53 protein-coding genes and 2 pseudogenes (1 of these 55 running past the window's edge) are annotated in these 55,964 nt (G+C 66.6%); 24 read left to right on the top strand and 31 right to left on the bottom strand.

The genetic code is table 11. From position 1 onward, the window contains the following. The 4 genes from ACN6O8_RS25440 to ACN6O8_RS25455 all read left to right on the top strand — a co-directional run. Positions 1 to 1,733 (top strand): hypothetical protein (locus tag ACN6O8_RS25440; protein WP_427993741.1); only part of this gene is annotated, 1,733 nt, incomplete at its 5' end. Between the two features lie 1,458 nt (positions 1,734 to 3,191). Then, positions 3,192 to 3,674, top strand: coding sequence for a hypothetical protein (locus ACN6O8_RS25445; RefSeq protein ID WP_427993742.1), 483 nt, complete (start codon positions 3,192 to 3,194; stop codon positions 3,672 to 3,674). 29 nt (positions 3,675 to 3,703) lie between these two features. Then, positions 3,704 to 4,057 carry a hypothetical protein gene (locus ACN6O8_RS25450; RefSeq protein ID WP_427993743.1) on the top strand — a complete coding sequence of 118 codons (354 nt, stop codon included), beginning with the start codon at positions 3,704 to 3,706 and terminating at the stop codon, positions 4,055 to 4,057. 870 nt (positions 4,058 to 4,927) lie between these two features. After that, on the top strand, positions 4,928 to 5,341 hold the full coding sequence (locus tag ACN6O8_RS25455; protein ID WP_427993744.1) for a hypothetical protein: 414 nt from the start codon (positions 4,928 to 4,930) through the stop codon (positions 5,339 to 5,341). Here the strand turns inward: ACN6O8_RS25455 and ACN6O8_RS25460 are convergent. The 12 genes and pseudogenes from ACN6O8_RS25460 to ACN6O8_RS25515 all read right to left on the bottom strand — a co-directional run bounded on the left by ACN6O8_RS25460 (position 5,338) and on the right by ACN6O8_RS25515 (position 16,255). Then, a pseudogene (locus ACN6O8_RS25460) lies at positions 5,338 to 5,751 on the bottom strand (transposase). The gene ACN6O8_RS25455 and the pseudogene ACN6O8_RS25460 sit on opposite strands and share 4 nt — an antisense overlap. 152 nt (positions 5,752 to 5,903) lie before the next feature. After that, entirely contained in the window at positions 5,904 to 6,731 is an 828-nt protein-coding gene (locus tag ACN6O8_RS25465) for an ABC transporter permease (RefSeq protein ID WP_427993745.1), read from the bottom strand. After that, positions 6,724 to 7,485, bottom strand: coding sequence for an ABC transporter ATP-binding protein (locus ACN6O8_RS25470; protein ID WP_427993746.1), 762 nt, complete (start codon positions 7,483 to 7,485; stop codon positions 6,724 to 6,726). Before ACN6O8_RS25470 ends, ACN6O8_RS25465 begins: the two co-directional genes overlap by 8 nt. Continuing rightward, a complete protein-coding gene (locus ACN6O8_RS25475) occupies positions 7,482 to 8,795 on the bottom strand; it encodes an acyl-CoA thioester hydrolase/BAAT C-terminal domain-containing protein (RefSeq protein WP_427993747.1) in 1,314 nt (437 codons plus the stop codon). The genes ACN6O8_RS25470 and ACN6O8_RS25475 overlap by 4 nt, the downstream gene beginning before the upstream one ends. Next, a complete protein-coding gene (locus tag ACN6O8_RS25480; protein WP_427993748.1) occupies positions 8,792 to 9,898 on the bottom strand; it encodes an ABC transporter substrate-binding protein in 1,107 nt (368 codons plus the stop codon). The genes ACN6O8_RS25475 and ACN6O8_RS25480 overlap by 4 nt, the downstream gene beginning before the upstream one ends. 37 nt (positions 9,899 to 9,935) lie before the next feature. Then, a complete protein-coding gene (locus tag ACN6O8_RS25485; RefSeq protein ID WP_427993749.1) occupies positions 9,936 to 11,471 on the bottom strand; it encodes a class I adenylate-forming enzyme family protein in 1,536 nt (511 codons plus the stop codon). 12 nt (positions 11,472 to 11,483) lie between these two features. Further along, on the bottom strand, positions 11,484 to 11,906 hold the full coding sequence (locus tag ACN6O8_RS25490) for a PaaI family thioesterase (RefSeq protein WP_427993750.1): 423 nt from the start codon (positions 11,904 to 11,906) through the stop codon (positions 11,484 to 11,486). Positions 11,907 to 11,923: 17 nt separating this feature from the next. Next, positions 11,924 to 12,928, bottom strand: coding sequence for a zinc-binding dehydrogenase (locus ACN6O8_RS25495; protein WP_427993806.1), 1,005 nt, complete (start codon positions 12,926 to 12,928; stop codon positions 11,924 to 11,926). Positions 12,929 to 12,983: 55 nt separating this feature from the next. Then, complete coding sequence (locus tag ACN6O8_RS25500; protein ID WP_427993751.1) at positions 12,984 to 13,979, bottom strand: ABC transporter substrate-binding protein; 996 nt, start codon at positions 13,977 to 13,979, stop codon at positions 12,984 to 12,986. Positions 13,980 to 13,995: 16 nt separating this feature from the next. Continuing rightward, entirely contained in the window at positions 13,996 to 14,799 is an 804-nt protein-coding gene (locus ACN6O8_RS25505) for an ABC transporter permease (RefSeq protein ID WP_427993752.1), read from the bottom strand. Continuing rightward, positions 14,796 to 15,551 carry an ABC transporter ATP-binding protein gene (locus ACN6O8_RS25510; protein ID WP_427993753.1) on the bottom strand — a complete coding sequence of 252 codons (756 nt, stop codon included), beginning with the start codon at positions 15,549 to 15,551 and terminating at the stop codon, positions 14,796 to 14,798. The genes ACN6O8_RS25505 and ACN6O8_RS25510 overlap by 4 nt, the downstream gene beginning before the upstream one ends. After that, positions 15,548 to 16,255, bottom strand: a complete 708-nt coding sequence (locus tag ACN6O8_RS25515; protein ID WP_427993754.1) for a GntR family transcriptional regulator — start codon at positions 16,253 to 16,255, stop codon at positions 15,548 to 15,550. Before ACN6O8_RS25515 ends, ACN6O8_RS25510 begins: the two co-directional genes overlap by 4 nt. A 341-nt stretch (positions 16,256 to 16,596) precedes the next feature. Here ACN6O8_RS25515 and ACN6O8_RS25520 point away from each other — a divergent pair, with 341 nt between their 5' ends. The 15 genes from ACN6O8_RS25520 (at position 16,597) to ACN6O8_RS25590 (ending at position 34,487) form a co-directional block, all read left to right on the top strand. Next, entirely contained in the window at positions 16,597 to 18,243 is a 1,647-nt protein-coding gene (locus ACN6O8_RS25520) for an ABC transporter substrate-binding protein (protein ID WP_427993755.1), read from the top strand. After that, positions 18,240 to 19,202: an ABC transporter permease gene (locus tag ACN6O8_RS25525; RefSeq protein ID WP_427993756.1), complete on the top strand. Its 963-nt coding sequence runs from the start codon at positions 18,240 to 18,242 to the stop codon at positions 19,200 to 19,202. Before ACN6O8_RS25520 ends, ACN6O8_RS25525 begins: the two co-directional genes overlap by 4 nt. Beyond that, positions 19,199 to 20,077, top strand: a complete 879-nt coding sequence (locus ACN6O8_RS25530) for an ABC transporter permease (RefSeq protein ID WP_427993757.1) — start codon at positions 19,199 to 19,201, stop codon at positions 20,075 to 20,077. The genes ACN6O8_RS25525 and ACN6O8_RS25530 overlap by 4 nt, the downstream gene beginning before the upstream one ends. Positions 20,078 to 20,085: 8 nt before the next feature. Then, positions 20,086 to 21,759: a dipeptide ABC transporter ATP-binding protein gene (locus ACN6O8_RS25535; protein WP_427993758.1), complete on the top strand. Its 1,674-nt coding sequence runs from the start codon at positions 20,086 to 20,088 to the stop codon at positions 21,757 to 21,759. Between the two features lie 14 nt (positions 21,760 to 21,773). Then, entirely contained in the window at positions 21,774 to 23,138 is a 1,365-nt protein-coding gene (locus ACN6O8_RS25540; RefSeq protein ID WP_427993759.1) for an NtaA/DmoA family FMN-dependent monooxygenase, read from the top strand. Between the two features lie 35 nt (positions 23,139 to 23,173). Beyond that, positions 23,174 to 24,397, top strand: coding sequence for an acyl-CoA dehydrogenase family protein (locus tag ACN6O8_RS25545; RefSeq protein WP_427993760.1), 1,224 nt, complete (start codon positions 23,174 to 23,176; stop codon positions 24,395 to 24,397). A gap of 14 nt (positions 24,398 to 24,411) precedes the next feature. After that, positions 24,412 to 25,830, top strand: a complete 1,419-nt coding sequence (locus ACN6O8_RS25550) for an LLM class flavin-dependent oxidoreductase (protein WP_427993761.1) — start codon at positions 24,412 to 24,414, stop codon at positions 25,828 to 25,830. Continuing rightward, entirely contained in the window at positions 25,827 to 26,963 is a 1,137-nt protein-coding gene (locus tag ACN6O8_RS25555; protein WP_427993762.1) for an LLM class flavin-dependent oxidoreductase, read from the top strand. The genes ACN6O8_RS25550 and ACN6O8_RS25555 overlap by 4 nt, the downstream gene beginning before the upstream one ends. 195 nt (positions 26,964 to 27,158) lie before the next feature. Continuing rightward, positions 27,159 to 28,313: an ABC transporter substrate-binding protein gene (locus tag ACN6O8_RS25560; RefSeq protein WP_427993763.1), complete on the top strand. Its 1,155-nt coding sequence runs from the start codon at positions 27,159 to 27,161 to the stop codon at positions 28,311 to 28,313. Between the two features lie 19 nt (positions 28,314 to 28,332). After that, positions 28,333 to 30,210 (top strand): ABC transporter permease, encoded by a 1,878-nt coding sequence (locus ACN6O8_RS25565; RefSeq protein WP_427993764.1) that lies wholly within the window; start codon positions 28,333 to 28,335, stop codon positions 30,208 to 30,210. Next, positions 30,210 to 31,073 carry an ABC transporter ATP-binding protein gene (locus tag ACN6O8_RS25570; protein WP_427993765.1) on the top strand — a complete coding sequence of 288 codons (864 nt, stop codon included), beginning with the start codon at positions 30,210 to 30,212 and terminating at the stop codon, positions 31,071 to 31,073. Before ACN6O8_RS25565 ends, ACN6O8_RS25570 begins: the two co-directional genes overlap by 1 nt. Before the next feature lie 4 nt (positions 31,074 to 31,077). Beyond that, the gene (locus ACN6O8_RS25575) at positions 31,078 to 31,812 is read left to right on the top strand and encodes an ABC transporter ATP-binding protein (protein WP_427993766.1); all 735 of its coding nucleotides are present in this window, start codon (positions 31,078 to 31,080) and stop codon (positions 31,810 to 31,812) included. Beyond that, positions 31,809 to 33,536, top strand: a complete 1,728-nt coding sequence (locus tag ACN6O8_RS25580) for an FAD-binding protein (protein ID WP_427993767.1) — start codon at positions 31,809 to 31,811, stop codon at positions 33,534 to 33,536. The genes ACN6O8_RS25575 and ACN6O8_RS25580 overlap by 4 nt, the downstream gene beginning before the upstream one ends. Continuing rightward, positions 33,536 to 33,904 carry a 2Fe-2S iron-sulfur cluster-binding protein gene (locus ACN6O8_RS25585; RefSeq protein WP_427993768.1) on the top strand — a complete coding sequence of 123 codons (369 nt, stop codon included), beginning with the start codon at positions 33,536 to 33,538 and terminating at the stop codon, positions 33,902 to 33,904. Before ACN6O8_RS25580 ends, ACN6O8_RS25585 begins: the two co-directional genes overlap by 1 nt. A gap of 22 nt (positions 33,905 to 33,926) precedes the next feature. Then, positions 33,927 to 34,487: a winged helix DNA-binding protein gene (locus tag ACN6O8_RS25590; protein WP_427993769.1), complete on the top strand. Its 561-nt coding sequence runs from the start codon at positions 33,927 to 33,929 to the stop codon at positions 34,485 to 34,487. Between the two features lie 33 nt (positions 34,488 to 34,520). On the opposite strand, the gene ACN6O8_RS25595 is transcribed toward ACN6O8_RS25590, so the two are convergent. The 3 genes from ACN6O8_RS25595 to ACN6O8_RS25605 all read right to left on the bottom strand — a co-directional run bounded on the left by ACN6O8_RS25595 (position 34,521) and on the right by ACN6O8_RS25605 (position 35,934). Continuing rightward, the gene (locus ACN6O8_RS25595; protein WP_427993770.1) at positions 34,521 to 35,123 is read right to left on the bottom strand and encodes a LysE/ArgO family amino acid transporter; all 603 of its coding nucleotides are present in this window, start codon (positions 35,121 to 35,123) and stop codon (positions 34,521 to 34,523) included. 115 nt (positions 35,124 to 35,238) lie between these two features. After that, positions 35,239 to 35,490, bottom strand: a complete 252-nt coding sequence (locus tag ACN6O8_RS25600) for a hypothetical protein (protein WP_427993771.1) — start codon at positions 35,488 to 35,490, stop codon at positions 35,239 to 35,241. Positions 35,491 to 35,709: 219 nt separating this feature from the next. After that, complete coding sequence (locus tag ACN6O8_RS25605; protein ID WP_054428352.1) at positions 35,710 to 35,934, bottom strand: YdcH family protein; 225 nt, start codon at positions 35,932 to 35,934, stop codon at positions 35,710 to 35,712. Positions 35,935 to 36,193: 259 nt separating this feature from the next. Here ACN6O8_RS25605 and ACN6O8_RS25610 point away from each other — a divergent pair, with 259 nt between their 5' ends. Next, positions 36,194 to 37,339, top strand: a complete 1,146-nt coding sequence (locus tag ACN6O8_RS25610; protein WP_427993772.1) for a sterol desaturase family protein — start codon at positions 36,194 to 36,196, stop codon at positions 37,337 to 37,339. A gap of 10 nt (positions 37,340 to 37,349) precedes the next feature. Here the strand turns inward: ACN6O8_RS25610 and ACN6O8_RS25615 are convergent, their stop codons facing one another. The 4 genes from ACN6O8_RS25615 to ACN6O8_RS25630 form a co-directional block, all read right to left on the bottom strand. Further along, positions 37,350 to 38,078 (bottom strand): anti-sigma factor, encoded by a 729-nt coding sequence (locus ACN6O8_RS25615; RefSeq protein WP_427993773.1) that lies wholly within the window; start codon positions 38,076 to 38,078, stop codon positions 37,350 to 37,352. Further along, the gene (locus ACN6O8_RS25620; RefSeq protein WP_427993774.1) at positions 38,075 to 38,644 is read right to left on the bottom strand and encodes a sigma-70 family RNA polymerase sigma factor; all 570 of its coding nucleotides are present in this window, start codon (positions 38,642 to 38,644) and stop codon (positions 38,075 to 38,077) included. Before ACN6O8_RS25620 ends, ACN6O8_RS25615 begins: the two co-directional genes overlap by 4 nt. Positions 38,645 to 38,730: 86 nt before the next feature. After that, positions 38,731 to 39,294 (bottom strand): DUF3455 domain-containing protein, encoded by a 564-nt coding sequence (locus ACN6O8_RS25625; RefSeq protein WP_427993775.1) that lies wholly within the window; start codon positions 39,292 to 39,294, stop codon positions 38,731 to 38,733. A gap of 148 nt (positions 39,295 to 39,442) precedes the next feature. Continuing rightward, on the bottom strand, positions 39,443 to 40,381 hold the full coding sequence (locus ACN6O8_RS25630) for an AraC family transcriptional regulator N-terminal domain-containing protein (protein WP_427993776.1): 939 nt from the start codon (positions 40,379 to 40,381) through the stop codon (positions 39,443 to 39,445). A gap of 322 nt (positions 40,382 to 40,703) precedes the next feature. Between ACN6O8_RS25630 and ACN6O8_RS25635 the strand changes: the two genes are divergently transcribed. Next, the gene (locus ACN6O8_RS25635; protein ID WP_427993777.1) at positions 40,704 to 41,750 is read left to right on the top strand and encodes an aldo/keto reductase; all 1,047 of its coding nucleotides are present in this window, start codon (positions 40,704 to 40,706) and stop codon (positions 41,748 to 41,750) included. 221 nt (positions 41,751 to 41,971) lie between these two features. Further along, positions 41,972 to 42,709: pseudogene (locus ACN6O8_RS25640) on the top strand (YoaK family protein); the annotation flags it as partial. 55 nt (positions 42,710 to 42,764) lie between these two features. Here ACN6O8_RS25640 and ACN6O8_RS25645 read toward each other — a convergent pair. Together ACN6O8_RS25645 and ACN6O8_RS25650 are read right to left on the bottom strand one after the other, a co-directional pair. Continuing rightward, positions 42,765 to 43,307: a hypothetical protein gene (locus tag ACN6O8_RS25645; protein WP_427993778.1), complete on the bottom strand. Its 543-nt coding sequence runs from the start codon at positions 43,305 to 43,307 to the stop codon at positions 42,765 to 42,767. Positions 43,308 to 43,443: 136 nt separating this feature from the next. Then, on the bottom strand, positions 43,444 to 43,989 hold the full coding sequence (locus ACN6O8_RS25650) for a fasciclin domain-containing protein (RefSeq protein ID WP_427993779.1): 546 nt from the start codon (positions 43,987 to 43,989) through the stop codon (positions 43,444 to 43,446). 289 nt (positions 43,990 to 44,278) lie between these two features. On the opposite strand from ACN6O8_RS25650, the gene ACN6O8_RS25655 reads away from it, so the two are divergent. Beyond that, entirely contained in the window at positions 44,279 to 44,938 is a 660-nt protein-coding gene (locus ACN6O8_RS25655) for a thiopurine S-methyltransferase (RefSeq protein ID WP_427993780.1), read from the top strand. A gap of 16 nt (positions 44,939 to 44,954) precedes the next feature. Here the strand turns inward: ACN6O8_RS25655 and ACN6O8_RS25660 are convergent, their stop codons facing one another. From ACN6O8_RS25660 to ACN6O8_RS25675, 4 genes are all read right to left on the bottom strand, one after another. Next, entirely contained in the window at positions 44,955 to 45,554 is a 600-nt protein-coding gene (locus ACN6O8_RS25660; protein WP_427993781.1) for a hypothetical protein, read from the bottom strand. 227 nt (positions 45,555 to 45,781) lie between these two features. Continuing rightward, positions 45,782 to 48,373, bottom strand: coding sequence for a bifunctional aconitate hydratase 2/2-methylisocitrate dehydratase (gene acnB, locus ACN6O8_RS25665; RefSeq protein WP_427993782.1), 2,592 nt, complete (start codon positions 48,371 to 48,373; stop codon positions 45,782 to 45,784). 270 nt (positions 48,374 to 48,643) lie between these two features. After that, a complete protein-coding gene (locus ACN6O8_RS25670; protein ID WP_427993783.1) occupies positions 48,644 to 49,543 on the bottom strand; it encodes an FxLYD domain-containing protein in 900 nt (299 codons plus the stop codon). Beyond that, positions 49,533 to 50,417, bottom strand: a complete 885-nt coding sequence (locus ACN6O8_RS25675) for an FxLYD domain-containing protein (protein WP_427993784.1) — start codon at positions 50,415 to 50,417, stop codon at positions 49,533 to 49,535. Before ACN6O8_RS25675 ends, ACN6O8_RS25670 begins: the two co-directional genes overlap by 11 nt. A gap of 279 nt (positions 50,418 to 50,696) precedes the next feature. Between ACN6O8_RS25675 and ACN6O8_RS25680 the strand changes: the two genes are divergently transcribed. Continuing rightward, positions 50,697 to 51,461 (top strand): TSUP family transporter, encoded by a 765-nt coding sequence (locus tag ACN6O8_RS25680; RefSeq protein WP_427993785.1) that lies wholly within the window; start codon positions 50,697 to 50,699, stop codon positions 51,459 to 51,461. 64 nt (positions 51,462 to 51,525) lie between these two features. Here the strand turns inward: ACN6O8_RS25680 and ACN6O8_RS25685 are convergent, their stop codons facing one another. From ACN6O8_RS25685 to ACN6O8_RS25710, 6 genes are all read right to left on the bottom strand, one after another. Beyond that, on the bottom strand, positions 51,526 to 51,966 hold the full coding sequence (locus tag ACN6O8_RS25685; RefSeq protein ID WP_427993786.1) for a CBS domain-containing protein: 441 nt from the start codon (positions 51,964 to 51,966) through the stop codon (positions 51,526 to 51,528). Then, positions 51,950 to 52,423, bottom strand: a complete 474-nt coding sequence (locus ACN6O8_RS25690) for a type II toxin-antitoxin system RelE/ParE family toxin (protein WP_427993787.1) — start codon at positions 52,421 to 52,423, stop codon at positions 51,950 to 51,952. Before ACN6O8_RS25690 ends, ACN6O8_RS25685 begins: the two co-directional genes overlap by 17 nt. A gap of 86 nt (positions 52,424 to 52,509) precedes the next feature. Beyond that, positions 52,510 to 53,523, bottom strand: a complete 1,014-nt coding sequence (locus ACN6O8_RS25695; RefSeq protein WP_427993788.1) for a proline racemase family protein — start codon at positions 53,521 to 53,523, stop codon at positions 52,510 to 52,512. A gap of 39 nt (positions 53,524 to 53,562) precedes the next feature. Next, positions 53,563 to 54,354, bottom strand: a complete 792-nt coding sequence (locus tag ACN6O8_RS25700; protein ID WP_427993789.1) for an ABC transporter permease — start codon at positions 54,352 to 54,354, stop codon at positions 53,563 to 53,565. Further along, positions 54,351 to 55,199 carry an ABC transporter permease gene (locus tag ACN6O8_RS25705; RefSeq protein WP_427993790.1) on the bottom strand — a complete coding sequence of 283 codons (849 nt, stop codon included), beginning with the start codon at positions 55,197 to 55,199 and terminating at the stop codon, positions 54,351 to 54,353. The genes ACN6O8_RS25700 and ACN6O8_RS25705 overlap by 4 nt, the downstream gene beginning before the upstream one ends. Then, positions 55,196 to 55,964 carry the 3' portion of an ABC transporter ATP-binding protein gene (locus tag ACN6O8_RS25710; RefSeq protein WP_427993791.1) on the bottom strand. Its footprint extends 281 nt past the window's final position, so the window shows 769 of its 1,050 coding nt (coding positions 282-1,050); its start codon lies beyond the right edge, outside the window; the stop codon is at positions 55,196 to 55,198. Before ACN6O8_RS25710 ends, ACN6O8_RS25705 begins: the two co-directional genes overlap by 4 nt.

Here is a 55,964-nt window from a genome sequence, read left to right on the forward strand (position 1 = left end):
TTTCGGTGGTGGTCACCGGAGGCGATCCGCAGACATACGCGCGCGAGGCCCACTACACCTTTAACAACGCCTGGGCGAATGTATCGAAGATTACCGCGACGTTTGGAGGGGTCGGGCCTGCCACAATTTTCAAAAACGGACTGCATCAGGCCGCCTTGGTATTGAACATTACACTGGTCGATGGTGCCGGCGAACAATTGACCGACGACAACTCGCCGGAATTCTCCCAATTTCTGAAGAATGTCTGGTTTATCGATTACTACAGCCGTGAAGAGCTGAGCTGGCTCACGTTCTCTGCGGTGAAAAACCAGTTTTCCGCGCAATTGTATAGCGGCCGTGCATCTGGGGCGGCTATCGATCCGCCGCCCGGTTCGCATGGCATCGAGAATGGTGTAGTAAAACTGACTTACTACGTCTCTTGCGCGGAGCGGCCAGCTTCCGCGGTGGATATTGGCCAACGGTTTCGGCCGACCGCAGGCTTTGGCGTCAATGTCGATCCCCCCAAGAACCAGGACATTTACAACGCGGATGGAGCCAATGCGCAGGGGGGACTCTCGGAAAGGGCCACGCTCACTCTATTATCCGCAATAACCTATACGCTCCAGGATTTGGATTGCCAAGCGACACTCCGAACCAATCCGGACACGAACGACGAAGGGATTACGGATCCGAGCGAACCAGCGCCTGAAGGAAACTGCTCGCGCCAGATTGATTACACGTTCAGTTTAACCGGGCCAACGGTGGTCAAGTATGGTGCAAACATCTACGAAGTGCGAGTGGACAAAAATCAATATTCTGCGCTCAATGGGTACTGTGTGGGGTACAGGGGCGAGCATCTGTATACTCATGCGGCCTACTTCTGGCCGCTGAATCTGAAGGACTTGGATGGTAATCCCATCCCGGGCTCGGACGCACGCGAGTTCTCGCTGGGAGAATATGAGGTTTCGAGATTTGTACCTGGTTCCGTACGCTTTGATAATAGCTTACAAGGGTTTTTTATTACTTTTTATGGCTATTTTGGGTACTGGTACGACAAACTTCGCCGACGTACCGCGAATATAGACTTCAAGCTGTACGATCAATATGGAAACTCCGGAGATTTCCATATCTCTACCGATAATATGCCTTCAAAATATGTCGAATTCAAATCATGGAAGATGCTAGCGGAAGGGGCGGTGGGGGAGATTCCGGAGCCGCAGTATAAGGACGGAGAGGGATTTCCTGGGGCATGGAACACCAAGTTTTATGGGAATTTTGGGAAGGATCGCGAAGCGCAATACGTTTGCGGAATAAACTACATTATCGCTGTGGGTTTGTACGGAGATTATGTTCTTGTGGGGCGGTCAGATTATACGGACATGCCGTCTACGTTCTCGTTCGTTACGCAAGGCACAGATCCCCTAAATAGAGGGCGGGTTTTGGTGCGGGCAGTCGATTCCTACCAATCTGGACACGTCGGCCCCTATTTTCTTGCCAGGTCTTCTGAAGACGGCACCGTAATGATTTTTCCCTCGAGTTTAATCGGGGAATTCAGTGCCGATGATGGCGGCAACGTCCAGCCAATTTGGGCGAGGCAAAGTATCGTTTTCCAAGCTATACACAGCGACTCCAAGTACATTTGCACTTCTACGCCCGTCGACTTGGCTGAATGTTTCGGGAAAAACTACATTCAGGGAGACCAAAAGTTTGAATTTATACCTGTTGACTATTACTCCGGGCCATTTAAAAAATAGTTGAACCGAAGCGAGAATAGGTTCTCACTGATCTGCCGGCCGGAACGTTTACGTCCTGTACCCAACGCTCGGTCTGTGATGCACTAATTAGGTCTATCGCGCGTCAGCTTCGAGCTCGCACCTACGTCGGTTGCGTTGCACCGCTCTAGCATATCAGCGAGCATGACTGAGCGTGGGCGGAATCGAAACGGCTCCTTTCTGTGCATACCACGCTACGTAGCATGGAAGCGGGATGGCGGTATTTTCTCGCGGCAATGGATTAGCGTGGGTGCGGGGCGGCTGCGTCAATTATTGTACGCTGAGGATATAACATGAAAGACATTCAGACCTCATGCAGGTGGCAGTGCATCGCAGCCGCCCTGAAACAACATTGGCTCTTCTGCCCATGAGCGTGGCCGGTTGCCGAATTGACGCCTCCTGTTCAAGCCTCATAAAAATCGACGGTATGTTGCCGTCAAAAATTCTGCATGAACGTGCCCTGATATCGAAGGTGTGCTAGGTTGCTGGAGAGCTTCTAATTGCAACCGGTGGATGCTGCAGAGCCTGGTGATGGCTTGGTGAAAAACTAACGCCTAGGGAAGCTATTTTTCGGCCATAGGAAGTAACATTTCCGTCTGGCATGAAGTTCCTATCTTAGACTCAGGTATGCCAATGACCAGTGGACCATGCGTTATCTGATGTTAATTGCCGCCTATATTCGGGGGGGCGCCGGCGACTGAGACGAGGTTTCCATCCTGGTTTTTGTGTGCGGGCCGAAGGATAATGGGCTGATCGAGTCGTTCAACGGTCGACTGCGTGATGCAGGGGAAGGTCACAGGCGACCAATCTCCAGTTTTGAACTGTCCAATTTACGGGGAAAGGTCACTCTTTCTCAGCCCGCGTTCTTGCATCTCGCGCCCCATCATACGTTCGGCCTTGGAGTAGCTGCGGTCGCAAGCCTGGAAATAGGCTATGGCACTGCGCGCCCTTGCGCTGTGCGCTTCATGCAAATTATCTATATTCTCGATGAAGGCGAGTAACTGCGGGCTGTCCAGCGCCTTGGCTCCCAACCCTGCCCCACAATCCGGCGCTCGGGCGTGACGTAGAACGGAACCAAACGGATCCGTGCTATGCCGCGCATAGAACGCTAAAGTACACAAGAGAATCCCTTATAGCTAACCAAAAATGGCTTCATGGCCCCGGCAACGGTCTGCCTAGAGCGAGCAAATCTGCCTCCATCATGTCCTAAGCCCCAACAGCGGCACACTGAACGGAGCAACTATTCAAAAATCGCGGTTCCAAAGCAAATACGGAAGTTTCTACATTCTGAAAATATACGCACCATGCCTTAACTAGCCTGTTATAGGCAACGTGGCCGTATCGTATCGAAATTCGCACTATTATGAGCGCCGGCTCGGTAGCCAGTACATTGCCCCCTCTACGACCCATTACGACGAACGCAACGCGACGAAAAACGCAATGCCTCAGGCTTCGGATCTGGTTTCACAATCCATGTATCTATCCTGCAACAATAAAGCGGCCGAAGCAATATATGTAAACAGGAGGCTTATTATGATAAAAAGACTATTTCTGGCAGCTATATTATTAATTTCTCTTCTCTTAATCGCCAATGCGAGGGCCGATCAGCCGCCACCCCCGGTGAATCTTGAGGTATATGACCCATGCTCAGTCGTCTTGGACAAGCCAATGTATGTGATAGATGTGATCACCGACCCCGTGGATCGTTATACATATTCAGTTCGCTTAAGTCCAGAAAGAAGCCTCTCTGGTGATAAATATCATATGCGCGTTGGTTACAAACTTCCACACCCTGTGGCGCAAGCTATGTTCTCGACAATGCTAACTGCCGTATCAAATCCAGGGATCGTTATAAAGCCAACGGATTGCGATGAGGTAGAAAACGCGATCATTTCTTTTTATGCAATAACGGTAAAACAATGAGATTTCAGATTCACAGAGGGGGCTGAGTCATGAAAGTGTTGTCGAAATCGAAAAAAAGCCTTTTTCTTTTAGCCGTGGCTAGTGTCGTGTTTTGTTACTCATCTCCCGGGCAATCGGCCGAGTATGTATCGTGCAGGACTTATCAGGACATTCCCGTGCGGATCGAGGGGATCTTGTTTGCCGATGATCGCACTGTCCCAGGCGACTTTTTTTTTAGCGTGAAGGTCAACGGCAATTACGTCAAAGTCTGGCAATCTACGTATGAGATTGCAGGTCAGGCCACATTTGAATTACTTAGGCAAGCAGCGAAACAAGGCTGGAAAACCACCTTCGCTCTGTGTTTCAACGACCAGATAGTTACGGTTAAGGTAGTGGCGAACTAGGCCGCGTAGTTGCCCTAAAATCGGGAGGAAGATTTGAAAACCATTTCCGTTGTAAGACTAGTTCTTGCGGCCGCACTAGCAGTCGCGCTTGTTAGGGTGAGCAATGCTGCATCCACGGAAACGGACTGCCAGGAAGACGTATTCCGAGGCAACGGTGTCGTCCTAGGATTGGATCTGGGGTTGGGCGGATATGTATTTAATGTGCGCCTAGCGGGCCCGCAAGGTACCGATGCTTGGTATCGCATTGCATACGCTTTGGACCAACCGCTTGGCATGGCAACGTTCTATACACTAAAAAGGCTCTGGCTTACGCGCCAATCCATACGGCTCACCCGATGCGTCGACGGGGAAATTAGAGCATTCCGGTTCGGTGGATTAGATGCCAACGGACTGTGAAATGGTGTTTGCAAATCGCACGTGGGGCATGGCCGTCACTTGTTGCGTGGAGGTTTTACATGAAATTAGTGCTTTTGGTTTCCTGCTTGACATCTATTACGTGCTGGGCGAGTGAGCCTGTGGCTGGCCTAGGAGCACAGGCGAGCACCCCCTATGAAGACTGCGGAGCAGATTCAGCTTGGCGACCTGCTTCTGCGCTCGAAATTGGGAGTGCTGGTCAGGATGCAATGTTCGCTATCCGGGCCACAAACGATTATTTGCGTTACACGAAATTCTTTAGACCCCTTGACGGGCCTGGAGGGATTGCGATGCTTTATTTAGCACATGATGCGTTGGATCTGAGTTCGATAACTAATAGGAAGACACTGTCCATTGAGCGATGTACCTCGAAGGAGATCACGGGAATATATGCATCTGGTGGCGGGCTTTGATCGCCAGGAGCAAGGTTGTCTATTTGCAACGAGGTAACCGAGAATGAAGAAGTTTTACCTTTGCTTAGCAATTCTACTGGGGCTGGAAGGTCAGGGTTTCGCGCAAAATGAAGTCCCGGCGGAAAAAGGGCGATGGCCAGATTGCCGCGAGTTATCCGGTAGGCCGTTAACAATTTCTGGCATTACAGCGGGAATAACACCTTGGGAGATGACAGACCCCTCGAATGGCGTTGATGACTGGTCGATCGATTTTAAAGACCGGTCGGGCGAGGCGGTTGGGCGGCTATACTATTATGCGAGCGTGACTGACGCTCGCGGCGCGGCGTTGTTCGAACTCGCCATTCGCGCCATGGTCGCTAATTTAGAAGTTACGATCAATGGTTGTGACATGGTTAGGGATAAACCAACGGTAGGTTTCTACAGTTTGAGTATATCTGCTATCAAGCCCAGTCCCTAGATATTCGCCCCACCATTTATCCCCATAAGATGAGTACAGATTTCGGCAAGGATGTCGCGCGTGCCGTCGGGCAGCACCGCCAGCGCCAGGTATACGGCCCTGTTGCGCACCACGCCATCCTCTCGGATCTTGACTCGTAGCGCATCGAAGAACGCCACCGGATACATCGTCTCCAGAGGGCCGTGTTTGCCAAGTCATGACCTCGCCCATCACCGCGTCAGTCACCGTGCTGATGAACGCCGGCGAGACTTCCGTCCCGTATTGCTCGGTCAGGAACCCTGAATCTGGCGCATCCTCATACCCCGGGCGTATATCGCGATGATCTGGTCGTCGAACCCGGTAAAGCGGCGCTCGTGCTTGAAAATCTGGATCGGCGCGAAGCTGCCGTCGCGGTTGCGCGGGATTTCCACCTGCAGTAGTCCGTCATCGGTCAGGACGGAGTTGCCGCTCTTGCCTTTGGCGCTGGTTAGTGGTCATCCGTGGGCGCTCGCCACCCGCGACCCAGCTGCTGGGATCACATGGGGAGAATACGCTGGGCGGCGGACGGTCTGGCGCCGCGCCCTCAGTGGTGCTCGCCGCGGGCGGCGCCTTCCCAGAACACCACGCGGCGATGCAGCCGCCGCATCAGCAGCGAGCCGGTCAGGCCGATGGCGGCCAGCAGCACGACCCCGGCGAACATGGTGGCGAGACTCATGCTGACCGACGCCGACGCGATCAGGTAGCCCAGGCCGCGCTGCGCCGACAGGAACTCGCCCACCACCGCGCCGATCAGGGCCAGGGACACGCCGATCTGCAGGCCCGAGAAGATGTCGCCCGCGGCGGCGGGCAGCTTCACGTGCAGCAGCAGATAGCGACGGCTGGCGCAGAACGCGCGACAGGCATCCAGCAGTTCGGGATCGGTGCGCTTGATGCCGTTGACCGTGTTCACGAACAGCGGAAAGAAGCACACCAGCGCCACCAGCACCACCTTCGAGGCCATGCCGAAGCCGAACCACACCAGGATGATGGGCCCCAGCGCGACCTTGGGCATTGCCTGCAGCCCCAGGAACACGGGATAGCAGAAGCGCTCGAAGGTGCGCGATTCGGCCAGCAGCGCGCCCAGCGCGATGGCGAGCCCGCAGCCCAGGGCGTAGCCGGCGACGGCCTCGGCGAGCGTGGCGCCGATGTGCGGCCACAAGGAGCCGCTGGCGAAGCCCTGCGCCAGCGCGTTGAACACGGCGGCCGGCCGTGGCAGCAGGTAGTCGGGAAGCGCGAAGAGCACGATGGCCGCCTGCCACAACCCGATCAACACGGCCAGGCTGATGAGCGGATAGACCGGGGCGGGCAGGCGCGGGCGGGACGGCGCGCGGCGGCCGCGCCGCTGCCTGGGGGAATGGGAGGTGTCAGACATGGTGCGTGAAGTGGCGGCGCAGGTGGTGGCAGGCCGCGTTGAAGTCGGGTTGGCCGAGCGTGTCTGGCGTGCGCGGACGGGCGATCGGCGGCCGGTAGTCCTCGACGATGCGGCCGGGGCGGGGCGACAGCACGAGGATGCGGTCGGCCAGGAACACGGCTTCGGCAATGCTGTGCGTGATGAAGAGCACCGACTTGCGTTGCTGGCTCCAGATCCGCTGTAGTTCCAGCGTGAGGGCCTCGCGCGTCAGCGCATCCAGCGCCGCGAACGGCTCGTCCATCAGCAGCAGCGCGGGGTCGGCGAGCAGCATGCGGGCGATGCCCACGCGCTGCTGCATGCCGCCCGACAGTTCGTGTGGATAGTTGGCGGCATAGCGCTCCAGGCCCACGAGCGCCAGCAGTTCGCCGGTGCGTTCGCGCGCCGCCGGCGCGGGCAGACCCAGCGTGGCGGCCGGCAGCATTACGTTCTGCGCTACCGTGCGCCACGGCAGCAGATTGGGCTTTTGGAACACGACACCCGTGCGGCGGCTGGGCCCGGCGATCCCGACGCCGCCCAGTGTCAGCGTGCCGGCCGTGGGCTCGATCAGGCCCGCCGCCAGTTTGGCGAGAGTGGACTTGCCGCAGCCCGACGGGCCCAGCACCGCCACGAATTCGCCTTCACCCAGCGTGAGGTCGATGGGCCCCAGCGCCTCGATGGTTCCACGCCGCGTGCGGTAGGACAGACGCACGCCCGTCAGTTGCAGGTCTTGCGTCATGCGCTTGCCTCGCGCAGAAAGCGCACCCCCGCGGCCCATGCGCGGCGGCTGGCCTGTGCGTTGGCGTGGGCCGAGCCGCCGCCGTCCAGCAAGATGCCGGCGACCGGGTGCGGCTTGGCGATGAGCGTGGCGGGCAGGTGCGGCACGCCGATGGCATGGCCGGCGCCGGCCGCGCGCACATGTTCGACCGGCCAGCGATGCGCGTGATCTCGCAGCGTCCGGACGATGTGGTCGGCGTAGTCGGCTGATGGCCAGAAGCCGTCGTCGGTGCCCGACACGAGCAAGACCGGGCCCGCGATGCGTTCCACGGGAATGCGCGCCGCGGCGACGCTGTCGGCATGACGCTGCGCGCTCACGAAGGCGGGCGCCTGGCGCACCTGCCGGTCGCCCGCATCGCGCGCCTCGAATGCCGTCCAGTCGGCGAGCGGGTTGCCGTCCCAGACGGTGCGCAGGGGCTCGCCGCGCCAGGTCCAGGCGGGTTCGCCCGGTGCTTGGCCCGGCCGCCCGGCGCGCAGCGTGCCGTGCACGACCGAGCTCGGCACGTAGGCGATGACGGCGCTCACGAGCGCAGGAAAGCGCGCCCCGAGCAGCAGCGACAACTCGGCGCCGCGGGACTGGCCGGTCAAGGCGACGAAGCCGCGGGCCGGCTTGACCTTCGCATGCACCCACCGCAGCGCGGTCTCGAAGTACTCCAGCGGGGTGTCGGAGATATGGTCGGGTCGTCCGGGTGACTTGAAGTACCCCAGAGCGATGGCCTCGTAGCCCAGTGCCGCGTACAGCGCCGCGCGCTGGCGCGCCACGCCGCCGCCCGAGCCATTGAACACGACGATCGCGGGATGCGGGCCGGGGCCGGCGGGAATGTAGCGGCTGCCCGACAGGCCGTCGGCGAGTTCGACACGCGTCACGCCGTCGACCTCGAAGCGCTGCACCAGCCGTGCCTGCAACGATACCTGGGCCGCCGTCAGCGTCAGGGCGATGGCAAGCGGTTCCGTCCCGTCGCTGTGCTGCGGCGCCGTGGGCGGTTCGACCCGCTGCAAGGCCCAGGCGACCGCCATCGCGTCGGCGACGCCCCAGTCGCCGCGAACGGGGGCTTGCGCGTCCAGGTCCAGCACGCCGTCGGCGCCGACCTCGAAGTCGGCTTGCGCGCGCCACAGGCTGCCGTCCGGGTGGCGCGAACTGGCCTGCAGGCGTGCCGGGCCCGGCGGCAGGCCGTGGGCGACGATGCGACGGGGCTCGTCGATGCGGGCGTCCGGGGGGATCACCCGCAAGGCGGGGGGCGGCGCGAGGGGAGGCAGTGCGTCCTGGCTCATTGCTGTGCCCGGGCCTTGGCGCGTACGGCTTCGGCGTCGAAGGCGTTGATGCGCGGCAGCAGGTGGTTGGTGAAGAGCTGGTCGACGGGGACGTCCGCGCTAGGGTATTCGCCGGCGTCCGCCATGGCCTTGATGCCTGCGCGGATCGCGTCCAGGTCGTACTGGCCCGGCACGCGCGCAGCGCCGGCCGGGGTATGCAGCACGCGTTGCAGGCGGCGCGACAGCAGCGTGGTCGCGTCTTGCAGCGCGCGCGCTTGGTCGCCTTCCGGCTTGGCCTGCGGATTGGCCTTCCAGAATGCATGGACGCAGAACGTCGGGTTGGCCTCGCAGGCGATCTGCCCCTTGGTGTAGGCGCGGGCAAAGCGTTCGAGCAGTTGCGGATTGTCGCGCAGGGTATCGACGTGCGCGATGAAGCCGTTGCCCGCGGTTTCGCCGAATACGGCGGGGTAGGCGATCCGGCGAATCGGCGTGCCCGACATTTCGAGCATGTCGTTCCAACTGCTGTTGAAATTGAGCGCGTCGACCTGATGGTTGCGTAGCGCCTGGAAGCCCGCGGCCAGCGCGCCCACGGCCACGAACTCCACGTCCTTGCCGGGGGCGAGACCGGCGGTGCGCAGGGCCGCGCGGCCGCCCGGGATCGTGCCCCAGGTGAGCGCGCCCACGCCGATCTTCTTGTTGCGCAGGTCTGACAGCGTCTTGATCGGGCCATCCGCGAGCACCGCGAACTCCATCGTGGTCGCGGGCACGCCGTTGTAGAAGTACTTGAGCGGCAGCGGGTCCTTGCCGCCGAAGGTGCTGGAGATGACGGGCTCCGAAGTCGGGTAGCCAACCGTCACCCGCTTGTTCGCCACTTGGGGCAGCAGCGCGCCGGCGCCCTGGAACACAATGGTCTTCACCGCCAGGTTTTCTTCCTTGAAGAAGCCCAGCGCCTCGGCGGCGGCATACGGGGCGCCGTCGTGCACGGCAGGGGGGATGGCGAGCGCCACCGTGAATTCGTCGGCAGCATGCGCGGCGGCGCCCGCAAAGGCAAGGGCGAGCGTCACGGCGAGACGGGTGGCGAGCGGCAAAGCGCTCTTGCGGCGGGAGTGCGGCGGTTGGGGCATGGAAAACTCCTGTGTCGTTCTTGGCGGATGGGTCGTGTCAGCGCGTGGCCGGGGAGGCGATGCGCGCCGCGGCGTCGCTCAGCAGCGCGGCGCGATCGATCTTGTTGGTGCCTGCCAGCGGCAATGCCGGCAGGAACCAGACGTGACGGGGATGCTGATACGCCGGCGCATGCGCCAGCGCGTAGTGTTTGATGGAGTCGGCGTCGGGCGCGGTGCCTTCGCGCGGCACGATGTAGGCCACTGGCTTGGCGCCCTTGATGTCGTCCTCGACGGGCACCACGCAGGCCTGCTGTACGTCGGGATGGCCTTCGAGAATGCGTTCGACCTCGCCGGGGTAGATGTTCTCGCCGCCGCAGACGAACATGTCGTCGCGCCGGCCCACGAAGGTCAGGAAGCCGTGGGCATCGCGGCTGAACACGTCGCCCGTGCGGTAGTAGCCATCCTCGGAGATCGGCGAGGCCAGATCGGGGCGGTTGTGATAGCCCAGCATCAAGCCGGGGCTGCGCAGCTCCAGCATGCCCGTGTCCGGCGGATCGTCCGGCGCGCGCGCCAGGCGCAGGTCGACAGCGGGGTGGGGATAGCCGACAGACAAGGCCGGCGTGGGAACCCCGTCGGGATGCGGGCCGAAGACCACCGGGCCCGCTTCGGTCGTGCCATAGGCGTTGATGACGCGCGCGTTTGGAAACAGCGCGCGGATCCGGGCGAGCAGGCTCGCGCTCACGGGCGCCGATCCCATGCGGATCGCACGCACGGATGACAGATCCGTGGCAGCCAGCAAGGCCTGTTCGCGCAACATCATGGCGATCATCGGCGGCACGGCCGTGAGCCAGGTGGCGCGCCAGCGTTCGATGGCTTCGATGTAGCGACGCGCGTCGAACTGCGGCAGCAGCACCGTGGTCGCGCGGCAGGCCAGCGCCAGAAAGGCCAACGCGAGCGCGTTCATGTGATAGAGGGGCGCCGCGATCAGTGTGCGTTCGCGATCGAGCGGCGTGGCGGCCTGCCGCGTGCGCACGGTCCACAGCTGACCCGCGTGCGACAGGCGAACCCCCTTGGGCTTGCCGGTGGAGCCCGAGGTGTAGAGCATCAGGGCCACGTCGTCGGCGGCGGGGCGCCAGGCCGGCGCGCTGCCGGGGGCCAGGAAGGCGTCCCAGCTTTCGCCGTCCAGGGGCACGCCGGCCGCGCCGTCGGGAACGGCGCCGGCGCGCGCGGCATCATGAAAGACCAGGCGGGCGCCGCTGTCGGCGATCACGTAGGCAATCAGGGCGGGTGGAAACTTAAAGTTCACCGGCACCGCCACCAGGCCGGCGCGCATGATGCCGCACACCGTGGCCAAATAGCGCGGCGAGTTGGCGGCCAGCACGGCGATCCGTTCGCCCGGGGCATAGCCGCGCGCGCGCAGACCCTGGGCCACGCCTTGCGCGTGCGCCGCGAACTCGGCCCGGCTCACGGCCACGGCCTGTCCGCGGGCGTCCAGGCCGATCAGCGCGATGTCGCCACCATCGGCTGCGCCCAGCGGACCCGCGAGTTCGCCCAGATTGCGCATGCCGGTGGCGGCGTCGTCCAGAGCGCTCATGCCGGCCTCCGGTTAGGCGCGCGGCGTGGCGTAGACGCCGCGGCCACTGGCGACGAGCTTGCCGTCGGCGTCGAACACCTGGGCCTCGGCCACGGAGACCTGGCCGCCGAACTTGATCACCTTGCCATGGGCGCGCAGATCGGCGGGGCCGGCGGGGCGGTGGTAATCCACCCGCAGGTCGATGGTCGGCACGCCGCGTCCAGTCTGGGACACGAGCGCCCAATCGGCCGTCAGGTCGACGAGCGCGGCCAGGATGCCGCCATGGGTGTAGCGCTTTTCCGCGTTCACCACCCACTCTTCGCGCCAGCGCGCGGTCAGTTCGATCTCGCCTTCGCGGACCGCCTGCACTTCAAGGCCGAGCCATTGGTGGTAGGGGCCGCGCAGCAGGCGGGCCTGGATGTCGGCGGGGGCCGGCAGGGTTTGCGTGTCGCTCATGGTGCGTTCCTTTCCGTTCAGGGGTTGACGATGACTTTGCCCAGCACTTCGCGATCGCGGATCAGCGCGAGGCCGTCGGCGGCCTGCTCCAGCGGCAGGCGGCGGTCGATCAGCGGCGCCATGCGGCCTTCGGCCACGAGATCGAGCAAGGCCTTGAGGTTGTCGTCGTAGAAGCTGTTGGAGCCCTTGATGTTGAGTTCGAAGCTCCACACGTAGCGCAGGTCTTCCTTGGGATCGTGACCGGCCGTGGCGCCGCAGACCAACAGCGTGCCGCCGCGTTTGAGGCATTTGAGTGAAGGCACCCAGGTGTCGCCGCCCGTGAAGTTCACGACCACGTCCACGCCGCCTTCGTTGGTGCGCCGCTGCGGTTTGCCGTAGCGCGCGATCGCCCACTTGGAGAAGTCGGTCTCGCGGTAGTTGATGACGTGATCGGCGCCCAGCGCCTTGAGCGCTTGCGCCTTGGCCTCGCTGCCCGCGCAGGCGATCACCTCGGCCCCCAGGAGCTTGGCCAGGATGACGCTCGCGGTGCCTACGCCGCCGCTGGCGCCGAGGATCAGCACACGATCGCCGGCCCGCACGGTCTGGTGCGTGATCAGCATGCGGTGCGCGGTGCCGTAGGCCACCGGCAGCGCTGCCGCCGCGTCGAAGCCGACGGCGTCGGGAAGCGCGATCAGTTGGTCTTGCGCCACCAGGCAGTACTCGGCCATGCCGCCGTCCAGCATTTCGCCCATCAGTCCGCGGGCGCGGTTCAAGGGGTTGACGAGCACGCGGTCGCCGGGCCGCCAGCCGGTCACGCCAGCGCCGACCTCGCTCACCTCGCCGGCCAGGTCCAGGCCGATCACCACGGGCAGTGGCACTTTGATGCCGGGCATGCCCTGGACGGTGAAGACGTCGTGATAGTTGAAGGAGGAGGCGCGCACGCGGATAACGACGTGGCCTTCGGTGGCCACCGGCACGGGCTTGTCGGTGACGACGCGCAGTTGCTCCAGGCCGCCGTGTTCCGACAGCAGCAGCGCTTTCATGGTCTTGCTCATGGTGTTCCTTTGCGTGGAGGCGAGGCGCGCGGCCCCGCTGGGATTACTTGAGTTTCTTGGCGGCGTTGTACGGGCCGGTCACGAACAGATCGGCCGGCAGACTGCCCTTGATGAGGCCGCCCGCGGCGAAGACCTCGTGCTGACGCTTGAGCGTGGCCAGATCGGCTGGCTCGAAGGCCACCCGGTTCATGTCGTTCCATTGCGCCGCGTAGATGCGGGCGTCTTCCTCGGGCAGGTTGGCCGACTTGCGCAGGATGCCGACCACCTCCTCGCGGTGGCTGTCGCCCCACGCCAGCGTGTTGCGCAGGCCGGCGATCACGCGGGCCACGACTTGCGGCTGTTGCGCGACGAACTCGCTGCGGACCGCGCCGATGCCGATATAGGGCACCGAGCTGGCGCCCGTGAGTCGCTGCCATTCCTGGGCGAACGAGCCGAGCTTGGTGACCTTGAGCTCCTTCAGTTGCGCGACGGTGACCGAGCGCAGCGCGGCGCCATCGACCTGCTTCTGGGCCAGGAACTGCGCCAGCCGCGATTCGTTACCGCCCACCAGCGCGAAGTCGTTGGCGCCGATGCCGTGGTTGCCGGCCAGTACCGCGCCCGCGATCACCGCCACCGAGCTGCCGGCTGGCGACATGCCGATCTTCTTGCCGCGAAATTGATCCAGGCTCTTGATCGGCGAGCCCTCGGGCACGACGAACTGCACGTCGGCGGGTTGGGTGGCGGCGAAGACCTTGATGGGCACGCCTTCGGCCGCGCTGCTGAAGACACCGGCGGCCGGCGCGCCGAAGGCCAGGTCGATCGAGTTGGACGCCAGTGCGCGCAGCGGCGCATTGACGTCCGGGAAGCGCACGAACTGCACGTCCAGCCCTTGCTGCTTGAGGAAATCGGTGGCTTCGAGCACCGCGCCATAGCCCAGGCTCACGCCGCTGCTCCAGTAGCCGATCCGCACTTTGTCGGCGGCGTGGGAGGCGGCGGAGCCGAGGGCGCCGGCAAAGGCGAGGGCAACTGCGGCGGCGCGCAGAAATGGGTTCACTTGCATGGATGACTCCGTAGCGTCAGACAGGTTTCCAGCGGAACAGGTGGCGTTCCAGCGGTTTGAGGATGCCGCCCTCGAGCGCCAGCATCAGCGCCACGAGCAGCAGGGTCCAGGCGAACACCTGGTCGGTCTGCACCAGGTCGGCCGCCTGGCGCAAGCGGTAGCCGATGCCATCCGAGGACCCCAGGGTTTCGGCGACCAGCGACACGCGCCAGCCGAAGCCGAAGGCGAGCCGCGCGCCCGAGAAGAAGTAGGGCAGGATGGACGGCAGGTGGATGCGAAAGAGGATGCGCGAGGGCGAGAAGCGCAGACTGCGCGCCAGGTCGACCCACTGCTTGTCCACGTTGCGCGCGCCTTGCCACACATTGGTGAGGATGAGCGGCATCGCCGTCATGAACACCACGAATATCGTGGTCGCGTTGGAAATCCCGAACCAGATGATGGCGAACACCGCCCAGATCGCCGATGACACGGTGTTCATCACCGCGAGCAAGGGTTCGAAGATGCGGGCCAGCGCGCGGCTCGATCCCAGCGCCAGGCCTAGCGGCGTGCCGATCAGCGCGGCGAGGAGGAAGCCGACCGCGACGCGATATGTGGTCATGCCGATGTCGTGCGCGAAGCTCGGTGTCCGCGTGAGCGCGACGAGCGCCTGCCATACTTTGCCCGGGCCGGGCAGCACGAAGCTGGGCATGCGGGCCGCCGCGAGCGACCACAGCGCGAGAAACACCAGCGCCAGCAGCAGTCGCGTTGCGACGATGCCGGCCCAGTCGGGCACGCCGGCAGGGCGCGCGGGCGCCGGATTCAGCAGTGTGGTGCGGCTCATGGCTGGACTTTCAGGCGCAGGCGGCGCGTGGTTTCGGTGACGTCGGGATCGGTGGGGATGCGCGGCCGCGGCAGGTCTATCGTGACGATCTCGCGGACCCGACCGGGGCGCGGCTCGAGCAGCACGACCCGGTCGGCGAGCACGACCGCTTCTTCGACGTCGTGCGTGACGAAGAGAATCGTGTTGCCGCTGCCGGCCTGGATACGCATCAGTTCTGCGTGCATCTGCGTTCGGGTCTGCGGGTCGAGCTTGGAGAAGGGCTCGTCCATCAACAGCAGGTCGGGGCCGATCACGAGCGTGCGCGCCAAGGCCGCGCGGCTGCGCATGCCGCCGGACAGCGCGTGGGGCCAGGCGTCGCCGAAGCCGGCGAGGCCGACACGTTCGAGCGCGGCGTCGGCGCGCTGGCGGCGTTCGTGGCGGGGCAGCGCGTCCGCTTCGAGACCGAGCGCGACGTTGTCGCGCACCGTACGCCACGGCAGCAGGCGATCCTCCTGAAACAGATACCCCAGGCGTCCGTGGCGATGAAAGACCGCGGCGGGTTCGCCGCCGAGCGTGATCTCGCCGCGGCCGGGCGCCTGCAGGCCGGCGATGAGGTCGAGCAGCGTGCTCTTGCCGCAGCCCGATGCGCCGAGCAGCGCGACGACTTCGCCCCGGGCGACGTCGAAAGCGATATCGCGCAACACCTCGAGCGCGCCGAAATGCTTGGAAAGCCCGGACACGCGCAGGGCCGGGGCACGGTGCGCAAGACTCATCGCCAGCTCCCCGGCCCGGTCACGGGAATGGCCGCGCCGGTCTCGGCCAGGCTGGCGTAGAGCTTCTCCAGCGTCATGGCCTGGAAGGTTTCGATATGGCGCCGCGCGATCAGCTCGACCCGGCGCGCGTCGCCTTCTTCGAAGGCGGCGATCATGGCATTGTGATCGTGCTTGATCTCGGGCTTGGTCTTCTGCACGCCGAAGCCCAGCGCCACCAGGCGCGACATTTCGTCCATCAGGCCGGCAAGCGCGTGGTGCAGGCGCGCGTTGCCGCAGGCGGCCGCAATCGCCAGATGAAACGCCTTGTTGGCGTCCATGAATACATCGATCTGGTCATTGAGGTGCAGCACCGGATGCTGCACCCGGCAGGCCGCTTCGAGCTGGCGCAGCAGCGCCAGGTCGACGCGGCCCACGGCCAGGCGCGCGGCGAGCGGCTCGAGTTGCGCGCGCACGGTGAAGACCTCTTCGACGTCGCGCAGCGTAATGGGCGCGATCTGATAACCCTTGCGAGGGCGGGACCGCACGAAGCCCTCCTGCGCCAGCCGCGTGAGCGCGATGCGCAGGCTGGTCTTGCGTATGTCGTACGCCGCCATGAGCGCCGGCTCGGTCACGATGGCGCCCGGCGCGAGGCGGCACGAAATGACGTCGCGGCGGATGCGCTGATATGCGTCATCGCCGCTGCTCAACGCGGCGTCGTCGTTCACGGGAGGGCGGAAGGTGTCCATCGCGGCCTGTGCAAAGGTTCTGGGCGGCTCACCGATGTCTGCACATCGGCTTACCCAGGAATTCTAGGCAGGCGCAGCGCGAGGGCGAACGAAGAATATCGCCTATGAATATTCGCCGCAGTGACCGGCCTACGTAAGCTGCTCACAGGCAGCGTGCAGGCCGCGCAGCAGCGGCGTCTGCGCGGGCTTTGGCGGTGTCTGACCTTATTACCCCGGCTGCTAAGGCGCGGGCCGCATATTGACCTGCGCATTTGATCGTTCGCGCGGCCACAGGGGCTCGCTAGCATGCAGCCTGATTTGTCTGGTCGGGAGAGAGCCTCATGGGGGCCGTGGTGCAACAAGGATTGGAAAGCGGGCGGGCGCGGGCTGCGCGCCGCCAGCGTGTGCGTGGCATGGCCGCGGGATGGCTCGTCGCCGTCTTGGCGGCGGCCGGTCTGGCGGCAGGCGCCGTTGCGCAGGCGCAGGACAAGCCCGGCGTCAAGCCGGGGGGGACGCTCATCATCGGGCAATACCAGGAGCCGACGGTCTACGACCCGAACCGGCAGTACTCCTGGGAGACCTACCGGGTCGATAAACATATCTATGAGTCGCTGGTCGCCGAGGACCTGGGCCGGCCGGCCAAGGACGGCCCGCCGCCGCTCGTCCCGGCGCTGGCCGAACGCTGGGAAGTGAGCGCCGATGCGCGCACGTTTACCTTCTTCCTGCGCCGCAATGTGAAGTTCCATGATGGAACCGACTTCGATGCCGAGGCGGTGCGATTCAACGTGCGCCGCTTCACGGACACGGCTTTCGAGTTCTACGATGCGCGCGCGGCGGCGACCATGAAGCCGGTTTACGGCAAGCTCGAAGCGCTCAAGGTGATCGATCGGTATACCGTGCAGTACGTTTTCACGGCACCTTTCATCGATTTTCCGCGGCTCTTGCCGCAAGGAAATTATGTGTCGGGCATCTTCAGTCCGGCCGCCCTTAAAAAACACGGCCAGGACGGTCTTGCGCTCAACCCCACCGGCACCGGCCCCTACAAGTTCGTGGAACGCGTGCACGGCGAGAAAACCGTGCTCGTGCGCAACGACGATTGGTGGGGGGGAAAGGCGCCGCTCGACCGCATTATCTTCCGACCGATTCCCGATGACGCGACGCGGCTGTCGGCCCTGCGCTCGGGCGAAATCGATATCCTCACGCGCGTGCCGGCCGACGCCGCCGACGCGCTCGAGAAGGCGCGCTACACCGTGCATGACAGCACCACGGCGGGCCAACTGTTCCTGAGCTGGAATTTCCGCAACGAGTTCGTGAAGCACCGCGCGGTGCGCGAGGCGATCGCGGCGGCCATCGACCGTGACGGGCTGGCAAAAACCATCTTCAAGGGCCGCGCGCTCGCCTCCCGCAACATCCTGAACATCGGCAGCACTGCCTACGATCCCGCCCAGCAGGACGTCGCGTACAACCCCGATCGGGCGCGCGCGCTGCTCAAGGAGGCGGGTTTCAAGGAGGGCGAGGTCCGCTTCACGATCATCACCGACGTCGCCAATCAACCCGCCGTGGAGTGGATCCAGCGCGATCTCGGCAAGGTGGGCATCCGGGTCGACGTGGTCTCGCAGGAATGGCTGACCTACACCAGCAAGCTGGCCAACCTGGCGCCGGAAACGGGGCTCTTTACGATGGAGTGGGGCTTCGTGACGCCTTACTGGCTCAAGCTTGCCTATGACGCCTATGTGGTGACGCGCGGCGGCGGCGAGAAGGTGGTCGATCCCGAACTCGGGCCCGCCATCGCCAAGGCGGCGTCCCAGACGGATGAGACCCAGGCCATCGCGGCATGGAAGGCGGCCAACGCGGTGGCGCAGCGCGACGTGGCGTTCCTGCCGCTGGTGACGTTCCGCAATCACTTCGCCTCGGCGCCCAACGTACAGGGCTTCAATGTGCCGGCGCAGAATTTCTACGACCTCACCAAGGTCTGGCTCAAGCCATGAGCCGCGCCATAGTGTCGCGGCTGCTGCAGGCGTTGCCGCTGTTCCTGGTGATCTCGGTGCTGGTGTTCTTCATCTCGCACGCGGGCGGGGGCGACCCCATTACGAATGCGCTCGCCAGCACTTTGCCGCAGGAATCCATCGATGCGATCCGGCGCGAGTACGGCCTGGACCAGCCGGTCTGGGTGCAGTACGTACGCTGGCTGCAGCATCTGGCGGCAGGCGATTGGGGCACTTCGCTGGTGCTGCGTACGCCCGTGTTCGAGGTGTTGGGGCGCAGCTTCGGCAACACCTTGATCCTGGCCGGCGCGGCAGTGCTCGTGTGCGTGGCGGGCGGCGTGCTGGTCGGCGTGACGAGCGGGCTCAAGCGGGGCAGCCTGCTCGACCACGCGGCCATGTTTCTGATCCAGATTGGCCACAACTTCCCGGTGTTCTGGTCGGGGCTGCTGCTGATCTGGATTTTCGGCGTCCAGTTGCGCTGGCTGCCCGTGTCCGGCATGTACGACCTGCGCGGCGATCACGGCCTGGGCGATCTGTTGCGGCATCTGGTGATGCCGGCGTTGGCCGCCGCCATCATCTCGATGCTGATCCTGGCGCAGCTCGTGCGCGCGCAGGTCATCGAGATCATGGGGTCGGACTACGTGCGCACGCTACGGGCCCAGGGGCTGCCGCGCGGTCACATTCTGCGGCGTCATCTGGGCCGCAACCTGCTGGCGCCGGTGGTGAACATCACCGGCCTGCAGATCGGTTATCTGCTCTCGGGCGTGGTGTTCGTGGAGAACGTCTTCAACTGGCCCGGCATCGGTACCCAGCTTTACAACGCGGCGGCCGGGCGCGACTACCCGATGATACAGGCCGGCGTCATGCTGGTGACGGGCTGCTTCATCGTGGTGAACCTGGCGACCGACATCGTGCTGGACCTGCTCAATCCGCGCCTGCGTGGCGCGTCGGCGGCATCATGAATACGGTATTGCTCGACGGCGCGCGCGGCGGCGCGCCAGGCGCCGGTCCGCGTGCGTGGCGGCGGCTCGCGGCCAATCGGCTGGCGCTCGCCGGCCTGGTGATCATCGTGACGGCGCTCGCGGCCAGCGTGGCCGCGCCCTGGATCGCGCCGTTCGATCCCAACGCCGCGACGCCCCTGTTGCGCAATGCCGCGCCCGGCACCGACGGCCATTTGCTGGGGCTCGATGCGCAGGGCCGCGACATCCTGAGCCGCGTGCTGTGGGGCGGCCGTCCGGCGCTGCTGTCGTCCATCCTGCCCGTCGCGGTTTCGGTGGCGCTGGCGTTGGCCGCGGGCTTGCTGGCCGGCTATTACCGCAATCGCTGGTCGGCGCTGATCATGCGCGTGATCGACGTGCTGTTCGCGTTTCCGATGGTGTTGCTCGCGATCGGCCTGGCCACGGCACTCGGGCCGGGCGCTTGGGCCGTGAGTCTGACCATCATTTTCTCGGCGACGCCATACCTGACCCGCGTGGTCTACGCCGGCGTGCGCGCCGAGCGCGACAAAGACTACGTCGAGGCGGCGCGTGCCTGCGGCGCTACCACGGCGGACCTGCTGCTGCGCGAGATTCTGCCGAACGTGGTGACCGCGGCCGTGGTGTATGGCACGACCCTGGTGGGCGGGATGATCGTGTTCCAGGCCGGACTCTCTTTCCTGGGACTGGGCACCCAGCCGCCCCATGCCGACTGGGGCCGCATGGTAGCCGAAGGCGCGCAGGTGCTGGTGCTGGGGGCGGCCCACGTGGCCACCATTCCGGCGCTCGTGATCGTCACCGTGGCGCTCGCGTTCAATTGGCTGGGTAACGGCCTGCGCGACGTGTTGGATCCGCGCGATTAGGAGTAGTCATGAGTATCTTGCAGATCGATGGCCTGCGCGTGGATTTCATCACGCCCTCGGGGGAGGTTCAGGCGGCCGTGCGCGGCGTGGATCTGACGATCGCGCCCGGTGAAGTGCTGGCGCTGGTGGGCGAGTCCGGCTCGGGCAAAAGCGTGACCGCCGCCGCGGTGATGGGCCTGCTGCCCACACGCGGGGTCAGGGCGCGCGGTGATGTGCGCTTCGAGGGCGAGTCCTTGCTGGGACGCCCCGAGGCGGCGCTCAACCGGGTGCGCGGCCACGGCATCGGCATCATTTTCCAGAATTCGCTGGGCTCGCTCGATCCCGCGTTCCGGATCGGCGACCAGCTGTGCGAGTCGCTGCGCTGGCGGCAGGGCTTGCGCGGCCAGGCGGCGCGCGCGGCCGCGCTGGCCTGGCTCGAACGCGTGCGCATCCGTGATGTGGCGCGGGTGTTCGAGGCCTATCCGCACGAGTTGTCGGGCGGCATGCGTCAGCGCGTCATGATCGCGCTGGCCATGCTCGGGCGGCCGCGCCTGCTGATCGCGGACGAGCCCACCACCGCGCTGGATCCGACGATCCAGAAGGAAATCCTGCAGCTACTGGCCGACATCAACGCGCAGGAGGGCACCGCCGTCCTGCTCATCACGCACGATTTCGGCGTGGTGGCGGCGCTCGCCGATCGCGTCGCCGTGATGCGCGCGGGGCAAATCGTGGAGACTGGCGAGACGGCCAAGCTGTTGTCCGCGCCGTCGCATCCATACACCCAACGCCTGATTGCGTCCGTGCCGGGAGCGCGCGAGCCGGCGCGCTTGGCGGCCGCGCAGCCCGCCGCGTTGGCGCCGCCGCTCGTAAGCCTCGAACAGGTGTCGCGCCGCTACACGCTCGGCACGCGCTGGTTCGGCCCCGCCCCGGCGGTGCAGGCGCTTGCGCCGGTCGATCTGACCATCCAGCGCGGCGAGATCCTCGGCCTCATCGGCGAATCGGGCTCCGGCAAGTCGACGCTGGCGCGCGTCGCCGCCCGGCTGGTCGCGCCCACCACCGGCGTGGTGCGGGTGGCAGGGCAGGACGTGACCGCCCTGGAGGGCGCGGCGTTGGCGCCGGTGCGGCGCCAAGTGCAGGTGGTGTTCCAGGATGGCGGCGCATCGCTCAACCCGCGCCGCACCATTGGCGCGCAGCTCATCGCGCCGCTGTTGCGCCTGGGCGCGGCGCGCACGGCGGCGCAGGCGCGTGGCCTGGCCATCGATGCGCTGGAGCGCGTCGGACTGGGCGCCCAGCATCTGCAACGCTACCCGCATGAGTTCTCCGGCGGTCAGCGGCAACGCATCGGCATCGCGCGCGCGCTCGCGCCCCGGCCGGCATTCGTGATCCTGGACGAGCCGACCTCGGCACTCGACGTGTCGATCCAGGCGCAGGTGCTCGACCTGTTGCGCGAGCTGCGGCGCGAGCTCGCGCTGACGTATCTCTTCATCGGTCACGATCTTGCCGTCATCGAATCGTTGTGCGACCGCATCGCGGTCATGGAGCAGGGCCGTATCGTGGACGTGTTCGACCGCGATGCCTTGCGCGAATCCGGCCGCCATCCCGCCACGCGCCGTTTGCTCGACGCCGTGCTGCCGGTGTCGGTTGGCGCGCGCCTGGGCCTCCGCACGGCCATCAGCGTGTCCGACCAACGCGCGGCGGCCTGAACCATCGAATCATCATGGCCAACAAGAAAATCATCTATAACGCATTCACGCAGTTCACGTTGTCGCATCAGGCACATGGCCAGTGGCGCCGCCCGGAGGCGGCCGCCCAGCGCAACTTTTCGCGCTTCGCGCCCTGGGTGCGGCTGGCGCGCACGGCCGAGCGCGCGGGCCTGGACACGATCTTCTTTGCCGACACCATCGGCGTCTACGACGTCTACCGCAACGGCTGGGAAGCGGCCGCGCGCGAGGGCATGCAGTTCCCGGCGAACGACCCGGCCAGCCTGGTGTCGGCGTTGGCCTATGCCACCGAGCATCTCGGCTTCATCGTGACGAGTTCGATCCTGCAGGATCATCCGTTCCAATTCGCCCGCAAACTGTCCACGCTGGATCACCTGAGCGAGGGACGGGTGGGCTGGAACATCGTGACCAGCTACCTCGATAACGCCGCCCGCAACTTCGGCCAGCCGCGGCTCGCGGCCCACGACGACCGCTACGCCTGGGCCGAGGAGTACACCGAGGTCGTGTACAAGCTCTGGGAGGCCAGTTGGCAGGACGATGCGGTGCTGGCCGACGGGGCCGCGGGCGTCTATGCCGACCCGGCCCGCATCCACGCGATCCATCACGAAGGTCCGCGCTATCGCGTCGAGGGACCGCACCTGCCGCAACCGTCGCCGCAGCGCACGCCGTTGCTGGCGCAGGCTGGCGCGTCCGGCGCGGGACGGGCGTTCGCCGCGCGCCATGCCGAGATGACCTTCCTGCCGGCCATCACGCCCGCGGCGGCCGCGAGCGACATCGCCGACCTGGACGCGCGGCTCGCCGCGGCGGGCCGGCGCAAGGGCGATCTCAAATACGTGGTCGGGCTGCATCCCATCATCGGCAGCACCGACGCCGAAGCCCGGGTGCGCTACGAGGAGTTCCTGCACTGGCGCAGCGAAGCGGGGTATCTGGCGCATGCCTCGGGCAGCATCGGCTTCGATCTGTCGGTGATCGACCCCGACACGCCGCTGGCCGACGTGAAGTCGGAGTACGTGCAGGGCGGCATCCGCGCCGTCATCGACGCCGAACCCGACAAGCAGGCCCGCTTCGGCGATGTGCTGCGCCAGCGCCTGAACAAGGCGGCGCCAGGTACGCCCGAACAGATCGCCGATACGATCGGCGCCTGGGTCGAGGCGGGCGTGGATGGCTTCAATCTCATCCCGGTCACCCTGCCCGATTGGTTCGACCTGTTCGCCGACGAGGTCGTGCCGGTCCTGCGCAAGCGCGGACTGATCCAGACCCGCTACCGCGAGGGGACCCTGCGCGAGAAGCTGTTCGGCGCCGCGCCCACTTTGCCCGACCGCCATCCGGCCCGTCGCCTGCGCCCGTGGGCGCAGGCCTGAGCGGGGCGACGGTTTCTCTTTCTACAGGAAACATCATGTCCGACGACCTTCCTTCCGATCGGGCGCTCGCCGAGCGCTTCCGACCGGTCTTCGCACGCATTGCCGAGGGAGCGGTTCAGCGCGACGTCGACCGCGAACTGGCCCATGACGCGATTCGCTGGCTGGCCGAGGCCGGCTTCGGCGCCTTGCGCGTGCCGCGCGAGCACGGCGGCCTCGGCGCCAGCGTTGAGCAGCACTACGACTTGCTGATCGAGCTCGGCGAAGCGGATTCCAACCTGCCGCAAGCGCTGCGTTCGCACTTCGGGTTTATCGAGCGCCTGTATGCCGAGGTTGATCCCGCCTTGCATGCGCCGTGGCTGCGCCTGATCGCCGACGGCGCCATCTTCGGCAACGCGACGACCGAGCGCGGCGATCACGCGCTCGGCCAGCTCGACACCGTGGTGCGCCAGACGCCGCAAGGCTGGCGCCTCACGGGCGAGAAGTTCTACAGCACCGGCAGTCTCTATGCCGACTGGATTCAGGTGAGCGCACGCCGCGAAGGCAGCGCCCCGGCGCCCGACGGTCATCAGACCTTCGTGCTGGTGCCGGCGCGCGCGCCGGGCGTGACGCGGGTGGACGACTGGACCGGCTTTGGCCAGCGCCTGAGCGCGTCCGGCACCACCCGATTCGAGAATGTGGCGGTCGATCCCGCGCATATTCTGTCGTATTGCCGCCGAGGCGCGACGCCGATGACAGCCGTGTTCCAACTGACGCATCTGGCCACGCTGGCCGGCATCGCGCGGGCGATCGTGCGCGAGACCGCCGCATTCGTGCGGCCGCGCAAGCGGGTGTTCAGCCATGGCGTGGGGCAGGTGCCCGCCGAGGATCCTCTGGTGCAGCAGGTGGTGGGCCAGCTTTCAGCCACCGCCTTCACCGCGACGGCGGCGGTGCGGGCGGTGGCGCGCACCCTTGGGGCGGCTGACCGTGTCCGGCAGCGCGAGGGCCGCCTGCCCGAAGACCTGCTGGTGCAGGCCGAAATCGAGACCGCCCAGGCGCAGGTGGGCCTGGTCGATGCGGTGCTGACGGCCGGCACGCGCCTCTTCGATGTCGGCGGCGCGTCAGCGCTGCTGGAATCGCGCGCACTCGATCGTCATTGGCGCAACGCGCGCACGCTGGCATCGCACAACCCCACGCCGCACAAGGCGCGGCTGTTGGGCGACCACGCCATCAACGGCACCGGGCCGTCTTTCTACTGGACCGTCGGCACACGCGCCGCTTGAGGAGGCTCCAACCCATGTCTGCTTCGCCCCTGATTCTCAATGGCTTCATCATGAACGTGGTGGGGCACGTGTCCGCCGGGCTCTGGCGCCATCCCGCCGACCGCGCCACCGAATACACCCAACTGGACTACTGGCTGCATATCGCGCGCCTGCTCGACGAGGCCGGCTTCGATTCGCTCTTTATCGCCGATGCGTTGGGCCAGCTCGACGTTTACGGCGGCAGCGCCGACACTGCCTTGCGCACGGCGGCGCAGACGCCGGTCAACGACCCCTTGCTGCTGGTGTCCGCCATCGCCGCCGCGACCCGTCATTTGTCGGTCGGCGTGACCGTGTCCACGACCTACGAGCATCCGTATCTGCTCGCGCGCAAGTTCACGACCCTGGATCACCTGAGCGGCGGCCGAGTGGCCTGGAATGTGGTGACCTCCGTCCTCGAATCGGCCGCGCGCAACCTCGGCCTTGCGCAGCAAATGGACCACGACGAGCGCTACGACCGCGCGCAGGAGTTCCTCGACGTGACCTACAAGCTCTGGGAGGGCTCGTGGGAGGACGGCGCGCTTGTGCGGGATCGCGCACGCGGCGTGCATGTCGATCCCGCGCGCGTGCATCCCATCGACCATGCCGGCAAGTACTTCACCGTGCCGGGCGCGCACCTGAGCCAGCCCAGCGTGCAACGCACGCCGGTGATTTTCCAGGCCGGCACGTCGCCGCGCGGACGCGAGTTCGCGGCTCGCAATGCGGAGGTTGTGTTCCTGGGCGGCGCCCGCGCGGCAGACATCCGCGAAAGCGTGGCGCAGATCCGCCAGCGCGCGGTGGCGCTGGGACGCGCGCCGGACGCGATCCGCTTTGTCACGGCGGTCACGGTCGTCACGGACGCGACGGCGCAGGCCGCGCAGCGCAAGCATGAAGACTTGCTGCGCTACACCGACGAAGACGCCGCGCTGGCGCTGTTCTCGGCCTGGACCGGGGTGGACTGGTCGCGGTTCGACCGCGACCAGCCGCTCGAATACATCGAAACCAACGCCGGCCGTTCAGCCTTGCGCAACTTCACGCGGATCGACGCGGACCGCCGCTGGACGGTGGGCGATGTGGCGCGCTATATCGGCATCGGTGGCCTGCATCCCACGTTCGTCGGGGATCCGGTCACGGTCAGCGATGCGCTTGAGCATTACGCGGACGAAGCGGGCGTGGACGGCTTTAACATCGCTTATGCGGTCAGCCCGGGCAGTTTCGAAGATTTCGTGACGCACATCGTGCCGGAGCTGCGCCGCCGCGGCCGCCTGGCCGAACGCCCGGCCCAGCCCTTGACTCTGCGCGAGCGCTTGCAGGGCACGGGCCAACGCCGCTTGCGCGACGATCATCCGGGCGCGGCCTTCCGCGATTTGCGCGCCGCCGGCGCGCGCGGTGCGCACACGGCGCAGGCAACGCCATGAGTCTGCACCTGCACTGGTATCTGCCGACCAACGGCGACAGCCGCGGAATCACCGGGTCGGGCGACGACTCCCATCGCATCGCGGGCACGGCCGGGGCGTTTCGGCGTCCGACGCTGGCTTACTTCAAGCAGGTGGCTCAGGCCGCGCAGAGCCTGGGCTTCGAGGCGCTGCTGACCCCCACGGGCACGTGGTGCGAGGACGCCTGGATCGCCGCGGCCGCGTTGTCTCAGCACGTGGAACGCCTGAAGTTCCTGGTCGCGTTCCGGCCAGGCTTCATCTCGCCCACGCTGGCGGCGCATCAGGCGGGCACGTTCCAGCGCCTGACGAACGGGCGCCTGCTGATCAACATCGTGACGGGCGGCGATCCCGTCGAGCAGCGCCGCTTCGGAGACCACGCTGACCATGGCCAGCGCTACGCTCGCACGGGCGAATTCCTCTCGGTGTTTCGCGGCCTTGGCGCGCGCGCCGGCAGCGGCGAGACGCTGGACTTCAACGGTGAGCACTATCGCATCGAGGCGGCGCATCTGGACGCCGCGCCGGCGGGCGCGCCGCCCGTCTTCTTCGGCGGGGCGAGCCCCGCGGCCGAGCTGGTGGCCGCGCGCCACGCGGACGTCTACCTCGCGTGGGGCGAGACGCCCGCGCAGATTGCCGAACGCGTGGCGCGCGTGCGCGCGCTGGCCCAAGCGCAGGGACGAACGCTGGCTTTCGGGATACGCCTGCACGTCATCAGCCGCGATACCGAGGCGGCCGCGTGGGCCCAGGCGGACGGTCTGCTCGCCGGGCTGGATCCCGCGCGCGTGCGGCAGGCGCAAGCCCTGTTCGCGCGCACCGAATCGGTGGGGCAGCAGCGCATGACGGCGTTGGTGTCGGGCTGGCAGGCCGGCCGCGACGCGCGCGCGCTAGAGGTCTCGCCGAATCTGTGGGCGGGCTATGGCCTGGTGCGCGGCGGGGCCGGCACGGCGCTCGTCGGCAGCCATGCGCAGGTCGCCGACCGCATCGCTGAATACCATGCGCTGGGGCTGACCCACTTCATCCTGTCGGGCCAGCCGCACATTGAAGAAGCCTATTGGTTCGCCGAGGGCGCTGGCGCCGTGTTGCGCGAGCGGGGGCTCTGGCGGCCGGCCTGCGACTGACCGCGGGCATGAGCAGTACAAGCGCGCACGCCTGTCTGCCTGGCAGAGACGGTCGACTGCATCGCGCTTGCCTCGGGCATGTCTCGGCGTGATTCCGTCACTAGCTTATTGCTATTAATACGTTAGTGTTTTGTCGGTAAAAAGTTAATGTTTCGACCTTCATGTCAGCGTGGCATGGCGGCCTGCATACACGTCATGGCCGAGGCTGCCGCGCCCATCCATCCCGAGGTCGCAACCATGTCCCGTCGTTATTACCGTCCGCTGATCGCAGCGCTGTCTTCCCTCTTTAGCGCTTGCGCGCTGGCCGCGGATCCCGTCGGCATTGGCTTCTTTTCGCACCTGTCCGGCAACTTCGCGCAGTACGGCATCAGCTTCCAGGAAGGCGTGGAGCTGTACCTGGACGATGTGAAGGCCGCGGGCGGAATCGAAGGACGGCCGGTGAAACTGGTGGTGGAGGACGACAGGAATTCGCCGCAGGAGGCCGCGACGGTGGCGCGCAAGATTGCCGAGACGCCGGGCGTGGTGCTGGCCATCGGCTCCTGGTCGACGACCGCGTCGGTGGCGGCCGCGCCGATTTTCGCCGAGGCAAAGATCCCGCAGATCAGCCCGACCGCGTCGCATCCCGACTATTCCAAGCTGAGCGAATACCAGTTCCGCCAGAACAACACGGACGACGTGCTGGCCCAGTACAACGCCGACACCATCCAGAAGCAGCTCAAGGCCAAGACCGTCGTCATTCCGTACTCGCAGGATGACTGGGGCCTGTACACCGGCAAGGCCACGGCCGCCGCCATTGTCAAGGGCGGTGGCCAGGTGCTGCTGAGCGAGGCAGTGGTGGCGGGCGCCAAGGACTTCCGCCCGCTGGTGAGCAAGATCAAGTCGCTCAAGCCGGAAGGCATATTCCTGGCGTTGCCCTACCAGGAGGCGTCGATCTTCCTGCAGCAATTGCGCCAGGCGGGCGTGGATATTCCCGTGGGCGGCGGCATTCCGCTGACCTCGCCCAAGTTCCTGGAACTCAGCGGCAAGGCGGCCGAGGGCGTCGAACTGCACACGCTGTTCTTCGCGGGCAATCCCAAGACCGCGGCGTTCACCGAGGCGTACCGGAAGAAGTACAACCGCGCGCCCGACCAGTTCGCCGCGCTCGCCTATGACGCCACTGGCGTGGGAGTGGCGGCCATCCGCCGCGTGATCCAGTCTGGCAAGCCGCTGACCGGCCAGGCCGTGCGCGACGAGCTGGCCAGCGGCCCGGCCTACCAGGGCATCACCGGCGTGACCCAGTACCAGAACGGCAACGTCCGCAAGGACCCGGTGTTCATCAAGGTTCGTAACGGCCAGTTCCAGCTCGACTGACCAGACCCGCGGAACGCTCATGGAACTGTTCTTCAGCCAGGTGCTCAACGGCCTGGCCATCGGTCAGGTGTATGCCCTGATCGCGCTAGGCTTCTCGCTGGTGTTCGGCGTCGCCAATCTGATCAACTTCGCGCAGGGCGCGCTGTTCATGCTGGGCGCCTTCCTGGCCTTCACCGGCGTGTCCGTCCTGGGCCTGCCGCTGTGGCTGGCGGCGCTCCTGTCAGTCCTGGCCACCGCCGTGATGGGCATGCTGCTCGAACGCGTGGCCCTGCGGCCGTTGGAGAACGCGCCGTATATCGCGCCGCTGCTCTCGACGCTGGCGATCAGCATGGTGATCGACCAGGCCGCGGAAATCGTGTGGTCGCCTGAAGGGCAGGCGTTCCCGCCGCCCTATGAGGAGACGACTTACTTTGTGGGCGGCGCCTATATCGGCAGCACGGATATCCTGATCTTCGTGTTCGGACTGGCGGCGACGGCCGCGTTGACCTGGTTCCTGCGGGGCACCTGGACGGGCAGGAGCCTGCGCGCGACGGCGCAGGATCGCGACGCGGCTTCCCAGTTGGGCGTGCGCACGGGGCAGGTCAAGCAGCTTGCCTTTGGCTTGGCCGGCGCGCTGGGCGCGTTGAGCGGAATCCTGGTCGCGCTGTACTTCAAGAGTGTGTCTGCGCAGATGGGCCTGCCGTTTGGCCTGAAAGGCTTTGCCGCCGCGTTGCTCGGTGGTCTGTCCAGCATCCCTGGCGCGGTCGTGGGCGGCTTGCTGCTCGGCGTGGCCGAGACCCTGGCCAGCGCCTATCTGGGTGAAGGCTACCGGGACCTGGTGGCCTATGCGCTGCTGCTCCTGTTTCTGCTGGTCCGGCCGCAGGGGTTGCTGGGCGACCGCCGCCTCGAGGCGCTGGGCGGCGTGTCCGGCGCGGCGGGGCCGATGCCCACCACCAGTCTGCTGGCCTCATCGTCGAGCCAGCGCGCGGCCTGGCGCACCTTCAGGCTGCCGCCCTGGGGGTATCTGGCGGCGGGGCTGCTGTTCGCGCTGTTGCCGCTTCTCACGCATAGCGGTTATGTGTTGCAGGCGTTCGCCTACGCCTTGATCTTTGCCCTGCTGGCGGCCAGCGTCACGCTGGTGTCAGGGGCGCTGGGCGTGCTGTCGCTGGGCCACGCCGCCTTTTACGGCGTGGGGGCCTACGCCGTGGCGATCCTGGCCAAGCAGTATGGCTGGCCGGCAGAAGCCGCGCTGCCCGCCGCCGCCTTGCTGACCGCCGTCGTGGCGGTGGCGGCGGCGTTGCCGCTGCGCAAGCTGGGCGGGCATACCGCCGCGCTGGGTACGCTGGCGATCGGCCAGGTCGGCTTTCTGATCTTCATGACGTGGATCGACCTGACGCGGGGGCCGATGGGCATGCCCGGAATCCCCGCGCCGCGCCTGGCCCTGGCCGGCGACTTCCGGCTGGGAGGCATCGCGCACAAGTACTGGCTGGTGGTGGCGGTGACGGCGGTCGGGCTTTGCCTGGCCGAGCGCCTGCTGCGATCGGATATTGGCCGGGCATGGCGCGGCATCCGCGAGGATCGGCTGGCGGCGCACACGAGCGGGTTGCCCGTGCTGCGCTACCTGCTGATGGCGTTTGCGGTGTCGGGCGCGCTGGCCGGCCTGGCGGGCGGATTGTTCGCCTATGTGCAGACCGTGGTCAGCCCCGACAGCTTCTCGGTTCAGGCCTCGTTGCTGTTGCTGGCGATGGCGGTGCTGGGCGGCCTGGGCAATCTGTCGGGCGCGGCGGCGGCGGCCATCGTGCTGACCTTGCTGCCGGAACTGCTGAGGCCGTTCGCGCAATGGCGCATGATCGCCTATGGCGTGCTGTTGCTGCTGATGCTGCGGTGGCGGCCCCAGGGCCTCCTGGGAGCGCACTGATGACTGCGGCAAAGACGGCATCCGCGCCAGGCCTGGCGGCACGGGGCGTGTCGCGCCACTATGCCGGCGTACGCGCTGTGCATGAGGTCAGCTTCCACTTGCAGCCGGGACAGACGCTGGCGCTGATCGGCCCCAATGGCGCCGGCAAATCCACGCTGATACAGCTGCTGAGCGGCGTCACCCGGCCCAGCGCCGGGACTATCTCGCTGGACGGCAGGCGCATCGATCACCTGCCGCCCGAGCGCATCTGCCGCTTGGGGCTGGGGCGCAGCTTTCAGACGTCGAGGGTGTTTCCCGCGTTGACCGTCTGGGAGAGCGTTTTGCTGGGCACGCAGGCGTCCGCCTTGCGCACCGCGCGCGCAGGGCTGCTGGATCCGCTGTCGGAGGCCGTGGGCGCGATGCTGCGCACGCGCGGCTGGCGGCGCCGCGATCAGGCGCAGCGCGAGCGCGCGGAACATGCCTTGCGCCTGTTCGGCGACCGCCTATGGCAGCGCCGCGATGCGCCGGCCTATAGCCTGTCTTACGCGAACCGCCGCCGGCTGGAGCTGGCGCGCGTGCTGGCGGGGGAACCGCGCTACGTCCTGCTGGACGAGCCCGCCGCGGGCATGAACCCCACGGAAACCGGCGAGCTGACCGAACTGCTGCTGACCTTGCGCCGTACCCACCCGGCGTTGGGCCTGCTGGTGGTCGAGCACAAGTTGTCGCTGGTGCGGCAGGTGGCCGACCATCTGGTGGTGCTGAACCAGGGGCAGGTGCTGGCGGCGGGCGCGCCCGCCCAGACCCTGGACGATCCGGCGGTGATCGAGGCTTATCTTGGACGGGTCAGGACCCGTCCGGCGGAATCGGATGCGCATCTTGGCTGACACAGTGGCTTCAATCGCGGCGCCAGCGCCGCTGCTCGCCGTCCGCGATCTGGACGTGCACTACGGCGCGGTGCAGGCCCTGTTCGGCGTCTCGCTGCAGGTGCGGCCGGGCGAAGTCGTCGCGGTGCTGGGCGGCAACGCCTGCGGCAAGTCGACCACGCTCAAGACCGTGCTGGGCCTGGTCAAGCCAACGGCCGGTTCGATCCATCTGCGCGGCGAGCCCATCCACGGGCAGGCGCCCGCGGACGTGATTGCGCAAGGCGTGGCCAGCGTTCCCGAGGGGCGGCGGGTCTTTCCCGAAATGAGCGTGCAGGAAAACCTGCTGATGGGCGCCTGGCCCCGGCGCGCGGACCGGGCCGAGGTCGCAGCGGATCTGGCGCGCGTCTTCGACAGTTTTCCACGGCTTGCCGAGCGTCGCCGGCAATTGGCGGGCACCCTGTCCGGCGGCGAGCAGCAGATGCTCGCGCTAGGCCGCGCGTGGCTGCGGCGGGCGCAGCTGGTGTGCATCGACGAGCCCTCGATGGGTCTGTCGCCAAAATTCGTCGATAGCGTGTACGAGATCCTGTTCCGCTGGAAGGCGGCCGGGCAGACCATCCTGCTGGTGGAGCAGAACGCGCGCATGGCGCTGGAGTTGGCCGACCGTGCCTACGTGCTCCAGCATGGACAACTGGTGACGCAGGGCACGGCCGCGGACCTAGCCGCCGATGCCGCCGTGCGTAGAGCCTATCTGGGGGCATGATGAGCGAACTCGATATCGATACCGACGTCCTGGTCATCGGTGCGGGTGCCGCGGGCATGAGCGCCGCGATCGCGGCGGCGCAGGCAGGCCGTCGCGTGCTGCTGGCCGACCGCAGCCTGATCGGCCGCGGCGGCGCGACCATCATGGCGCAGATGACGGTGGCCGCGGCGCTGGGCGAACAGACCGACGACCATTGGCGCCATCACTATGAAGACACGCTGAAGGCCGGCCGCGGCCTATGCAGCGAACCGTTGGCGCGCCTGCTGTGCGAAGAGGGCGTCGATGCCATCCGCCTGCTGGAAAGCTGGGGCGTGGGCTGGGCCCGCGATCCGGATCATCTGCGCCAGGTACACGCCCCGGGCCACGACCGGCCACGCTGCGTCTACGTTGATTACCTGAACACCGGGCCAGCCGTCGCCAAGACGCTGCGCACCCAGGTGGCGCGCCACGATTCGATCCGCCGCGTCGGCGATCTGTACGTGGTCGACATCCTGGTGCAGGACGGCGCCGCGGCGGGCGCGCTCGCGCTGCACCTGGACAGCGGCCGTGCTGTCGTCATCCGCGCCGGCGCCGTGATCGTCGCCACGGGCGGGTTGACTCGGCTCTATCGGCGCAGCAGCGCATCCGGCAATATGGGGGGCGACGGCTATGCGCTGGCGGCGCGCGCGGGGGCCCGGCTGATCGACATGGAATTCGTGCAGTTCTTTCCGATCGGCCACCTGGCGCCTCGGCTCGTCGGCCTGGACCCGATCATGTGGGATCCGTTCCGCTACAAGCTGGGCGGTGAGCTGCTGAACGGACGGGGCGAACCGTTCGTCGGCAACTACGACAGCGCCTCGCAGGAAACGCCGCGCTATGTCGTCACGCGCGACGCCGCCACCTACGCCATCACCAAGGAGGTGGCCGCCGGGCGCGGCACGCCGGCGGGTGGCGCTTATCTCAGTTTTCGCCATGTGCCGGCGGCGCAATTGCGCGCGGCCTTCGGCCCCATCATCGACACGCTGGCGCAGAACGGCATAGACCTGACGCGCGACATGGTCGAGGTGGCGCCGATTGCCCACTATCACATGGGCGGCGTGCGCGTCGGCCTGGATATGCAGTCGGACGTGCCGCGCCTGTTCGCGGCAGGCGAGGCGGTGGGCGGGGCGAATGGCGCCAACCGGCTGTCGGGCAATGCGATTACCGAGGCGCTGGCGTTCGGTCTGCGCGCCGGGCGCAGCGCGGCCGCCGCGGCGCGGACGGCGCCCGGCATCGCGCTGGCGCAATTGCGCCAGGCCGGGCGGGACGCTATCGCGGCGCTGGAACGGGACGATACGCGCAAGGCGCCGCCCAATGCCGCGGCGCTGCTGCGGCGCCTGCAGGACACCATGCAGGCCGATGTCGGGCCATTTCGAACGCGATCCGGATTGCTGAGGGCGCAGACGCGGTTGTGCGCGCTGCGCGACGCATTGGGCGAGGCGCTTTCGGGCCGCGCCGCGCCGCACGACGCGCGCCGCATCGACTGCCTGGATCTGCGCAGCATGCTGCTGGTCGCGCAGGCCGTGGTGGAATCGGCGCTGGCGCGCGAGGAAAGCCGCGGTGCGCACCAGCGCGAAGACTTTCCCGGCCTGGATCCGGCGTGGCAAGTGAACCAGACCGTGGCGCTGGACGCGGGCCAATGGCGCCTGGCGCAACAACCGGTCTGGACCGCGCCGCCGGGCTGGGAACTTGAAGGAGCCGCATAGTGGCAAACGCAATCGAATCCGTATCGGTGGTCACGCTGTCGATACGGCGCGGACAGGCCGACGGCCAGTCGCGCTACGACCGTTACGAGGTGCCTGCCGGGCAGGCCGCGTCCTTGCTGGACGCGTTGCGCTGGATCCGCGAGCACCAGGACGACAGCCTGGCCTTTCGCTACGCCTGTATCAACGCCAATGCCTGCAAGGAATGCATGGTGCAGCTGGATGGTAAGGTGGTCTATGCCTGCGTGGCGCGGCCGGTGGCCGGACATGCGCATGTGGTCGAGCCGTTGCCGAACAAGGCGCGGCTGCGCGATCTGGTGACGGCGATCGCGCCGGCCAAGGAAAGGCTGCTGCCCCATGAACGGGACTGATGGCCATCAACGGAGCAACGCCTTGAGCAAGCACCGCAACGAAGGGCAAGCAGAGCGCGGCCGGGGAGCCGCTTCCAAGGGCGTGCTGCGGATCCTGTCGGCCGCGCATCTGGCCGAAGGGGCGCATCCCGAACTGTCCGAGCTGGAGTTCGGGATCATCGTGGCCAACAACGCGTTTCAGCGCTGGATCACGCGCTGCATGGCCGCCGCGGGCGCGCAGGAACTGGGGCCCACCGATATCCTGGTGCTGCACCATGTGCACCATCGCGGCCGGGGCAAGCGGCTGATGGACATCTGCTTCACGCTGAACTACGAAGACACGCATGTCGTGAACTATGCGTTGAAGAAGCTCGTGGGGCTGTCGCTGATCGAGGGCGCGCGCGGCGGCAAGGAGGTGTTCTACGCGACCACGGCGGCAGGCGGCGAGCTGCTCGCCCGGTTTCGCGAGGTGCGCAAGGAATGCCTGCTCCAGAGCGTGGACAGCGAGCTGGATGATGCCCAGGAGTTGGCGCGCATCGCCAGCCGCTTGCGTTTTCTGTCCGGCATCTACGATCAGGCGGCGCGCGCCGCGTCGTCGCTATGAGCGCGGCGACATCCGGGCGCCCCGCCCGCGCGCTCAGGGCCGCAGCAGCTTGAACGCGATCACCAGCATGGCCGCGCCGACCAGGCCGTCCAGCACCCGCCAAGCGGTCTGGCTGGCGAATACCGGGCGCAGCAGCCGGGCGCCGAAGCCGAGGGTGAAGAAAAAGGCGAAAGAGGCCGTCACGGCGCCCAGCGCGAAGGCACCCTTGCGGCCCTCGTATTGGCTGGAAATCGAGCCCAGCAAGACCACCGTGTCCAGATAGACGTGGGGATTGAGCCAGGTAAAGCCCAGGCAGGTGAGCAGGGTGGCGCCCAGTCCCGAGGCCTGGCGCGACGAGGGCCTCAGGCTGCCGTGATTGCGCAGCGCGGCGCGCAAGCTGCGCACCGCGTAGGCCAGCAGGAACAGCGCGCCGCCATAGCGCAGCACCGGCTCCAGCCAGGGCATGGCTGTCGACGCCAGGCCGAAGCCGGCCACGCCGGCGCAGATCAGCAGCGCGTCCGACAGCGCGCATACCAGGCAGACGGCAAAGACGTGTTCCTGGCGCAAACCCTGGCGCAGGACGAACGCGTTTTGCGCGCCGATCGCGACGATCAGACTGAGGCTGAGGAAAAAACCGGGAAAAAAGGCGCTGCTCATGTCGTACCCTGAAGCAAGGGCGACAGACTAGCGGCTGCGGCGCGGTTAGAGAATCTAAAGATGCTAATCCATCTTTAGCCGTGCTGAAGCGCCGCCGTGGGGACGGCCGCGGCTCTCAATGGCGCGGGGCGTTCGCCCCAGATTGCAGCTTGTCGAGTTGGGCTCGCAGCGAATCCAGCAAGAGTTGCAGTTGTTCCGAGGTCACGGCATAGACCCGGCCGCGTCCGTTGCGGGCCCCGGCGGTGGGCGACGGATCGGTCAGGAAATCGAGCCGCAGCAGCACGGAGTCGTGTTCCACCAGGGGCATCATGGCCCACCCGGTCACGGGCGAGACGGCTTCGCCCGCCTTGAAATCTCTGTCTTGCACCTTGGATCATCCTCTGCATGCGTCCGGCAACTGGCCGGAGCGCTGGATTTTATTTGTTCAGTTTATTGTCAGCAAGGGGCGGAGAGGCCGGTGAGGGAAAAAAGGGACGAGATCAGTTATATCAGACAACGTCACCTGTCCGCGGTGCTTGCCCGCCAAGACAACAAAAGGCGCCGCGGATGCGGCGCCTAGTTGGGGGAGGATGAGACGAGAAAGGGGTCAGCCGGCGTTCTGATCCGCCGCGCGCAACAAGCTGTATAGCTTGTCCTTGAGCAGCAGTTTTTCCTTTTTCAGGACTTCCACATTGGTATCCGAGGCTGGCACGATGCCTGCCTCCATGTTCTTGATTTCCTGGTCCAGGTCGTTGTGACGCTGGAACAGGGCGGAGAAGTGTCCGTTTTCGGCTTTCAGGCGGGTAATCAGTTGGCGGTACTCAGGGAACATGACGGCCTCTTGCGTGATCCGGTTGAAGGGGGGCTGCGCGGGGCCGGCGGGCCGGCCCGTAAATGAGCTGTCGGTTCCATGACAGCCCAATGGCGCGGCAAAGTCAACCCGCCAGACGGCCAGCGGCAAGCCGGATTTGATGCCACGCAAGGGGGGGCGCCGCGCGCGGTTTCTTGGTCTTATCTTTTCACGTTTGTTTACATGGGCGGTTGGGGGCCGGCGATACACTCGCTTCCCCGTCGTCCGCCATAAAAGTGAAATGAATCTGCGCGTGCCCATCTATCGCCGAGTTCTGGATCTGTTCAAGCAGGACGGCCGCATCCATCCGGGCACCGGCATGATCACAGGGGTTATCGCGCTGTTCCTGGCGATCCTGTCCGTGCTGGGCGTGCTGGCGTTTCACTTTCCGGCCTATCTGACGACCCCGGAGCTGCGCAGCTTCTATACGGTGGACGCGATGCGCACGTTGCTGTTCGCCGCCTTGCTGGCGTCGGGCACCATCGCCCTGACCAATATCGTCTTCGGCCGCCAGCGCTGGCTCAACATCGCCGCGTTCGTGCTGGTGTGCGGCGCGGTCGCCGCCGGCGGCAGCCAGGTGGCGGTGACCTCCTCGAACACCGGCAATCATCCCTACCTGGGCCTGGACTGGTTCATCCTCGACCTGCTGGCCTCCAGCACCGTGTTCATCATCTTCGAGAAGCTGTTCCCGTTGTATCCGGGCCAACCGGTGTTCCGCGGCGAATGGCAGGTGGACATGAAGCACTTCCTGTTCAACCACCTTTCGGTGGGCGCGGTGCTGCTGTGCATCAACTTCTTCGTGCACCGGCTGTTCTCGTGGGCGGCCTACGAGCCGCTGCAGCAGGCCATCCAGTCGCTGCCGTATCTGGCGGAGCTGTTCGTGGCGGTGCTGGTGGCCGACCTGGTGCAATACGCCGCGCACCGCGCGTACCACGAGGTGCCATTCCTGTGGCGCATTCACGCGGTGCATCACAGCACCCGCACGCTCGACTGGCTGGCCGGCTCGCGCCTGCATATCGTCGAACTGCTGATCACGCGGGTGGCGGTGCTGGGCGTGCTGTTCGCGCTGGGTTTTTCCAAACCGGTGCTGGACGCCTACATCATCATCGTCGGCTTCCAGGCGGTGCTGATCCATTCCAATGTCAAACTGCCGTGGGGCTGGCTGCGCTACGTGATCGTGACGCCGGATTTCCACCACTGGCACCATTCGTCCGATACCGAGGCGATCGACAAAAACTACGCGGCGCATCTGTCGTTCATCGACTACCTGTTCGGCACGGCGGTGCGCGGCACCGGCAAGCGCCTGCCCGAGAACTACGGCATTCTGGATAACGACATGCCGGGCACGTTCCTGGCGCAGCAGGCCTACCCGTTCCGCAAGAAGTAGGCCGGCGCGGCTACATCATCTTCACGGCGCGGCCGATGAACTGGATCGGCCCGGTGGGTTTGCCGATCGGCGAGCCGGTGGCGGGCTCCAATGTCAGCTCAAACAGCTGGTTCGGTTCCAGCGGCGGCAACTGTTCGAGCGGGATGCGCACGGGTTCGCCGGGCTTGATCAGCCCTAGTGATACCGGTCCCGCCCAGCCGTCGGCCTTGGTCCAGAACTCCAGGGCGCGGTCGGGCGGCACCTGGACCGCGGCAAGCGGCACCAGTTGCACCTCGCGCTGGCCAGCCCGGGCCTGGACCACCCAGCCCGGCGTCTGCGATTGCGGCGCCACCAGCACCACCATGTACTGCATCGTGGCCGGCGCCTGGGCGGGCCGCAACGCCAGCGTGACCGCCAGGGCCAGGGCCGCCGTCAGGCCGCAGGCGGCGGCGCCGCGCCAGAATCCCAGGTTGTCCCAGAGCCGCGGACGGGCCCGGGCGGGCGCGCGCGCGGGTGCCGCCCGGCGTGCGTCGAGGGTGGCGGCGATGCGCGGCCACAGGCCCGGCGATGGCTCGACCGGCGTCGCCAGCGCGGTCAACGGCAGCAGCCGCTCCTCCCAGCGCGCCACCGCGGCGCGCAGCGCGGCGTCATGGGGCAGGCGGTTTTCGACCTCGCGGCGGCGGTCACCGGGCAAGGTGCCCAGCACGTATTCACCCGCCAGTTCGTCCATGCCTTCCGGCGTTTCGGGTTGCGCGTTCATGCCAGGCACTCCTTCAGCGCCTTCAGGCTGCGCTTGATCCAGGCCTTGACCGTGCCCAGGGGCGCCCCCAGGCGCTGGGCGATTTCGCCATGGGACAGGCCCTCGACATAGGCGTGCAGCAGGCAGTTGCGGCGCACCGGTTCCAGTTGTTCCAGGCACGGGCCGATGCGGCCGGCGCTGTCGCGCCATTCGAAGGCGTCGCGGGTGTCATGCCAGGCCTGCATCGAGTCGCGGATGTCCAGGGCGGCCGCGGTATGGTCGTCCACGCCGGTCTCGCGGCGGTCATCGCGCACCGCGTTCAGCGCCAGATTGCGGGCCACGCTGTAAATCCAGCCGCGCGCCGAGCCGCGGGCGGCCTCGAAGGTGGCCGCCTGCTTCCAGATATTGACGAAGGCGTCATGCACGATGTCTTCCGCCCGCGCGCGGTCGCGCAGGATACGCTGGGCCACGCCCAGCAGGCGCGCGCCCTCCTGGAGGTAGAGCGCCTCCAGTGCCGGCCGGTGGCCGGCCGCGCACGCCCTGAGGGTCGCTTCGTAGTCGAAATCCGGGGCAGGTCTGTTCGGCATGCTCGCGGGAAAGTTGAGCCCGGGCGCGGCGCGGGCGGCGGATGGGGGCATCTTACTGGAGTTCCACCGCCCGCATCGCGCCGGGTTCAGTCTGCCTTCCAGAAAATGTAGTCGGCCTGGTAGGAGACCTGGCTGCGCTGCCCCAGCGTGGCGCTGGTGCAGGGCGCCTGCGGCGCGACGCCACCCTTGAGCGCCGTGCGCTGGATGTAGGCGACGCCGGTCAGCGCGCCCTTGCCCATGGCGGGATTGGCCTTGACCAATTGGTAGGGCAGGTTGCCCGCGCCGGCCGGTGCGACGGCGACCTGGGTGCCGGTCAGCTTGGAACCATCCGTCGCTTCCCAGGTGGCGGGCGGGCCGTAGTAGGTGCCGACCTGCTGGCCCTGGCGGTCTTTCAGTACCGCTTTCGGGCCGGCGAAGACCCATTCGGCCTGATCCTTGGCGTCCGCCTTGGCGCGGCATTCGTAGGTGATTTCGCCGACGCCCGTGGTTTCCCAGGCCACCTTGTGGCCGGCCGGCACCAGGATGCTGGCGGGCAAGGTGTCCTGCGAATAGGCCATGGCCGGGGAAAGGCCGAGCGTGCCGCCAGCGGCCAGGACGGCGACGGCGAACAGTTGGATGGCCGGGCGGCCGGCGATGCGTCGAGTCTTCATGAGCGGTCTCCTGCGATTAGGGGATCTGTCTGCAACGACGCACGGGATGCGCGTCGTTGCGGGTACTACACGCGGGAAACGCTTTTGGATGCAGGCCGGGTGAAAAAAATCGGATTGCGTGATTGGGCTGGCTGGCGCCGTCGCCCCTTCAGGCCGCCAGGGCCTCGTCCTTCCAGCGCTGCTTGTCGCGCAACGGGGGCGCGCCGAACAGGCGGCTGTACTCGCGGCTGAACTGCGACGAGCTTTCGTAGCCCACCGCGTGCGCGGCCAGCGCGACGCCGGCATCGTCGGTCAGCATCAAGCGGCGAGCTTCCTGCAGCCGCAGGTGTTTCTGGTACTGCAGCGGGCTCATGGCGGTGGCCTGCTTGAAATGATGATGCAGCGACGACACGCTCATGTGCACGTCGCGCGCGATCTCCTCGACCCGCAGCGGCAGCGCGTAGTTGTCGCGCAGGATGCGGATCGCCTTGGCCACGCGGTTGAGCTGGCTGTCCTGCAGCACGGTCTGGCGCAGCACCGCGCCCTGGCCGTTCATCAGCAAACGGTACAGCAGCTCGCGCTTGACCATGGGCGCCAGGATCGGAATGTCACGCGGCGTATCGAGCAGCCGCAGCAGGCGCAGCACCACCTCCAGCAGCGTGCCGCCGAGCGGATTGACGCACATGGCGCGCGAGGCTTCGGCCGGCACCGGCGGCGGCAGGTTCGCGTCGCTGATCAGGGCGGTGATTTCCTCGGGATTCAGGTCCAGCCGCAGGCCCAGGTAGGGCAGGGTGGGGCTGGCCACCGAGACCTTGGCCACCACCGGCAGGTCGACCGACGAAATCAGGTAGTGGAACGGGTCATACTCGTAGGCTTCGTCACCGATCAGCACCCGCTTGGATCCTTGCGCGATCACGGCCAGCGCGGCCTTCTGCAAGGCTGGCTTGGGGCCGGTAGGCTGCGAGATGCGGTGCAGGTACAGACCCTCGATGGGCGTGTCGAGCGAGCCTTCGAGCGTGCCGGTCAGGCGCTCGAGCAGGCACAGCAGTTCGTGCCGGGCGGGTTCGAAGACCGGGGGCGGCGTGGCGGTGGTGGGGGAGGCAGGCATGGGCGGGCTCCGGAAAAAGGCGGCCTGGCGTGCGCGGGGGCGGGCGGGGCGCTGGAGGATCAGGCGGTGTCGAGTGTAGACCCAACCCGCGGCGGCGCGGACGGCCGCGTTGCCGGGCTCGGAGAATCAGGCAAAAAATGTGGAGAATCGGGTGCGCCGGCCCCACCTGGCCGATGGCGCCAGAGAATCAGGCAAAAAAAGGGCAGGATCGCGCATCGCCCGGCACCGGCCCGGCGCCGCATACTGTGTCCACCCCGGACGTGCGCCGGCGCCGTTCCATCCCGGGCCGGTTCCGCGCCGCGCCCCTAGAAGGAGTGCAATCATGCGGTACAAGAAATTCGGCAACACCGGCCTGTTCGTCTCGGAACTGTGCCTGGGCACGATGACCTTCGGCGGCGAAGGCGAGCTGTGGAGCAAGATCGGCGACTTGCAGCAGGAAGACGCCAACCGGCTGGTGGGCCGCGCGCTGGAAGCCGGAGTCAACTTCATCGACACCGCCGACGTGTATTCGGAAGGCCGTTCCGAGATCATCACAGGACAGGCGCTGCGCGACCTGAAAGTGGCGCGCGACGAGGTGGTCATCGCCACCAAGGTGTTCGGCCAGACCGGCGCGGGCGTCAATGCCCGCGGCAATTCGCGCTTTCACATCATGGAAGGCGTCAAGCAGAGCCTGGCGCGCCTGCGGCTGGACCATATCGACCTCTACCAGATCCACGGCTTCGATCCGGCCACCCCGATCGAGGAAACGGTGCGCGCGCTCGACAACCTGGTGCAGCACGGACACGTGCGCTACGTCGGCGTGTCCAACTGGGCGGCCTGGCAGATCATGAAGGCGCTGGGCATCGCCGAGCGCCTCGGCCTGGCCCGCTTCGAATCGCTGCAGGCCTACTACACCATCGCCGGCCGCGACCTGGAGCGCGAGCTCGTTCCCCTGCTGCAAAGCGAGGGCGTCGGCCTGATGGTGTGGAGCCCGCTGGCCGGCGGGCTGCTCAGCGGCAAGTACCGTCGCGACGGTCAGGCCGCCGCCGGCGATCGCCGCGCCCAGTTCGATTTTCCGCCGGTCGACCGCGAGCGCGCCTTCGACAGCATCGACGTCCTGCGCCAGGTGGCCGACGCGCGCGGCGTCTCGGTGGCGCAGGTGGCGCTGGCCTGGCTGCTGCATCAGAAGGCGGTCACCAGCGTCATCATCGGCGCCAAGCGGGTCGACCAGTTGGACGACAACCTCGCGGCCACGGCAATCCGCCTGACGGCGCCAGAGCTGGCGGCGTTGGACCAGGTGAGCGCCTTGCCCCCCGAGTATCCGGGCTGGATGCTCACGCGCCAAGGTGAATTCCGCAGGAAGCAGTTGAACGAGTCCGACCGCGTCTGAGCGGACGGCGGCTCGGACTGAAAAAAGGCCGGTTGCGGCGACGGGCCGCGGCGGTGCGGGCGACAGGGCGGGTAGAATCCTGGAACCGGGCGCGGCCCGTTCGCTGGCCGCGCCGCTTTTTTTCCGGGAGTTCCCGCTATGAAGCGCTACGCGCGCGCCGCCGGCTTGGCCGAGTTCACGGACGATACCGCTTTCCCCGTGCGTTAGCGCAGCGCGTCGCCATGTCCATCCCTTTCCTGCGTCAGCTCACCGCGGTCAGCCGCACGCCGCAGGCCAACCGGCGGTTGGCCTATTTCCTCACCTTCGTCGCCGGCGCGGTCAACGCTGGCGGATTCCTGGCGGTGCAGCAGTACACCTCGCACATGTCCGGCATTGTTTCGATGATGGCCGACCACATGGTGCTGGGTAGCGTGGCGGTGGTGTTGCAAGGGTTGGCCGCGCTGCTGTCGTTCCTGGCGGGCGCGGCGACCTCGGCCTCGCTGATCAATTTCGGGCGGCGTTCGCATCTGGCCAGCGAGTTCGCGCTGCCGCTGGTGCTCGAAGCCGTGCTGCTGCTGGTTTTCGGCCTGTTGGGCGCGAACCTCGGGAACCTGCGCTGGTTCTACGTGCCGGGCACCGTGATGCTGCTGTGCTACATCATGGGTTTGCAGAACGCGATGATCACCAAGGTTTCCAAGTCCGAGATCCGCACGACCCACGTGACCGGCATGGTCACCGACATCGGTATTGAACTGGGCAAGCTGTTCTACTGGAACCTGGCCCACGACGACGCGGCCGGCGGACCGCGGGTGCGCGCCGACCGCGGCAAGCTCATGGTGCTCAGCACGCTGGTGACGTTGTTCTTCACCGGCGGCGTGGTGGGCGCCTACTCCTTCTACCACTATGGTTTCGGCTCGACCCTGCCGCTGGCGCTGTTCCTGCTGATCCTGGCGGCGGTGCCGGTGGCCGACGACATCCGCCATTTCTTCGCGCGGCCGTAACGCGCCTTGGCACGCCGCGCGGGCCGGCAGTGCTTCAGGCGCGGGCGTGCGCCAGGAACACCTGCAACGCCGCGGCCGTCTGCCGATGCAGGCTTTCCAGGCGGGCGTCCTTGGCGGAGTCGGTGATGGCGTAGCCCTTGGCGTCCACCGGATAAGGCTGGCCCAGCAGCCGCGCCATGTCGATCTGGTAATAACTGCTGTCGCCATAGGGGCGCTTGCCGTCGATGTACGGCATCGGCCAGTGGGCGTCGCCTGCGCGCAGCACCGCTGCCACTTCGTCCTGGCCCGCTTCCCGCCAATTCGCGGCGCGCAGCAGCACCAGATGCTCGCGGCGCAGTTCGAAGCGGCCCAGTTCATCGACACCGCTACCGGGAAAATCGAACATCGCCCGGCGTTCGGGCGGCACGGCGTAGCGGCCGGGCGCCAGTTGTCCGAGCGTGCGTATGTAGGTCGGCGCCAGCCGGCAGACTTCCGCCAGGCGCTGCGCCGCCATCGCGGTGGCCAGGGTATCCGTGCCGCCCAGCGGGTGTTCGAATTCGATGCCGGGCGCGCCGGACTCCAGCGGTATCCAGATCACGCCCAGGCGCCGCATCAGGGCGGCATGTTGCGCGCCATAGCGGATCCGCGCGGCTGCACCGCCCCATGCACAAGGGCCCGGCGTTGCCGCCGGGCCCGAACCCGCTGACCGTTGCCCGGCCGCGTGCCGCACGCGCTTACTTGGGCATGAGCACCGTGTCGATCACGTGGATCACGCCGTTGGACTGGTAGACATCGTAGGTGCTGATGTTGGCGACACCGCCTTTTTCGTCCTTGACGACCAGGTTGTGCTTGCCGTTCATCAAAACCCACAGCTTGCCGCCGCTGGCGGTGGCCAGTTCGGTGACCCCGCCCTTTTTGGCACGGGCGGCCAGCGCGTCGAAGTCCAGCTTGCCGGGCACGACGTGGTAAGTCAGGATCTTGGTCAGAACCGCCTTGTTTTCCGGCTTGACCAGGGTGTCGACGGTACCGGCCGGCAGCTTGGCGAAAGCGGCGTTGGTGGGCGCGAAGACGGTGAAGGGGCCTTTGCCCTGCAACGTGTCCACCAGGCCGGCCGCCTTTACCGCGGCCACCAAGGTGGTATGGTCTGCGGAGTTGACCGCGTTGTCGACGATAGTCTTGCTGGGCATCATCGCTTGACCGCCCACCATGACGTCGGCCGCGAAGGTGGGCGACAGGGTCAGGGCGGAGGAGGCGATGGCAATCGAGGCTAGCAATTTCATGACGATCTCCTTTTTGGTTGGCCGTCGACGTCACTTACGCGCGCCGGGCGGGGGCGGATGCATGTCCAGAATCGGGATAAACCCTAGTATTCGGGAAGTGTCCGGCCAGGTTCCCCGGGGCACGCCGGGCGCGGACACCGGTAAGCATGGCTTTCGGGCGCTTGTTCCACTCCTTGGAACCGGCGTGCGGCAGGTAGTATCCCGATCAAATAGCCAGGCCGCGCACCGGCGCGCGGCGGTATAGGCGAATCGCGCGATTCGCGGATTTTTCCGGAGGACAAAAACAAACATGGACGCGGAATTCTGGTTGGAGCGCTGGCGCGACGGGCGCACGCATTTTCATCAAACACGCGTGACGCCGCTGCTGCAGAAATACTGGCCGACCCTCTCGGTGCCGGCGGGCGGCAAGGTGCTGGTGCCACTGTGCGGCAAGTCGCTGGACATGGTGTGGCTGGCGGCCCAGGGCTTCCAGGTGCTGGGCGTGGAACTGTCGCAATTGGCCGTCGAACAGTTCTTCATCGAGAACGAGCTCAAGCCGCTCATCCACGAAACCGCCTATGGCAAGCACTACGTGGCGGGCAATATCGAAATCATCTGCGGCGACATCTTCAAGCTGGATGCGCCGCTGCTGTCGCACTGCGTGGGCGCATACGACCGCGCCGCGCTGGTCGCGCTGCCGGCCGATATGCGCGCCGATTACGTGCGGCATGTCTACGGCCAATTGGCGCCCGGCTATCGCGGCCTGCTGATCACCCTGGACTACCCGCAACAAGAGATGGACGGGCCGCCGTTCGCGGTGGCCGATGCCGAGATGCGAAGCCTGTTCAGCGGCGTCTCGCCAGCGGTCATCATCGACCGCCGAGACATCCTGGCCAAGGAGCCGAAGTTCGCCGAACGCGGCGTGAGCCGGCTGGACACGGTGGTCTACCGGCTGGGCGTGCAGGCCTGAAGGCGCGGCCGGTGGATCAGAAGAACCAGCCGCCGCGCGTCAGGTCTTTTTCGCAATGCTTGTACTGGCTGGCGAATTTGTCGGCCCGCGCCTGGACTTTCTGCGACACCGTTTTCAACCACGCCTTGCGGTCGTAGCTGCGGTTGCGGTAGCCGGTCCAGCCCTCGTGGTAGTTCAGGTATTGACCGTAGGCGTCCCATTTCGAGACGCCGTTCAGGCGCTGGGTGCGGCTCATGTACCAGCCCATGAAGTCCAGCGCGTCGGCGAAATTGTCGCGGCTGGCGCCCCAGCCGCCCGCATCCTTCTTGTAATCGGCCCAGGTCTCGTCCTTGGCCTGGGCGTAGCCGTAGGCGGAGCTGACGCGGCCCCACGGGATGATGCCCAGGAAGTAATAGCGCGGCGGCACCGCGTCCTGCTTGAAGCTGGATTCCTGGTACATCATCGCCATCGGCACCGGCACCGGCGCGCCCCATTTCTTCTGCACCTTCAGCGCGGCATCGTGCCAGTCCGGTTTCTCGCGGAAGATGGCGCAGATGTTCTCGGGATTCGAGGGCGGCGCGGTGGCGCAGCCGGCCAGCGCGGTCAGCAGTGGCAGCGGCATCAAGAGCCGTGTCATGGGCGGTCTTCTCCGGGGGCCGGCGGGCGGCGGTTACGTCTGGTGTGTCACGATTTGCAGTGATTGTATGAAAACGTATCGCCGAAAAAGTTCCGTCCCTGAATTTCGGACGAAAGGCTCGGGCCGCAGTCCACGATGGATGCGGCCTGCGGCGCCGCGCGGCCGCAAAAGAAAACGGCCCCGGATCGCTCCGGGGCCGTGTCACAGGCATGCCAGCGTGGCGAGGCTTACACCTCGATCACGTCCGCCACGTCTTTGTAGTCGGCGATCTTGTCGAAGTTCAGGTACTGGTAGATCTGGTCGCCGCTCTTGTTGATGACGCCCATGTCGGCCATGTACTCGTCCTTGGTCGGGATGCGGCCCAGCTTCGAGCAGATGGCGGCCAGTTCGGCCGAACCCAGGTACACGTTGGTGTTCTTGCCCAGGCGGTTCGGGAAGTTGCGGGTGCTGGTCGACATGACCGTCGCGCCTTCGCGGACCTGCGCCTGGTTGCCCATGCACAGCGAGCAGCCCGGCATTTCGGTGCGGGCGCCGGCCGTGCCGAACACGCCGTAGTGGCCTTCCTCGGTCAGTTGCGTGGCGTCCATCTTGGTCGGCGGAGCGACCCACAGCTTGACCGGGATGTCGCGCTTGCCTTCCAGCAGCTTGGACGCCGCGCGGAAGTGGCCGATGTTGGTCATGCAGCTGCCGATGAACACTTCGTCGATCTTGGCGCCGGCGACTTCCGACAGCGTCTTCACGTCGTCGGGGTCGTTCGGGCAGGCGACGATGGGTTCATGCACGTCGGCCAGGTCGATCTCGATGACCGCGGCGTATTCGGCGTCGGCATCCGGCTCCAGCAGCTTGGGATCGGCCAGCCAGGCTTCCATCGCCTTGATGCGGCGGCCCAGCGTGCGCTCGTCTTCGTAGCCGTTGGCGATCATCCACTTGAGCATCACGATGTTGCTGTTGATGTACTCGATGATCGGTTCCTTGTTCAGGCGCACCGTGCAGCCGGCGGCCGAACGCTCGGCCGAGGCGTCCGACAGTTCGAAGGCTTGTTCGACCTTCAGGTCGGGCAGGCCTTCGATTTCGAGGATGCGGCCGGAGAAGATGTTCTTCTTGCCTTGCTTGGCGACCGTCAGCAGGCCCTGCTTGATGGCGTACAGCGGGATGGCGTTGACCAGATCGCGCAGGGTGACGCCGGGCTGCAGCTTGCCCTTGAAGCGCACCAGCACCGATTCCGGCATGTCCAGCGGCATCACGCCGGTGGCGGCGGCGAAGGCGACCAGGCCGGAGCCGGCCGGGAACGAGATGCCGATGGGGAAGCGGGTGTGCGAGTCGCCGCCGGTGCCGACGGTGTCGGGCAGCAGCATGCGGTTGAGCCACGAGTGGATCACGCCGTCGCCCGGACGCAGCGAGACGCCGCCGCGGGTGCTGATGAATTCAGGCAGCGTGTGGTGCGTCTTGACGTCCACGGGCTTCGGATAGGCGGCGGTGTGGCAGAACGACTGCATCACCAGGTCGGCCGAGAAGCCCAGGCAGGCCAGGTCCTTGAGTTCGTCGCGGGTCATGGGGCCGGTGGTGTCCTGGCTGCCGACCGAGGTCATCTTCGGTTCGCAGTAGGTGCCCGGGCGGATGCCGCGGCCTTCCGGCAGGCCGCAGGCGCGGCCGACCATCTTCTGGGCCAGCGTGTAGCCGCGGCCGGAATCGACCGGATCCTTGGGCAGGCGGAACAGCGTCGAGGGCGGCAGACCCAGGGCTTCACGGGCCTTGGCGGTCAGGCCGCGGCCGATGATCAGCGGAATGCGGCCGCCGGCGCGCACTTCGTCGAACAGCACGTCGGACTTGACTTCGAATTCGGCGATGACTTCACCGTTCTTGATCGCCTTGCCTTCGTAGGGGCGCAGCTCGACCACGTCGCCCATTTCCATCTTGGAAACGTCGAGTTCGATCGGCAGGGCGCCGGCGTCTTCCATGGTGTTGTAGAAGATCGGGGCGATCTTGTTGCCCAGGCACACGCCGCCGAAACGCTTGTTCGGCACGAAGGGGATGTCTTCGCCGGTGAACCACAGCACCGAGTTGGTGGCCGACTTGCGCGAGGAGCCGGTGCCGACCACGTCGCCGACGTAGGCGACCAGGTGGCCCTTTTCCTTCAGCGATTCGATGAACTTCACGGGGCCGCGCTTGCCGTCTTCTTCCGGTTGGAAGGCGGCGCCGTCACGCTTGTTCTTGAGCATCGCCAGGGCGTGCATCGGGATGTCGGGGCGGGTGGTGGCGTCCGGGGCCGGCGACAGGTCGTCGGTGTTGGTTTCGCCGGGCACCTTGAAGACCGTGATGGTCAGGCTTTCGGGCAGTTCCGGACGGCTGGTGAACCATTCGGCGTCGGCCCAGCTCTGCATCACGGACTTGGCGTTGGCGTTGCCCTTGTCGGCCTTTTCCTTGACGTCGTGGAAGGCGTCGAACATCAGCAGGGTCTTTTTCAGGGCGTCGGCGGCGATCGTGCCGATTTCCTGGTCGTCGAGCAGTTGGACCAGCGGGCCAATGTTGTAGCCGCCCAGCATGGTGCCGAGCAGTTCGGTCGCCTTGGCGCGGCTGATCAGGGCACAAGCTTCGGTGCCCAGGGCCACGGCGGCCAGATACGAAGCCTTGACCTTGGCGGCGTCGTCCACGCCGGCCGGAACACGGTGGGTCAGCAGATCGACCAGATTCTGCTCTTCGCCGGCGGGCGGGTTCTTCAGCAGTTCGATCAGTTCAGCGGTTTGTTTTGCCGTCAGGGGCAGCGGGGGAATCCCCAGGGCCGCGCGTTCGGCAACGTGTTGGCGGTAAGTATCCAGCATGTGAGGCCTGCTCAAAGTCGGGTTGGAAGAAGGGTTGTGGCCCGAATTGTAGAGGGAAGAGGGGGGCGCTAGCAAATGTCTTATATCTTATATAAGACTTGAGTCGATAGCCGTTGCCTGCGGGCCTCGCCCCGGGGCCGGCCATGGCGGGAGGCGGCGGTTTGACCGGCGTAAAAACGGGGTCGGACTGGGGCGTGAAGGCTCGGAACGGGCGGCGCGGCGGCCGGCGTGAGCGGCCGCCGCGCCGATGCGCTGGCTTGACACTGCGGGTCAGTTGGCCTTGGCGTCGTACACCAGGCCCACGCGGGCGAAGTTGGCGCCGTATTGCTTGACGTCCAGCTGGAACGGCGCGCTCTCGCCCGGCTTGAGCCTGGGCAGGCGCAGCGCCGAATAGCGCGCGCCGGTCAGCTTGTCCTGGGCGTCGTAGAGACTGACCCAGATATTGACGCTGTCGATTTCGGCGCTGTCGTTATTGCGCACCCGGCCATGCACCGTGACGTACTTGTAGCGGTAGCGATAGGTGAAGTTCAGGGTGCCGGTGCCGATGCCGGCCTCGGTGTTCTCGATGCTGATGTCCAGCTTGGGCCGGCTGCCGGGCAAGGCGGCGCGTTTGGCCGGCTGCCAGTCGGTCTTGACCTCGGAATAGCGCTCGAAATCCTCGCCGTTCAGTTGCACCGGAACGCGCTCGCCCGGATACAGCATGGCCGGCAGCGACCACTCCTGGCGCAGGCGCAAGGGACGCGAGCCGTCGAACACCGAGATCTCCATGCCCGGCGACAGCGCCACGTACTGGTCGCTGCGGTTGACCACTTCGGCCAGCAGCAGCGGGCGCTCGATCTCGTTGAGCAGGCGGCGCGGCGGCGACAAGCTCAGCCACGCCGGGTCGAACAGGGCGAAGTCCGGATCCAGCAGTTCGGCTGTGGTCAGCCGCACCTGGTCAATGATGCGCGGGTTGGCCGGACTGACGCGGACAATACGGCTGACCGGCGTGTCGGCGGCCGCGGCGGCGGTGGCCGGCGCCGGCGTGGTCTCGGCCGCCTTGGGCGCGTCCCAGGGCAGCAGACCGTTGTACTTGGCCAGGGCATAGCCCCCGGCGGCGAGGATGATCAGCGCCAGCCCGGCGCGGGCGGGCCGCGACAGGGGCCGCGCGGGGGAACGGTCAGCCTTCACTTTGCACCATGTAATCGTAGGCCCCGACCCTGCCGTCGGCCAGCATGTCGCAGCGCACATCGAAAGCGGTCGCCGCGCCCGGGGCGAGCGGACTGGCCGAGCCGTAGCCATTGCCCGTGCCGATCAGCTTGCCGTCTTCGTCGTAGAGCATCACCGTCACCTGCGTGCTGCTGGCGGCGACGGCGCCCCGGTTGCGCAGCAGGCCCACCAGGCGGTAGGCGCCATCGTTGCGCACCAGTTGCACCTTGTCGGCGGCGACGTCGCGGGCGCTGCTGAGCGCCAGTGACGGCGTGGAGGGCTTCAGGGTGTAGCGGCTGTAGGCGGTGTCAGGCAGGGAAATCGCCACCGGCGTGTATTCACCGGGCAGCAGGGTACGCGCCATCGGCGAACCCGAGGCCGCGCTCAGGGTCAACTCGCCCTGATAGAACGTGGCGGTGACGCGCGGCGCCTCGATTTTCTTGCCGGTCTCGTTGCGCATCAGCATCACCAGTTGGCCGCGGCCGCGCGCGCGCACTTCCTGTACCTCCGTCAGCTTGACCAGCGCGGCATCGATTGGCGGCGGCGCGGTGCGCGACGGCGGGCGGGTCGACGAGCCATTGTTGAACAAGGCCGCTGTCAGCGGCACCAGGATCGCCGCCAGCACCGCCAGCGCGATCGCGACCACCGCGCCCGGCTGTAGCCTGGCGGCGGACGCCGGCTGCTGCATGCCGCGCAGGATTTTTTCCAGGCGCTGGGCGACGTTGTCCTCTACCAGGGTGACGGCATGGCAATGGCTGCACTGGTATTCGTTGGTGTCGAGCTTGGTGAACTGGGCGCTGCCGCAAGTCGAGCAGGTCAGGGTCACCGTATTGATCGTGGTCTGTTTGGGCGTCATGCGTAGGGGCGGGCGGGCCGCGCCGGGAGGGCGCGCCCGGGCCGGGCGCGGCGGGCATACTGGGCGGCAAGCTTAGCGGCCGGACGCGGGCGGCGGGGTGCATGAGCGCATCCGATTATTACGAAATGTAGGAAAAGCGCCGGGCCGCCTGCCGCCCCGGTGCTATCATCGCCGCCGTCGAATCCCCCTCTTGAATACGCCGTTTCTCCAGTCGTTCCGCTCCGGGCCGCGTGACTTCGCGGCGGGGCCGAGCCGAGGCAGGTCTGGCTCCGTCCCAGCATGAGCATCCTCCAACACGCATTGTTCCTCGCCTGCGTGGCGCTGGCGACCTACGCCCAGACCATGACGGGCTTCGCCTTCGGCCTGGTGCTGCTGGGGCTGTCCGGGGTATTCCAGTTGGCGTCGGTGTCCGAGGTCGCCAACGTGGTCAGCGTCCTGTCCCTGGTGAACGCGGTGGTCACGCTGGCGCGCGCCAAGCCGCAGGTCAACTGGCCGTTGATGGCGCCGGCGCTGGTCAGCAGCCTGGCGGGCGTGGCGGTCGGCGTGACCGCGCTGGCCTGGATCAGCGGCGCCATGGCCGTATTGCTGCAATTGCTGCTGGGCGTCACCATCATGGCCTGCGCCGTGTTGCTGGTGGCGCGCACCCAGCCTTTGGCGCGCCTGTCGTCACGCGCGTCGTTCCTGTTCTTCGGCGGGGTCTCGGGCGTGCTGGGCGGACTGTTCTCGAGCGCCGGGCCGCCCATGGTCTATCACCTGTACCGCCAGCCGCTGCCGCTGGCCTCGATCCGCAACAGCCTGCTGGTGCTGTTTTCGCTGAATGCGGCGGTGCGCCTGGCTCTGGTGACGGGGCAGGGCAGCTTCCGGGCGACCTCGTTCTGGCTCAGCCTGCAGGCGCTGCCGGTGGTGATCGGGGTGACCTGGGCGGCGCGGCGCTACGCCACCGCCGGCTCCATGAAAACCGTCAAGCGCATGGTGTTCGTGCTGCTGCTGGCGGCCGGCCTGGGATTGGTCGTGCCGGCCTCGCGCATTCTCGCGGGCGGCTAAGGCCACCCTCGGGGCGAGGCCCGCACAGTAGCCGGCGAATCTTCGCCGGGCCGGGTGCGCCGGCTTAGCCGCGTTCGCCGGTGATGTAGCGTTCGAGTTCGGTGATGATGAACTTCTGTTCGCTCATGACGTCCTTGACCAGGTCGCCGATGGACACCAGGCCGACCAGCTTCTGGTCCTGGATGACCGGCAGGTGGCGGAAATGGCGCTCGGTCATCAGCGCCATACAGTGTTCCCGGGTGTCTTCCGGACGCACGTAGAAGACCGAATCCGTCATGATCTCGCGGACCTTGGTGGTGCGCGAGGAGCGATCCTGCAGCACGATCTTGCGGGCGTAATCGCGCTCGGTGAGCATGCCCAGCACCTCGTCGCCTTCCGCCACCACCACGGCGCCGATGCTGCGTTCGGCCATGGTCTTGATGGCGTCGTACACGGACGAGTCCGGCGTGACGGTCACGACGGGCGGGTTGGCCTTTTCCCTGAGAATCTCAGCAACTTTCTTCACGATGTGCTCCCGAATCGCTGGCAAGGTTCAAGCGCCGGCTCGAGCCCGCGCCGGACGCCTGGCGCCGGCGCACGGTCTGGCCGTGACTCCATCCTAAGCCCGGCGACGGGATTGCCGCAAGTTTCCGGTGGGTTCTCAGGCGGTATGGCCTGGCAGGTTCGTGGAGCAGGTGGCTATGGTCGCGGCCGCCATAGAACACGCCCGGAATGGTCACGGACCGGCCATCGTTCACGGAGTAGGCGATGGTGCATCGCTTCTGATGATGCAGGAAGCGGAGATTGGGGGTGGCGGCATGGCGCCGTGCCCCCCGTTTTGGAAAATGGGTCAGGTCCAGGCAGGCCTGGATCACGCCGTCGACATAGCCGTGCGCTGTTGCGGAGGTCCCCGCCGCGCCGAAATACCGTTGCATGTTGACGATGTCGCGGAGCGCGTCCGGCGTGAATACGACGCAGAACATACGACGCAGAACAGGTCAGTGGCCTGAGGGGCGTCTGGCGCGTTCCGCGGCGAGCGCGGCCTGCCCACGCCGGCCGCCGCGCCTGCTCAGCGGATCAGGAACCCCGCGCCCACCGGATCGTTCTTGTCGATCACCCAGCGCGCCGTGCCCAGGATGCTGGCCGTGCCCTTGACCGTCGGCCGCACCGCGCGGGTGCCGTTCAGGTCGACCTCGCCCAGCAGGCAGCCTTCGAAGGTGCCGCTGCCCAGCAGGCCTTCGGACTTGATCGGCTGGTTCAGGCCCATCTTGCCGCGCGCCTCGAACATGGCCATCATCGCGCTGGTGCCGGTGCCGCCGGGCGAGCGGTCAAGTTGGCCGGCGCTGAACACGTGCACGTTCTTGTAGAACGCGCCCTCGATGGTCGGCTGGTGCCAGAACGTGATGAAGTTCAGGTTGTTGATGTGCGATTCGGTCGGGTGCTGGATGCGGTGGCGGGCATTGAGCTGGTCGCGCACGAGCAGGCCCATGCGCGACAGTTCGGTGCCGTTGTCGGGCGAGATGCGCAGATCGCAGTTCGACAGGTCGACGATGCCGAAGTAGTTGCCGCCCCAGACGATGTCGGCCGACAGCTTGCCGTAGCCCGGCAGTTCCACCGGAATGTCCTGCGCCGCGACGTAAGCCGGCACGTTCTCGAAGCGGGTCCACAGCACGCTGTCGCCTTCCGAGGCCACTTCCGACACCACCAGTCCGGCGGTGGTCTCGAAGCGGATGCGGGTGATGCCGTCCGGGCCGCGCGGCACCAGGCCATTGGCCACCATGGCCATGCTGACAGCGATGGTGCCGTGGCCGCACATATGCGAATACTCGGTGCCGTCGATGTAGATCAGGCCGGCGTCGTACTCGCGGCTGGACGGCGGTGTGAGGAACACGCCGAACATATCCTTGTGGCCGCGCGGCTCGCGCATCAGCGCCTTGCGCAGCCAGTCGTAGTGCTGCTCCAGGAACGCGCGCTTTTCCAGGATGGTGGATCCGGCGGGGTACGGAATGCCACTATGCACGATGCACAGGGGCTCGCCTTCCGTATGGGTATAGATGACATCGAACGCGTCTTGCTTGCGCATGACAGAGACTCCAGGCGGTAGATAGGGGAAAGAGGAAAGTTATTTGCCGCGTTCGGACAGCATGTCCAGCCCGACGGTCAAATCCAGGATCACGATGGCGACCACCGCAGCCACGATCGTGGCGCCCGATACGGCTGCGATGGTCGGATCGATCGTGTATTGCACGTAGTTGAAAAGCTTCACGGGGATCGTGTTCAGGTCCGCCGTGGTGTTGAAAATCGACAGCTCCACGTTGATCCACGACGAGATGAAGGCGAAGATCGAGCCGGTCACGATGCCCGGGCGGATCTGCGGCAGCACCACCAGGAAGAACGTGGTCCAGGGGTTGGCGCCCAGGTCGGCCGAGGCTTGCTCCAGCGCGCGCTGTTCCGGCGTCAGCAGCGTCAGGGTCGAGCGCAACACGAACGGCGCGATGATCACGACGTGGCCGATCAAGAGCGACAGGAAGCTGCGGGTCAGGCCGAAGTACGCGCCGAACTGCAGCAGCGCCGCGCCCAGCACGATGTGCGGCAGCACCAGCGGCGACATCAGCACCGAGGTCAACGCGGCCTTGCCCGGGAACTCGTAGCGCGCCAGCGCCAGCGCCGCCGGCACCGTCAGCAGCACCGCCGCCACCGTCGCGGCCAGCGCCAGCACCGTGCTGGTGGTGAACGCGGCCACGTAGCCGGCTTCGACCAGCAGCGTGCGGTACCACTCCAGCGTCCAGCCCTGCGGCGGGAACGCCAGGTACGGCGTGGCGGTGAACGATGCGCCCAGGATCACCACGAGCGGCAGCGCCAGGTAGGCCAGCACGGCCAGCGCGGTCAGGCGGATCAGGTGGCGGGCGATCATCGCGCGGCTCCCGGCAAGGTGGCGGCGCGGTTGGCCAGCGCCACCAGGATCAGGGTGAAGACCAGCAGCACCATGCTCAGCGCGCCGCCGTAATGGAAATCGAACACCGTGCTGTACTGCTGGAAGATCAGCATCGACAACACCGTGACGCGGCCGCCCGACAGCAGCGCCGGCGTCACGTAGGCGCTGACCGCCAGCGTGAAGACGATGATGGCGCCCGAGACCACGCCGGGCAGCGTCAGCGGCCAGGTCACGTGCCAGAAGGTCGCCGCCGGGCTCGCGCCCAGGTCGGCCGAGGCCTGCTCGCAGGCCGGATCGACCCGCGCCAGCGCATTGCCCACCGCCAGCACCACGAACGGCAGCAGCACGTAGACCATGCCGATCAGGATGCCCAGCTCGGTGCCGATGAAGCGCATCGGCCTGTCCACCGCGCCGCTGGCCATCAAGCCCTGGTTCACCAGCCCGTTGCGGCCCAGCAGCACCATCCAGCCGAAGGCGCGCACGATGTTGCTGGTGAACAGCGGCACCACCAGCAGGATCACGCAGGCGCGCCGCCAGGCCCGCCAGCGCACCACGCGCACCAGGTACCAGGCCAGCGGATAGCCGAGCAGCAGGCAGGCGAGGGTGGTGAACAGCGCCAGCCGGAACGTCACCAGGATCACGTCCCAGTGGTATTGGTCGGCCAGCACCTTCATGTACTGCGCGGCCGTCGGCGTCATGCCGTCGGGCCCGCCGGTGGCGCTGGCCAGCGCCACCACCGCCAGCGGCGCCAGGAAAAAAGCCGCGAAGAACAGCACCGGGGCCGCCAGCAGCAGGCCGGGAGAGAGCCAGGCGCGCCGCGTCATGGCTGGCCGCCGATCAGGTGCAGATGGTCGGGCGCGAACGCCAGCGCCACCTCGCCACCGGCCCGCAGGCCGCTCGGCGCGAGGCCGCCGTGGCGCGCCACCAGCGTCTGGCCGCCGATGTCGACGTGGATCATGCTGTGGCTGCCGACGTTGATCACGTCGCTTACGGTGCCGGTCAGCATGGCGTCGGCGCGCTCGCACAGCCTCAGGTCTTCCGGCCGCAATACCGCCAGGCCGCGCGCCGCTGGCGGGCGCCGGGCCGGCGTCACGCGCAGAGCGTGCGCGTCCAGCAGCAACGCGCCGTCAGCCATGGCGCTGTAGCCGATGAAGTTGGCGTCACCGATGAACTCGGCCACAAAGCGCGTGGCGGGATGACGATAGATATCGGTGCCCGCGCCCACCTGCTCGATGCGGCCGGCGTGCATGACCACCACGCGGTCGGCCATGGTCATCGCTTCTTCCTGGTCATGGGTGACGAAGATGAAGGCGATGCCAAGCCGCGCCTGCAGGTGCTTGAGTTCAAGCTGCATGCGCTTGCGCAGCTTCAGGTCCAGCGCCGACAGCGGCTCGTCCAGCAACAGCAGCTTGGGCTGGTTGACGATGGCGCGCGCCAGCGCCACGCGCTGCTGTTGGCCGCCGGACATCTCGCGCGGATAGCGCGGGCCGAAGTCGGCCAGGCCGACCATGTCCAGCGCACCCCGGGCGCGATCCGCAGCTTGCGCCTTCGAGGCGCCCTGGCGCCGCGGGCCATAGGCGACGTTCTCC

Source organism: Achromobacter sp. (assembly GCF_050285565.1).
Classification (GTDB): domain Bacteria; phylum Pseudomonadota; class Gammaproteobacteria; order Burkholderiales; family Burkholderiaceae_B; genus Achromobacter.

Bases quoted from the DNA above. Each gene is read 5' to 3' on its own strand.
- ACN6O8_RS25475 (WP_427993747.1), bottom strand. From the start codon at position 8,795: ATGAGCCAGGACGCACTGCCTCCCCTCGCGCCGCCCCCCGCCTTGCGG.
- ACN6O8_RS25530 (WP_427993757.1), top strand. From the start codon at position 19,199: ATGAATACGGTATTGCTCGACGGCGCGCGCGGCGGCGCGCCAGGCGCC.
- ACN6O8_RS25655 (WP_427993780.1), top strand. From the start codon at position 44,279: ATGGACGCGGAATTCTGGTTGGAGCGCTGGCGCGACGGGCGCACGCAT.
- ACN6O8_RS25480 (WP_427993748.1), bottom strand. From the start codon at position 9,898: ATGCCCCAACCGCCGCACTCCCGCCGCAAGAGCGCTTTGCCGCTCGCC.
- ACN6O8_RS25570 (WP_427993765.1), top strand. From the start codon at position 30,210: ATGACTGCGGCAAAGACGGCATCCGCGCCAGGCCTGGCGGCACGGGGC.
- ACN6O8_RS25675 (WP_427993784.1), bottom strand. From the start codon at position 50,417: ATGACGCCCAAACAGACCACGATCAATACGGTGACCCTGACCTGCTCG.
- ACN6O8_RS25555 (WP_427993762.1), top strand. From the start codon at position 25,827: ATGAGTCTGCACCTGCACTGGTATCTGCCGACCAACGGCGACAGCCGC.
- ACN6O8_RS25705 (WP_427993790.1), bottom strand. From the start codon at position 55,199: ATGACGCGGCGCGCCTGGCTCTCTCCCGGCCTGCTGCTGGCGGCCCCG.
- ACN6O8_RS25520 (WP_427993755.1), top strand. From the start codon at position 16,597: ATGGGGGCCGTGGTGCAACAAGGATTGGAAAGCGGGCGGGCGCGGGCT.
- ACN6O8_RS25680 (WP_427993785.1), top strand. From the start codon at position 50,697: ATGAGCATCCTCCAACACGCATTGTTCCTCGCCTGCGTGGCGCTGGCG.
- ACN6O8_RS25470 (WP_427993746.1), bottom strand. From the start codon at position 7,485: ATGACGCAAGACCTGCAACTGACGGGCGTGCGTCTGTCCTACCGCACG.
- ACN6O8_RS25505 (WP_427993752.1), bottom strand. From the start codon at position 14,799: ATGAGCCGCACCACACTGCTGAATCCGGCGCCCGCGCGCCCTGCCGGC.
- ACN6O8_RS25580 (WP_427993767.1), top strand. From the start codon at position 31,809: ATGATGAGCGAACTCGATATCGATACCGACGTCCTGGTCATCGGTGCG.
- acnB (WP_427993782.1), bottom strand. From the start codon at position 48,373: ATGCTGGATACTTACCGCCAACACGTTGCCGAACGCGCGGCCCTGGGG.
- ACN6O8_RS25700 (WP_427993789.1), bottom strand. From the start codon at position 54,354: ATGATCGCCCGCCACCTGATCCGCCTGACCGCGCTGGCCGTGCTGGCC.
- ACN6O8_RS25455 (WP_427993744.1), top strand. From the start codon at position 4,928: ATGAAGAAGTTTTACCTTTGCTTAGCAATTCTACTGGGGCTGGAAGGT.
- ACN6O8_RS25625 (WP_427993775.1), bottom strand. From the start codon at position 39,294: ATGAAGACTCGACGCATCGCCGGCCGCCCGGCCATCCAACTGTTCGCC.
- ACN6O8_RS25535 (WP_427993758.1), top strand. From the start codon at position 20,086: ATGAGTATCTTGCAGATCGATGGCCTGCGCGTGGATTTCATCACGCCC.
- ACN6O8_RS25545 (WP_427993760.1), top strand. From the start codon at position 23,174: ATGTCCGACGACCTTCCTTCCGATCGGGCGCTCGCCGAGCGCTTCCGA.
- ACN6O8_RS25445 (WP_427993742.1), top strand. From the start codon at position 3,192: ATGCCTCAGGCTTCGGATCTGGTTTCACAATCCATGTATCTATCCTGC.
- ACN6O8_RS25495 (WP_427993806.1), bottom strand. From the start codon at position 12,928: ATGAAAGCGCTGCTGCTGTCGGAACACGGCGGCCTGGAGCAACTGCGC.
- ACN6O8_RS25550 (WP_427993761.1), top strand. From the start codon at position 24,412: ATGTCTGCTTCGCCCCTGATTCTCAATGGCTTCATCATGAACGTGGTG.
- ACN6O8_RS25465 (WP_427993745.1), bottom strand. From the start codon at position 6,731: ATGTCTGACACCTCCCATTCCCCCAGGCAGCGGCGCGGCCGCCGCGCG.
- ACN6O8_RS25615 (WP_427993773.1), bottom strand. From the start codon at position 38,078: ATGAACGCGCAACCCGAAACGCCGGAAGGCATGGACGAACTGGCGGGT.
- ACN6O8_RS25490 (WP_427993750.1), bottom strand. From the start codon at position 11,906: ATGAGCGACACGCAAACCCTGCCGGCCCCCGCCGACATCCAGGCCCGC.
- ACN6O8_RS25500 (WP_427993751.1), bottom strand. From the start codon at position 13,979: ATGCAAGTGAACCCATTTCTGCGCGCCGCCGCAGTTGCCCTCGCCTTT.
- ACN6O8_RS25595 (WP_427993770.1), bottom strand. From the start codon at position 35,123: ATGAGCAGCGCCTTTTTTCCCGGTTTTTTCCTCAGCCTCAGTCTGATC.
- ACN6O8_RS25660 (WP_427993781.1), bottom strand. From the start codon at position 45,554: ATGACACGGCTCTTGATGCCGCTGCCACTGCTGACCGCGCTGGCCGGC.
- ACN6O8_RS25510 (WP_427993753.1), bottom strand. From the start codon at position 15,551: ATGAGTCTTGCGCACCGTGCCCCGGCCCTGCGCGTGTCCGGGCTTTCC.
- ACN6O8_RS25620 (WP_427993774.1), bottom strand. From the start codon at position 38,644: ATGCCGAACAGACCTGCCCCGGATTTCGACTACGAAGCGACCCTCAGG.
- ACN6O8_RS25610 (WP_427993772.1), top strand. From the start codon at position 36,194: ATGAATCTGCGCGTGCCCATCTATCGCCGAGTTCTGGATCTGTTCAAG.
- ACN6O8_RS25450 (WP_427993743.1), top strand. From the start codon at position 3,704: ATGAAAGTGTTGTCGAAATCGAAAAAAAGCCTTTTTCTTTTAGCCGTG.
- ACN6O8_RS25635 (WP_427993777.1), top strand. From the start codon at position 40,704: ATGCGGTACAAGAAATTCGGCAACACCGGCCTGTTCGTCTCGGAACTG.
- ACN6O8_RS25560 (WP_427993763.1), top strand. From the start codon at position 27,159: ATGGCCGAGGCTGCCGCGCCCATCCATCCCGAGGTCGCAACCATGTCC.
- ACN6O8_RS25695 (WP_427993788.1), bottom strand. From the start codon at position 53,523: ATGCGCAAGCAAGACGCGTTCGATGTCATCTATACCCATACGGAAGGC.
- ACN6O8_RS25630 (WP_427993776.1), bottom strand. From the start codon at position 40,381: ATGCCTGCCTCCCCCACCACCGCCACGCCGCCCCCGGTCTTCGAACCC.
- ACN6O8_RS25605 (WP_054428352.1), bottom strand. From the start codon at position 35,934: ATGTTCCCTGAGTACCGCCAACTGATTACCCGCCTGAAAGCCGAAAAC.
- ACN6O8_RS25650 (WP_427993779.1), bottom strand. From the start codon at position 43,989: ATGAAATTGCTAGCCTCGATTGCCATCGCCTCCTCCGCCCTGACCCTG.
- ACN6O8_RS25690 (WP_427993787.1), bottom strand. From the start codon at position 52,423: ATGTTCTGCGTCGTATTCACGCCGGACGCGCTCCGCGACATCGTCAAC.
- ACN6O8_RS25525 (WP_427993756.1), top strand. From the start codon at position 18,240: ATGAGCCGCGCCATAGTGTCGCGGCTGCTGCAGGCGTTGCCGCTGTTC.
- ACN6O8_RS25485 (WP_427993749.1), bottom strand. From the start codon at position 11,471: ATGAGCGCTCTGGACGACGCCGCCACCGGCATGCGCAATCTGGGCGAA.
- ACN6O8_RS25565 (WP_427993764.1), top strand. From the start codon at position 28,333: ATGGAACTGTTCTTCAGCCAGGTGCTCAACGGCCTGGCCATCGGTCAG.
- ACN6O8_RS25540 (WP_427993759.1), top strand. From the start codon at position 21,774: ATGGCCAACAAGAAAATCATCTATAACGCATTCACGCAGTTCACGTTG.